The sequence below is a fragment of the Deinococcus yavapaiensis KR-236 genome, assembly GCF_003217515.1.
In the GTDB taxonomy this organism is placed as follows: domain Bacteria; phylum Deinococcota; class Deinococci; order Deinococcales; family Deinococcaceae; genus Deinococcus_A; species Deinococcus_A yavapaiensis.
In genome coordinates this window covers 1-56,988 of the sequence record NZ_QJSX01000009.1, presented here as the reverse complement: position 1 = coordinate 56,988, position 56,988 = coordinate 1, and the positions used below count along the sequence as shown (strand labels likewise).

Genomic DNA, 56,988 nt, shown 5'->3' with positions numbered 1-56,988 from the left:
TGCCGAAGGGTGTGCGTCACAGGAGTTTCGAGGGGCATGCCCGAGGTCGGCGACGGTGATGCACTTGCTCTCCATATAACGTATTGACATTTTTCGATCCATAAGGCACGATACATCCATGAAGTTCGATCAAACAGCCGAGGTGTTCAAAGCGCTCGGCGACGTGCACCGTCTCAAGGCCCTGCACTTCCTCGCCACCGCCGACCGCACCTGTTGCTCCACCGGGCAAGGCGTGTGCACCTGCGACGTGCAAGACCACCTCGGCCTCAGTCAGCCCACCACCAGCCACCACATGAAACTTCTCGTCGACGCCGGCCTCGTCACCGCCGAGAAGCGCGGCAAGTACACCTACTACACCCTCAGCCCCAAAGGATTCGAGATCGCCCGCTCCGCCCTGAACTCGCTCGCCACCGCCTTGCCGAAGGCGGTCAAGGAGGCCGTATGAACCCGTGGATGTCTCTGCAAGTCGCGCTGGACCGTCAAGCCCAACTTCGCTCGGAAGCCGACACGCGACGCTCGCTGTGCTGCCTGACGGCGAATGCCGTGCCCACCTCGCCGAAGGTGCAGGTCGCCACGCCCGTGTCCTCGTCCGCTTGCCTCACCTGCTGATTTTTAGCCTCAATACATCGAAGAAGTTCGATCAAAGGAGACCGTCATGACCCAGATCCTCACCGCGCCCGACCGCACCCAAGCCTTCCTCGACACCCTCGAACCCCACGCGAACAAGCTCCTGATCTTCCAACTTCACGGCGAGACGCTCGTACGCGAGGGCTACCACGTCACCGAAGTCAAAGCCGTCACCATCGAAGCCATGGACTGCGGCGGTCGCGCCGACGCCTGGCGTGAAACCGTCGTGCAACTCTGGAACGGCGGAGGCGAAGAAGACCAAGGCTTCATGACCGTCGACAAGTTCCTCGCCATCTACCGCCGCGTCGCCGCGAGCGTTCCCGTTCGACGTGACGCCAAGCTACGTTTCGAGTACGGCGACGCCGTCCATCCCACCATCCAATACTTCGTGGGCAGCGTCGACGCGCAAGTGGACCGCGTCCTCGTCAATCTCGGCTACCCCGCCGTGTCCTGCAAGCCGAACGACGAACGCATTGCCGCCGGGGAAGCCGCCTGCTGCGGCCCCGCCAGCGCTCGTACCGCCGAACTCGTCGCGCTCGACGTTCTGCCGACCGCGCCCGCAAAGGGATGCTGTTGAGCGACAGCGAAGCCACCCGGGGGAGCGTCACGCGCTCCCCTTCGTTCTACGGCTGGACGATCGTTCGCGCGCTCGCCCTGACCACGACCGTCTCGTATGGCGTTTTGTACTACTCGTACGCGGTCTTCCTGCCCGCCATGGAACACGACCTCGACCTCAACCGCGCGCAAACAAGCGGAGCGTTCTCGCTTGCCCTGCTCGTAGCTGGTCTGGTCGCGCCTCTTGTCGGTCGGACCGTAGATCGCCGCGGCGCGCGAATTGTCATGACCTTCGGAGCGATCCTGGCAACCTTGCTGGTCTTGGCATGGTCTCGCGTCACGACCCTCCCGGATTTGTACGCCACATGGCTCCTCATGGGCGTGGCGATGGCCTGCGTGTTCTACGACCCCGCCTTCGCCGTCGTCGCCCGCTGGTTTCGCCGGGACCGCCCGAAGGCCCTGCTGATCATCACCCTCGTGGCGGGCTTGGCCAGTACGATCTTCGTGCCCCTCACCACCGCCTTGGTGACCGAGTTGGGCTGGCGAGCCGCGCTCTTCGCGCTCGCGGGACTGCTCGGGGTCACGACGGTGCTGCCTCACGGGCTGCTTCTTCGACGCGACCCTGCAGATCTCGGGCTGATGCCAGACGGCACCGGGTCAGTGCAAGCCGTGTCCAGGCAACCTTCCCGAACGTCACTTCGGGATTTGACGCGCAACAGCAACTTCCGACTTTTGGCCCTTGCGTTTTCGCTCGCTCAATTCACGGCCGTGGCCCTCGCGGCGCATCTCGTGCCTCTTCTGCTGGAGCGCGGGTACACGCCGTCCTTCGTTGGTCTTGCTGCGGGCGGAGTAGGTCTCGCCGCCTTGCCGGGCCGTGCGCTGTTCGCTCCATTCTTGACACGCTGGTCGCTCGGATTCCTGGCGACGGCGGTGTTCACGCTGCGAGGCACGGCCCTGCTGATTCTTCTTGCCGTACCCGGTGTCATCGGCGTGTGGGCCTTTGTGCTGCTGTTCGGCATGGCCAATGGCATGACGACCCTCGTGCGCGCGTCAATGGTCGCGGATCACTTCGGCAGCGAGAACTTCGGTCTGGTTGCGGGAAGCTTGTCGTTCATCTCGTCGCTCGCGCAAGCAGCCGCCCCGTTCGCGGTTGGCGCACTTCATGGGGCGGCGAGTGGCTACACGTCGTCGCTCTGGCTGCTGCTCGTCGTTGGTGCCGCCTCGGTCGTGGCCGTGATGAACGCCGCGCGGTCAGCAAAGGTGACATTTGCGGCGACGTGAAGTCGACCTTGTGAGCCAACGTCAACGACGAACCTCTTCAGCGAAGAGGTTCGTCGTTGTTTGTTGTTCGTTTGGGAAGCGTTCGGGGCTCGGTCACGAGGGCGTGGACTCGTCCCACTTGCCATTCGGGAACTCGTGGGGGTTTTCTTTGCACTGCGATCATGCTCGTCCTGAAACGCCCGTGGATGGAAGGACAGGAACAAACGCGGCTGGACGAGACGGTCACACTGCACCAAATGACCGAGTTTAAGTCCAACGATCCTCTGCACGGTGTCACCCTCGAACGGATGTTGGTGGAGTTGATCGACTTTTACGGTTGGCAAGAACTGGCCAGGCGCGTGAAGGTCCGAGCGTTTCAAGACCAGCCGAGCGTGCCGTCCGCCTTGAAGTTCTTGCGGAAAACGCCGTGGGCGCGCGAGAAGGTCGAGCAGTTGTACCTGTACATGTTGCGCAAGCACCGGCATTGAGCGCCGCGCCGAACAAGATCAGACGGTCGGCTGGCGCCCCGCTTCCTGCTGGCGTTCCACATCGAACGAGGCAACACGGACACGCTTCATACCAAGTCGCTCGACACGTCGTGAACGCCAAGGTCGTCTCTGCCAAGGTACAGGGGCGGTCCCGCTTGGCGCCGGAAGTGGGTTGCGAAGTTCCCGAACGTGTCGAAGCAGTCGACGGAAGAACGGTCCCGAGAGGAACCGTTCCTGGTCAATCACCTTTCGAAAAGGCCGAACCTCGATTGACTTCCCGAGCGAGGTTGTCGAGGACTTTGCGGCGCACGTCGTCCACGCTGTCCTTCTTCGAGACGCGCACCTTCAAGAACTTCGCGTGCGCCCGTACCTCGTCGTCCGACGCTGCCGCGACGTGCGTTTGGAAGGCGGGCAGTCCGTGCTGCACCACGAACGTCAACGGATCCACGTCTACCTTCGGCGCTTTGGCTTTCGGCATCTTCGGCGCGGCTTTCACGGCTGGCTTGACGCCAAGAGCGTCGTTCAAGGCTTGGGCGAACTCCGGGTGTTCCGCCGCGTGCTTTTCCAGGAACGTCAGGAGGCGGCGAATTTGCTGCAAGGCTTCAGGCTTCGACACGGTTCATCAACTCCTTCGCGAAATCAGCGGCGTACTCGTACAACGCTTGACCGCCCGACAAGGAACGGCCGTACTTCTCCTTGAAACTGATGAAGCCGCGCGAGTAGTCCACGGCGTCCGCGAAGGCGTTCGCCTGAGGAATGCTCGTCTCGAACATCGTCGCGGGCGCGGCGCCCGCCTCTTCGAAGGCGCGCTGCAACTGAGCGGGCAGAATGCGCTTCGTGCGGTCGTGACTCGACGAGTTCGACTGCACCTTCGTCAACACCAAGCCGAGACAGCGCACCTTCAACTTGCGGTCGCGGCGCAGCTTCTCCACGCGGCGAATGATTTGCGGAATGCCGTACGTCGACAAGCGATCCGGAATCGTCGGGATGACGTACCAATCGCTGATCTCCAAGCCGTTTTGTGTAATGTAGCCGAGGTTCGGCGGGCAGTCGATCAGCACGTAGTCGTACTGACTCAGGATTGGCTGCAGCGTGAGCTTCACGACGTCGATCGGGGACATCGTGTAACTGGTCTTGTACGAGATGTCGCTCATGCGGTCTTGCACGTCGATGAGCTTGAGGCTGGACGGAATGAGATCGAGGGTGCTCGTCGGAAGGTTCGAGACTTTACGGATGGTGGCGCGCTCCGGGTCGAACACGTCGGTGCCTTCGAGCTTGTCGATGAACAGTTGGGCGAGCGTCTGCCCGGCTTGATCGCACTGCAACCAGCGGTCCTCGCCGATCAGAGCGATCGTGGCGTTCGTCTGCGGATCGAGGTCGATGACGAGCACGCGCCGACCGTGCAACGACGACAAAGCGTCCGCGACTTGAACGAGGGTGGTCGTCTTGCCGACGCCACCCTTGAGATTGATGAAGCTGATGATGTGCGGCATGAAATCCGTTGCATTCTAGTGTCGCTCCACATCGAGAGGGCCGCATTTGACGTTTGCGCTGGGAGTCGAACGCAGCGAGGCAAGTGCGCCGACGACGCCTCGAGCTCTTCGTATGCTGACGACATGCGCGAAGTGAACGCCGACCACCGAAGGAACCCCGCATGACCGTCAAGCCTTACAGCCCCCGCGAACTCGCCCACGCGATTCAAGACGTCGCGCCACAACCGCTCGGCATGCTGCTGTACAACCTCGGGCGTCCCGACGAGTGCCCCGTGTGGCTGCTGCCGAATTTCGAGACGCCCGCGCATCACCGCGCGAAAATCGGCGTGTGGCCGTGGGGCGACGAGCACATCTTCGTTCAGTGGTGCGTCGAGAAAGGCGTGGAAGGCTCGGCGTCCGCGCTGTTTCCACCCTCGGATGTCATGACGCCGAAATGGGCATGGCACGACTTCACGCGTCGCGCGGCGTCCAAGGAGTTCGACGTGCGCTTGCAAGACGTCGCGAAGCGAACGCCGCTGCCGCTCACGGTGCGAATCACGCTCGGCACGGCCACGCCCGGCGCGGGGCGCGACTACCACGGCGTGGACGCGCAGACGATCGTGTGGCACGTCGAGCAGAACAAGTTGATCCGTGACGACGATTACTCGCAGTTCGGGCCGTACAACGAAGCCTTGCCGGAAGCGACCAGCGTGCGCGCCATCGAGTACCTGCTGACGCAAACGCAGGACATGCCGTGGCGGTGGATCGACTTCGGCGTCGGCATCGTCCTGCCGCTTTGGCATGGCACGTTCGACGTCGCGACCATCTGGCGTGAAGTGCTCGCACCTTGGCAAGACTGGCTGTAAGAGCAAAGAACGACCGTCCAAGCTCTTCGAAGCGCGTACTGTCCGTCGGAGCCCCTGAAGCAAGTGGCTCCTGCCCCTTTCGCCTTGGTAGCCTCATGCCGAACTTCACGTTGAGCAGGAAGCGGAACGGGAGAGGTGAAGAACTCGAAATATTTCTGCCCGACCGGAGGAAATAGGGAAGACCGGACGAACCATGAAGTGACAGGTCGGGCGACGCCCTTCTGTCCGACCGATCTTCGACTATCCCTGCAGCAGAAACGAGCTTTTGCCGACGCGAAGCATGAGGCTGACGAGCGGGAGGAGCAGCATCGAGAGAACGGCGAGCAGGGCCGCGTACAGAAGCACGTGCTCGAAGCGCGAGAACAAGGTAAAGAAGCGAACTTGCGCTCCGAGTCCGTCCGTGCGGGCGAGCAACTCTCCGGCCATGACGGCGACAAACGCGTAACTGAAGGCGCGGCGAACATAAACTTCGCGGGAGTCCTCGAGCTTTCGCCGACCCAACGCCCAGATTTGAACGGCGAACGCCGCGACGGCCAAGCCCGTCGCGGCCGTCTCGTCGAGTCCCAAACTGGGAATGAGGTTGATCGCGACCATGAGCAGCAACCACGGCACCGAAAGGAAGGCCAGCACCCAAGGCGTCGCCTTGGCCTCGATGCGTCGGCTCACGCGCATCAACCGCGCGAGGCTCACGCCGACGATCAATCCGATCACGATGACGGAAGCGAGCCGAACGGTCGTCGCGCGTACCGCGCCGAGGATCTCTTGCCGCTCCTCCCAGACCCACTGCAACTCGGATCGGTAGAACGCCAAGAGCAAGAGGGCCGCCACGCCCGCGAGGAGGAGTCCCACCTTGCTCGCGCGGTTCATCAGGCCGCCTCGTGTCCGAGGAGGTCGATGACCTTGCGCGAAAGCGCCCACACCCGAGGATCGTCGAAAGGGCGTGAGCGGTCCAACTGCGCGTTCACGTCGATGACGTGACGTTCACGGGCGGGCCGTCCCGCGATGATGACGATTCGGTCGGCGAGCATCACCGCTTCGATGGGGTTGTGCGTGACGAGCAGGGTAGTCGCGCGAGTTTGTTGCAGCAGCCGCAGCAGTTCCGCGCGAAGTTCGTTCGCCGTCAGTTCGTCGAGCGCTCCGAACGGCTCGTCCAACAGCAGGAGGTTCGGCTCGATGATCAAGGCGCGGGCGACCGCCGCCCGCTGGGCCATTCCCAGCGACAACTGAGACGGGTAGTCACGTTGCCGTCCGGCGAGACCGACGCGCGCCAGTTCGTGCGAGACGCGCGCCGCCGTGACGTTCGGCTGGACCAACGTCAAGTTTCCCTCCAACGTCAACCAAGGCAGCAGGCGAGCGTCTTGAAACACGTAGCCCACGCGGGGCGGGGCGCTGAAGGTCAAGCGGCCCTCGTCGGCCCTCGTGAGTCCCGCTGCGAGATTCAGCAAGGTCGTCTTTCCACAGCCGCTTCTTCCGACGAGCGCGATGACTTCACCGGGAGCGACCTCGAGGTTGAGGTGTTGCAGGATCGTCCGCGTTCCACCTTCATGGGCGAAGCGCTTCTCGATGCCCTCGAACGTCACGCCGATCATGCCACTTCTCCTTTCCAACGAAACGCGTGGTCGCCGAACGCCGCGAAAGCGTAGTCGAGGGCGGCAAGGAGGATCGTCATCGCCAGTCCGTAGGCGAGGATGCCGCGCATCTCGAATTGCTGGAAGTAAAACGAGATCATGTACCCGACGCCGCTCGTGCGCCCGAACACCTCGCCGAAGACCACCATCTTCCACGACAGGCTCAACGTGACGCGCGCTGTGCCGAGCGCCGCCGGCAGCATTTGAGGAAGCATCACCCACCGCAGGGTCGCGCCTCGGCTCAAGCGGAACGCCTGAGCCATTTCCGCCAACCGCGGGTCGAGTGCGCGAACGCCTTCGCGCACTTGAACCACGACCGTCGGCAGGAGGATGACGGTGATCGCCGTGATCAAAGCCCGCTCGTTGAGGCCGATCAAGAGAAAGGCGACGAGCAGGAGCATGATTCGTGGTGCGGACAAGCCCGCCGCCAACCAAGACTCGGCCGTCCAGTACGCTCGCTTCGAGCGGCCCAGCCACCACCCGAGCGGAATTCCGATGAGAAGCGCCAAGGCGAACGCCCCGAGGACCCGTCCGATCGTGATGCCGAGATGCCCCCAGAAGACGCCCCGGGCGATTTCCCGCCCGAGGAACTGCAAAGTCTCCGCCGGGCCCGGAAAGATGTCCGGACCCAGCAACGCCGTCATGCCCGGCCAAGCGGCGAAGAGGGTCAGCAGACCGACGAATCGCCACAACCACCGACGTGGACGACGCGTTTTCTTCGCGGCAGTTGATGGGGCCGGTGACGACGTCTGCATGTGGTTCAAGGACGAAAGCTCGTGTTGAAGGCTCGCGTGTCGAGTCGTTGAATCCCGACGACGTCCGCGCCCGCCACTTCGATCATCTTACGGGTGAGCAACAACGTGTTGTTCAAGTCCTTCGACGACCAGCTCTTCGGAACGCCCGCTTCCCATTGGCGACGCAAGGCGGGCAACTGCGTGCGGTCAGGCAAACTGTACAGACCTTTTTCGAGCAAGCTGTTCCAGAAAGGTCCCGTGTCGGCCTTCATGCGGTCCGTGGCGACTCGGACGGCCTTGATGAACAGGCGAAGCGTTTCGGGATCGGTGTCGTTCCGGGCGACGATGTAGAGCAGGGGGATGTTGGCGGGAAGGCCGAGTCCGCGCAGCAGTTCACCGCTGCTGATCACTTGGCGGTACTTGCCGGTCGCCGTGAGACGGGCGCCGTGATGCCAGAAGGGAATGCCGGCGTTGATTTCACCTCGGTCGAGCAACTGACCGATCAAAGGGCTGCTCGCGGACACCACCTTGCTGTCGGTTTGCGGATCGAACCCGAACTTGTTGCGGGTGTACGCGCGCAAGATCAGCAAGGTCTTGTCGGTGAGGCTCGTGACGCCGATGGTCTTTCCCTTCAAGTCCGCGACGGTTCGGATGCCGCTGTTGGCGGGAACCACGATACCGCCGGTCAAGAGGCTGAACGGGTAGACGGCGGTCACGTTGAAGTTCTTCTGCCGCAGCAACGTCACTTCCAGGAAGTCGTCGACGACGACTTGAGCGTCGCCGGAACGCAAGGCGATGCGCGTCGCGTCCTTCGACGCGAAGTCTTGCGAGCGTACGTCCAAGCCGAGTTCCTTGTCGATGCCGAAGTACTCGATGCCGTACAGAACCCACGCGAGGGTTCCGCCCGCTTGCGAGCCGATCTTGATTTGGCGTTGTGCGTGCGCCGACGACCAAGTCGACAACCCCACGAGAAGGGCCGCTCCGACGAGCAAGCGCGAAGAAGCGAGAATCGGGCGGCGGGAGTTGTGACCCTGGAGGGGCGACGAGTCATGTTGAAGGTAAGTCATTGTTCAACTCCGTTCGGGTCGCGAAGGCGCGACCCTGTGTCGAGGCAGCACGATTTTTGATGTTCGATGGCGCGCTTCACCGCTCGTTTGAGCGTGATGCGGGTTTTCCACAAGCCGACGTTCAGTTCGGCAGCCGGGAGGTCTTCGACAGGACGCGCCGTCCATGCCGGTAGGGTTTTGGCGACCTGTTCCGCTTCGGGTCGTAATGCCAAGATAGCGTCCACCTCACCGCTCTCGGCCGACTTTGCCGCTTCGCCTGCCGATTCGAACGAGAGGTACGAGTAGCCGTGCCGATCTCCCCAATCGAACACTTGATCGCCGAGCAGACCCCAGTGGTTGGCGAGGATGCCGAGGTTCCGAGGCGTTCCTTCGCGGGTCAGCAAAACCCAGGGCACGCGGTCGTAGGGAAGGAGTTGCATGAGGGCCTGCGTTTCCGAGGACGTGACGATTCCGCCGACGAGAACGTCGCACGACTCGGGCCGCAAGCCCCAATCCACCGGATCGGGCGCCTGCCCCCAGCCGGGCTGCAAGTTCCAGTTGACGCGTACGCCGATGGACGCCGCGACGCGGCGCGCGAGTTCCGCCTCGGTTCCGCTCACGGTGTCTCCGTCGGAGTCGACGAAGGGCGCAAGGGTGCTGGGATGGCAGACGTTGAGGACGCCCGACTGTTGCACGAGTGCCAGCGAACTGTCGGGTGGAAGTTCGCGGAGCAGCAGGTACGACGCTACGCCCAGCATGATGAACAGCGTGCTGCCCGCCGGACGCCATTCGCGCCACCCCTTCCTTCGTTCCTTCACCGGCGAAACCCGCGGTACGCCAGCACGCAAGAAACGACCGTGAGGGCCAGCACGACCGTCACGTCCACCCCGAAGGCCTGCTCTCGGTAGCCGATGATGAATCCGCGCAGCAAGTCGATGGCGTACGTCAGTGGATTGACGTGAACCAGCAAAACGAGCCAAGACGGAAACACCTGCTGCTGTTGCTGGACGCTCAGGCTGGGGTCCATTGGGAACACGCTGCTCGCCAGGAAGTACACGGGAAGGATCAGCGCGTTCGAGAACACGCCGAAGCCTTCGAAGGACCGCAGGTTTTGCGCGATGAGCAGGCCAATCGCCGTGAACGCGAGGGCGACGAGCAACATCACGCCGAGCACGGCCGGAAGTTGGTTGACGCCCAGCGGAACGTCGACGTACGGCGCGAGGAGCAGCACGAGCGCGCCTTGAAAGAGCGCGACGGTCGCGCCTCCGAGGAGCTTGCCGAGAAAGACCGCGCTGCGCGGCACGGGCGACGCGAACACTTCCCGGAAGAAGCCGAATTGCCGATCGTGAATGAGCGACACGGCGCTTTGAATGCTCGGGTAGAGGATGTTGAGCAGCACGACCGCCGGGAAGATGAACTGCATGTACGTGAACGGCACGACGAACGTCGTTTCGCGCAGTCCCGTCCGGAAGTACGGGGTGAGGCCCACCCCGAAGATGATCACCCACAGCAGAGGGCGGCTGAACGCGCCGACCAACTGTCCGCTTTCACGAACGGACCGCTTCACTTCGCGTGCCCAGATGGCGTACAGACACGAAAGGTAGTACGCGGGACCCGTCGTGGAGCCCGCCGTGTGATCGCGCCGAGTTGGCGGAAGCCCGCCTTGCTTGTCCTCGGCGGGCCGCTGCTCGTTTCGGCGCTGCTGCTCGGGAAGCTCAGTCACGGATCACCTCGTATGCTCGCCGCCGCGCCGAGCGAACGCGAGGGTCGCTTCTCGTGGGTCCGCGCGGTCGTCGCGCAATTGACGCCCCGTGAGATCGAGGAAGACGTCCTCCAGCGACGGGGACTGCACGCTGACGGCCCGCACGTCGAACGACGTTCTCGCGAGGTCCGCCAGGAGAGGTCGAGGGTCCGTGACGCGCAGCCGAACCGTGTCGCCTTTGCTGTCCAGGTGGGGGTATTCCCGTTCGAGTTCGGTTCGAAGTGGGACCGGCACGCCGCGAAGGGTGACGAGCGTGTCGCCATGTGCGGCGCGCAACTCGGCGGGCACCCCGAGCTGAAGGACTTCTCCACGATCGATGATCGCGACGAGGTCGGCGTTCTCGGCCTCTTCGATTTGGTGCGTGGTGAGCAGGATGGAGACGCCCGTTCGTTCACGCAGAGCGTTGAGGTACGTCCAGATGCGGTGACGCGACTGCACGTCGAGGCCGACCGTCGGCTCGTCGAGGATGAGCAGGCTCGGGTCGTGCATGACGGCGCGGCCGATTTCCAGGCGGCGTTTCATGCCACGTGACAGGATGCGGGCCGTTCCGTTCGCCCAATCGGTGAGCTCGACGAGTTCGAGCACCTCCCAAGCGCGACGGGCACGCTCTTTCGACCCCAGACCGTACAGATGTCCGTGGAAGTCGAGGTTCTCGATGACCGTGAGGCGTTCATCGAGGCTTGGTTCCTGAAAGACCAGCCCGAGTTCGCGTCGCACGCGGCCCGGTTGACGACGCACGTCGTACCCCGCGACGCTCGCCTCGCCTTTCGTCGGACGCAGCAGGGTGCTGAGGATACTGACAAGCGTGCTCTTGCCGGCACCGTTCGGTCCGAGAAGCGCGAAGAACGTGCCGCGTGGAATGTCGAGGTCGACGCCTCGCAACGCCGCGATGTCGCCGTACGCGTGCTGCACGGCGCGAGTCTGGATGACGTTTTGTTGAGTCATGGGCCTCGTCAATTCTCGTCGAACGTTTCCGATTGAGGGCGAGTGTCGTTGGGGGCGGCAGGAACGATGAACGGATTGGCGAGCTTGTGCTTCGTCAGCAACTTGGCGACTTCACCCCGTCGAATCAGGCGGCTGATGGCGCCGTCGATCTGCTGCCGAAGGGTGGGTCGGTCGCGCCGCACGCCGGCGATGACGTACCACGTCATGTTCGGCAGTTCCTTGACGGGTCCGACGTACATTCCTTCTTTGCCGGGATTCGGCGAGCGGCTGTAGAGCTGGGGAGCGAACAGCAACCCCGCCTTGGCCTTTCCTGTTTTCAAGTCGAGGGCGAGTCGAGCGGCTGTCTTGACGGGTCGTTCCGTGAACCGTCCGTTTCGAAGGGTATACATGAAGTACGCGGGAAGTCCCCGCAGTTCCATGGACAGCGGAACGTTCTTCGGAAGGCTCGTGAGCGACTTGATGTTCTTGACGCGAGACACGAACACGTAACTGACTTTCAAGTACGGCCTCGTGGCGAACATCTGCTCGTCCGCCGGGTAATCGAAGGCGGGCGTGGTGCTGCCCACCAAGCCGGGGTAGACATCGCAGCGATGCGCGAAAAGGCGCAGCATTTCCGTTCGTTCGAGTGGCTGGGCGGCCGTGTCGACGCTCGGGAGGGGTTGACGATGAACGAAAAAGTCCGCCTTTCGGCCCAGAGACTGGGCGATGGCGGTTGCCATGTCTTGCTCGAAGCGCCACATCGGGTTTTGCTTGTCGAGGCAGAACATGAGGTCCTTGCCAGTCCTCAAGTACCCTCGGGTGCTGTTCGGGTCGTCAGGAGCTTGAGCCAGCGCGAGCGAGCACGCGATGAGAGCGAGGAGGAGGATCGGTCGGCGCATGGGGACTCCGGGCATGTTGGGGAGCCCGAAGGCTCCCCAACAAGTTGATGCGAGAAACGAGGAGCTCAGTCGAGGGCGAACACCCAGAACACGCCGCCCGTCGGAATGTCCTTCGTCTTGGCGCCGACTCCGCTGTTGAAGAACCCGGCGACGCCGCCGAAGCCGGAGTACACGCCGACGTACTGCTTGCCTTCCACTTGGAAGCTGACGGGCACGCCGATCACGCCGGAGTTCGTCTTGAACGACCACAGCTTCTTGCCGGTCTTCGCGTCGAACGCGTTGAAGTTACGGTCGTCCGAGCTTCCCGTGAAGACGAGGTTGCCGCCCGTGGTGAGCACGCCGCCCCACAACAGCGAGTTGAAGGTTTGCGCCCAGACTTGCTTGCCGGTGACGGGATCGACGGCCTGCAACTTCCCGATGTGGTTCAGGCCGGGAGCGGTCGTGATATCGGATTCTGCGCCGATGTAGGCTTCACCGGCCGCGTACTTCACCTGCGAACCCTTGATGGTCATGCAGGACTCGTTGCTGGGAATGTAGACGAGCTTCGTCAGAGGGCTGTAGGCGGCAGGATTCCAGTTCTTTCCGCCGAGGAGGCTCGGGCATGCGCTCGCTTGCTTGCCGACAGCGGGACGGGCCTGCGGATTCCACACCGGACGGCCGTTCTTGTCGATGCTTTGATACACGGTGCTTCTAATGAACTTGTGGGCGTCCACGTACTTCAAGCCGCCGTTGGCACGGTCCAGCAGGTAGAGGTAGCCGTTGCGGTGGGCGGACACGATCGACTTCATGGTCTTGCCGTTGACCACGGTGTCGATGAGGATCTGCTCGTTGACGCCGTCGAAGTCCCACACGTCGTTCGGGCTGTACTGGAAGCCGGTCTTGATCTTGCCGGTCTTGACGTCGAACGCCAGCACGGACGAGGACCACTTGCGGTCGTCGGATTCCTTCGCGCGAGGATCGATCCACGGAGAGGGGTTGGACGTTCCCCAGTAGACGGTCTTGGTGCCCGGATCGTACGAGCCGGTGACCCAGGTGGACGCCCCTCCGGTTTCAGCGCCGCCCGCGGGGTACGAGCCGTTGACGGTGGTGTACGTCTTCCAGATCGTCTTGCCGGTCTTGGGGTCGAGCGCTTCGAGGAAGCCGCGCACCCCGTACTCGCCTCCGTGGATGCCCGTGATGATCTTGCCGTCGGCGACGAGGGGCGCGGAGGTGATCGTGTACCGCTTCTTGTAGTCCTCGATCGTGCGGTCCCAGATGATCTTGCCGGTCTTCGCGTTGAACGCGAGGACGTGCGCGTCGAGCGTTCCCATCAAGACCATGTCGCCGTACAGGGCCACGCCGCGGTTCACGATGTCACAGCAAGTGACGAGGTCCTCGGGAATTTCGCGTTTGTACTGCCACAATTGCTGTCCGGTCTTCGCGTTGAGGGCGTAGAGTCCGTTGTTCGGCGCGGTGATGAACATGACGCCGTTGTTGACGATCGCGGGAGCTTCGTGACCGGCCGTTTCGCCGGTCGAGAACGCCCAGACGGGCCGCAGGCGGGAGACGTTCGCCGAGGTGATCTGCGTGAGGGGGCTGTAACCCCAGTTGCTGTAGTTGCCGCGGTAGGACAGCCAGTTGCCCGGCTCGGGGTTCAGCAGTCGAGCGTCCGTGACGGGCGCGTAGTTGCTGATTTGCGCGCTTGCCACGAGTGTGCTGCTACCGATGAGTGCCAGAGCCAGCGTGAGTAGATTGCGCATTATGTCCTCCTGGGAGAAAGGTGGTGAAGTTACTTGCCGGTGCCGACGCGGCCGATGAAGCCACCCGTAGCGGCAATCTGAACGCCCTTGGCCTCGAGTTTGAGGGGCAGGGCGGGAAGGCGGCGGGGAGCCGGACCGCCGACGACCTTGGCGTTGTCTCTCGGATCGAAGAGGGAGTGATGGCACGGGCAGTCGAGGTTGCCTTTGGCCGAGCCGAGCGAGCCGATCTTCGAGACGGCGCAGCCTTGGTGCGTGCAGATGGCCGAGTAGGCGACGATGCCGTCCGCCGCGTTGCTCTTGCTGCTGGCCTTGATGTCTGCCGCCTTGAGCTTCACGACCACGATGTTGCCTTTGGTCTTGTCGCGAATCTGCTTGGTCTTCGGGTCCATCGCGAAGGCGAGTACGGGTTCGCCTTCCTTGAGGTCTTTGGGATTGATGGGTTTTTCGGCGTTGGTCCCGCTCTGATACACGAGGACGTCACCGTTCTGGACGACGCTGGCGGCCGAGGCACCTTGTGCGGCGCCGCGTTGGCCGAATGCGGCAGCGACGCCTGTCATGGCGGCGGCCTTGAGAATGAGGCGGCGTTGTTGGGATACGTTCTTGCTCATGGCAGGACCTCCGGGGGCGTAGGGACGTTGAGGTGGACGGGCAGCTTGGCTTCGAGTAACTCCGTGCGGACGCGTGAGAGGACGAGGCGACCGGGATGAATCCGATGCCTGAGCTGTGATGCCTCGAATCTCGGGGTTCCGGCTCTTTATGGAGGGATGTGTTTCAGGTCCATTTCCTTTTCCAGGAAGAGGGAGGCACGTATCATGCCTGGAGCGACGCTCAGCGCAGGGCGCTTTTATCTAACATTTAGTTCGGTAACAAACGTTCTGTTCGGTAGGTGGAGCATAAGCCTCCCGTTTCGAGAAAGTCAATAGTTTTTAAGAAGTGAGCAAGGAGGAAATTTCAACAATGGCTCAGCGCCGATCAACCAGCGATCTTCGAGTCAGGCGTACCAAAGAGCGGATTCGAAATGCCATTCGTGAATTGACGCTCAACATGCCGTTCGATGAGATCAGTGTCCAGGCGATCGCCCAACACGCCGGTTGCCAGCGAAACACCTTCTACGACCACTACACCAGCAAGTACGAGGTGCTGGAGGAAATGCTTGGCGAATTGGTCGACGAAATCGAAGCGGTGACCACGGCTCACTTCAGTGAGATGCAGCAGCACAGCCCCGGAGAGATCCCTCCGACGTTCACGAAGCTGTTCGAAGTGTTCGGACGTGATATCCCGTTCTACCGTCGCCTGTTCGGTCCCGAAGGCAGCTCGATCTTCACCGCCCGGATCGTCAACGCGCTCGAGCAGTCCGGAATGCGGCACGCACAGTACTGGTCGAACCTGCTGCCCGAGCAGACCGTTCCGAACGAAATCGCCTTCCGATTCCTGTCGGCGGCGTTCGTCGGCATGCTCGCGTGGTGGCTGGAAAGCGACCACCAGTACTCCGCCGAGCAAATGGGCGTGTTTCTCTGGAGGATGGAAATTCGACAGCGGCCCTCGTGAGCCCCGGTTTTCCGTTCACGGGCACGTTCCGGGCCCCAAGGCCTCACTGCGGCCCTCGTCGAGACGCCGAACGACGTGCGGTCTTGGCCTCGAGGCACGAGCATGAACGGGGCGTTTCGCCCTCTACCACGCGTGTCCGACTCGATCGATTCGCCAAGAGGACCATGGCGTCTCGGCGTGTTCGACGGACCTCTTCCCCGAAAGGCACGTCTGCGTCCTGCAATTCCTGGCGTGAGGCGGTGCAACGGGGCTTCGTGCCCCCTGCGGGAGTGTTCCGCGCTCGCCTCCTCGCCTCGCCGAGAACGCGCCGTCCGTCACGAGACGCGAGCTCGAGTTGCCAAGCTGAGAGCGGCGTCCCGACCGAAATTCGCCTTCGGCAGAGGTCGCGCTTCCAAAAAAAGAGAAACCGCCCGGGCGGGCGGCTCTTGCTCACGTTTCGGCGAGAACGCTGCTATTCGTCGTCGGGATTCTCGTCGTAGGCGTCGGACGTCCAGTACTCCACGGCGGCGGCCACACCGAACTCCACCTCGAAGCCTTCCTTGAATTCCGGCAACTTGAGCTGCGAACCGAGAGCGCCCGCGCTCGCTTCGCCGCTGAGGGTGATGCGCAGACCGACGTCTTCCAGGCCGTCGCGGCCCCACCTCAGGTACACGCCTTCGGTTCCTTCCGCGCCCAGCTTCGCCCCGACGTTCGACAAGCCCGGAACCTTTGCTTGCCCCGCGATGCCGAACACCAACGTCGTCGTACCGCGCATGTCGTCTTTCAGCGAAGCGAACAGCCCGATCGCCTCGGACGATTTCGCTTTCAGTTCCAAACCCGCGCACGACACCTTGAAATCGAACACGTGCTTCGGAGCGTCGCCGCCCGATCCGCCTCCGGCTTGCAGCACGTTCTGCGCGTCCGCCGACATCGTCACCTTCTTGGACAAGCTCAGCGCCTTGCCGTTCAATCCCGGCGGGCAGTCCGCGATGGAGAACGCTTCGAACTTCACGGGATCCAACGCCGCTTTGCTCGGGGGAACGCAAGGTTTCTCGTAGAATTGCGCCCAGATTTCATCGGCGACGGCGATGGCCGATTCGAGCATCGTTCCGTAGAACAGAGCTTGCTTCGCATGCTGAATGAAAGCGAGTTCGTGTGCGCGCAGCTGGCGCGTAGGCAAGTTGGCGGCCAGCGCGGTCTGACGACGCACGCTGGCACGGCCGTACGCGGCGACCGCCATTTCCAGCCCCTTGTAGCTCGAACGCACCGAGTCGAGGTACTTCAATTCGACCGCGCGGTTCGCCGCGATGAGTTGGCATTCGTCCTCGTAACCTTTATCGAGGATTCGGCTTCGGTCCTCGCTCAGCGTACGGCTCGCCTCGGCCCGTCGGTTGTTGAACTGCAACTGCACCCGCGCGTAGGCTTGCCGCAAGGGAAGGATGTCCGGATCTGTGTCGGACGTGGCGATGGCGTTCCACACCGCCCGCGTCTGCCGTTCCACCCCGAGGCCGCTCAAGTCCAGCGTCGTGTTTCGGTCCGTCGCGATGTCGGCCGCCTCCAGTTCCTCCCAGCGTTCCTGCAAGGCTCGGTATTGAGGCAACAGCGGAACGACGTCCTCGGGAACCGCCGGGAACTTCAAAGGTGGCAGCGTCCAGTCCTGCCCTTGAGACAAGTCGAACAAGGCCGAGGCGGGGCGGCGCACGCGCGACTCTTCGGCGGAACGCAAGGACAGCGAACTGCTGTCGTCGCCTCCGCCCTCGCCGGTCTTGGTGAAGTCGAAGTCCACCGGCAAATCGCGGGGGCTCTGCGAGTTCGGCGTGCGTCGCATGCCCGCCTGGAACGTTCGCGCGGCCTCCGAGGTTCGGCCTTGGCACAGTTGCGCGCGCGACAAGTTGGTGTTGGCTTCCGCAAGTTGCGGCGCGAGCTTGAGCGCCTGCGTGAGGGGCCCTTCGGCGTCCTTCCAGCGGCCCAGCGCGAGAAGCGCCGCTCCCCGATTGTTCAGCGCCAACGCTTGAAAGGGCACGCCGCCCACCGAGCCCCTCGCGCCGCCGAGCGCGTCCGCCGCCTGCAACACCAGCAGCGCTTCGTTGGCCATTCCCAACTGGTCGAGCACTCCGGAGAGATTCACCAGCCGTGACGGATTGTTCGAGTCGAGCGTCACGGCCGCCGTGAGGGCTGCCAAGGCACCTTCGAGTCGGCCCTCGGCGATGGCCGTGATCGCCGCGACTTCGGCCATCTGGAGGTTCTTCGCTTCCGGGCTGCGAAGAAACGCGTCGTGCGCGCGGGCATTGCGGCGCAGCCGCGCGTCGATGCTGGCGAGCGCCTGCGGCAAGCCTTGGGCAAGCGTGGCGCCGACCGGGCGGGCGTCTCTCAAGCGCTTGAGTTCTTCGAGGTCGCGCTGAAGCTGGGTTCGCCGTGGGTCGTTGGCGGAAAGCGCCTTCAGTTGCTCTTCGAGCACGCGAATTTCGCGCTCGATGTCCCGCCCGCCGCCTCCGCCGGGCGCCGCGACGAGCGGAGCGGCGGTCGGACGGCACAGTTCGGCCTTGTGATCGAGCAGCACCCGCTCTTGCGCCTTGAGGGGCAACAGCACGGCCGCGTCACTCCAAGCTCCCTGCTGCGCTTCGGCGGCCCGAGGAGCGGCCAGCATCGCGACGAAAACGAGAACACGCCATGTGATTCGTGACATGCCCGCATGCTAGAAATCGCCGAGTGATTTTCACGTGATCCCGAGTGACCCGTCGAGGAACGGTCTGTGGACGCAGAATCCACTCGCGTCCTCGAAGTTGCTTTCGAGGCGCCGAAGTCGGCGGGGCGAACGGACGGCACGAAGAAACTTGGTTCGTCGGCTTGCATAATGAGGCGCATGCTCGACTTGACGGGGAAAGTGATTCTCGTGACGGGAAGCTCACGCGGTATCGGCGCGGTCACCGCCCGCACGTTGTCCGCGGCGGGCGCGCAGGTCATCGTGCACTACGGGCGCAACGAGGAGGAAGCCAGGGCGCTCGTGGAGGAACTCGGATCGGAGCGATCGGTCGCGCTCGGCGCGGACTTGGGTCGTCCCGGCGCGGCCACCGCATTGTTCCGCGACGCCGTGGCGTGGCAAGGGCGGGTGGACGTGCTGGTGAACAACGCGGGCATCGCGCCGAGCGTGACCGTGGACGACGAGGCGAGCGCGTGGGCGCAAACGTGGGCCCGCACCCTGCAGGTGAACTTGGTGGCGGTCGCCGATCTGTGCCGCGAAGCGATCGTGCACTTTCGGGGGCGAGGCGGCGGAACCATCATCAACGTCGCGAGCCGCGCGGCCTTTCGGGGAGACAATCCGGAGTCCATGCACTACGCGGCGTCCAAGGGAGGCGTCATCGCCCTGACACGTTCGATCGCGCGTGGGTACGCGCCCGACGGCATCTTGGCGTACGCCGTGGCGCCCGGTTGGGTTCGCACCGAGATGGCCGAAGGATACTTGCGCGAGCACGCCGCCGACATCGCGCGCGACATCCCGCTGGGAGACGTGGTGCCGCCCGAGGAAGTCGCGAATACCGTGGCGTTTCTCGCGTCGGGCCTCGCGCGGCACATGACCGGGGCGACGCTGGACCTCAACGGAGCTTCGTACGTTCGGTGAGACCCGGCCGCCCTGCTGGCACGAGGTCGCACGAGCGCGCGGCTCACGCATCCTCGAACGCGTCGACCTTCGCGGGAATCCAACGCCGTTGACCGCAACGGGGGCAAGGTCCGGCGGGCCGTGAAGCCTCGACGTCGCCGCAGTTCGTGCAGGCGTGCGGATCGTCGGCGCGCGCTTCGTTCTCCAGCGCGTCCGAATCGACGAGGTCTTGCGGCGGCACGATCGGAAGCCCGAGTCGCACGGACCGCGCCTCGAAGCGAAAGATGCTGAGGTTGCCGCCTTGCTCCACGAACGCGAAGCGCACCTCGCCGAGTTGCGTCACCCCGGCGAGCCGTAGGCGTTCGAACAACTCCTCGCTGGAGAGGCTGACGTCTTTGAGGCCTTGCAAGTTCACGCGGCCTCCGTCCACGACGAGCGTCGGACGGCCTTCCATGAACGTCTCGACTTTTTCGCTTCGGTTGATGAGTTGCGCGAGGCCCCACTGCAAGAACACGACGACGGCCACGACGAGCATGGCGTGCAGCAGGGGCACGTCCGGGTAGAAGGGCGCGTCACCGACGGCCGAACCGAGCGCGATGACGATCGCGAACTCCACGATGGAAAGTTGCGCCAAGCCGCGCCGCCCGACGATGCGCAGCAGCAGCAGCAGCCAACCGTACATCAAGAGCGTCCTGAAGACGATTTCGAGCAGAAACAGCCACGGCGCGTCTCCGATGAACATCCGATGCCAATCGAACGGAACGACTTCCGTGGCGCTCATGCGTCATGATACTCATAAAACGCGGTCCGCCAGACTTCGGGCCCGACCGCGCGCCGGGAGGTGCATCGCGAGAAGGCGAAGAAAGCCCGTCGCGGCTCACTTCGGGGATGTGCGGGCCGCGCGGGCCTTTCAGTACTTGGAAGCGTTACTCGTCGTCGCTGCCGGGAAGGGGCGTCGTTCGAGCGGGACCGCCGTCGAAGCCGCCCGCGCCGCCGACTCGGGGACCTTTCACGTCGCCGCCCGCGTCGTCGTTCGGATCGGCGAGGCGCGTCGTTCCTTCCGGAGCGTCCTCGGTGACGGCGCTGAAGTCCGACCACGAGCCGGGCAGGCCGTCGTCGAAGGCGCGCTCGTCGTTCACGTTCGTCGGTTCGACGTCGAGACCGTAGGCGACGGCGTTGTCGAGCATTTCTTCGCGCATCTTCGGATCGATGCCGAGGTCGCGCATCGCCGCCTCGCCCATTCGCTGATTGTCGATCTCGTTCTCGTCGATTTGGCCGGGCGCGGCCACGACGTCGTCGGGAACGTAGCCGGGATACGGCTGGTCGTCTCCGCCTTCGGAACTCGTCGCGTCGGAGTCCGCGTCGGGATCGTCGTACTCGGTGTCGGGTTCGTCGGCCACGCCGGGAATGTCGCCGTCCTCGGACGTCGCGTCGCCGCCGCTCATGGCGTCCGTCTCGTCGTTCGCGTCGACGCCGTCGAGGTTGTCACCGCCGCGAGCGCCGCCCGTCGCGTCCGTCATCGCCATAAAGAGGAGTTGTTGCACAAGGTCCTTCATGCGTTCATTCTGGGCGATCGAGCTGGGAAGGAAATTGGCGCTTTCTTCAGGCTGTTCGGTCGAGCGCGTTCCTGTAGATCTTCTGGCGGCTCGCTCAAGGGCGCCTCATGGCGGGCGTGGCTACAATCCCTCATGCTCGGGGAAAGGCAGGCAAGCGAAGGAGGTCGGCATGCAACGCTTCTGGCGTGAAAACAACCTCGGGATCGTCGTCGTCGCGATCTTCCTCATGCTCTGGGTCGGTCAGTCCCTCGTGGGATGGCGAGACTTCAACTCGGACCGAGAAGATCATGGTGGCACGGACGTGACCTTCTCGCGCTATCTCGGCACGGCGCATTTTTGGGAAGCCACGACCGAAAATTGGGAAAGCGAGTTCCTTCAGATGGGTGCGTACGTCCTCTTGACGGTGTGGCTGCGCCAGAAAGGCTCGGCGGAATCGAAAAAGATCGACGAGGAGGAACCCGTCGATCAAGACCCGCTGGAGTTCCAGGACCGCCCGGACGTTCCGGGTCCCGTCAAGCGCGGCGGGCTCGCTTTGGCGCTGTACCAGAACTCGCTCAGCATCGCGTTCTTCACGCTCTTCGCGATTTCGTTCGTTTTGCACGGGTGGAGCGGCATGGACGAGCGCAACTTGGAGGCGATCGCGCACGGTCAGCGGCCCATCGACCTCGCGGAGTTCATGACGTCTTCCACCTTTTGGTTCCAGTCGCTGCAGAACTGGCAAAGCGAGTTTCTGGCGGTCGCGTCGATCGTGCTGCTGTCGATCGTGCTGCGGCAGAAAGGCTCGCCGGAATCCAAGCCCGTCGCCGCGCCCCACGCTCAAACGGGCGACGCCTGAAAACGATGCGGGGAGGCGCCGCGGGGCGCCTCCCCGAGAGGATTGGGGAGATTCAGAAGGCGGGAACGACCGCGCCCTTGTACTGCTTTTGGATGAAGGCTTTCACCTCGGCGCTGTTGAGCACCTTTTGCAACTTGATGAAGTCGGGGTTCTTCAGTGTGGCGGGCTTCACGGCGAGGACGTTCGCGTACGGGCTTTGCTTGCCTTCGATGAACAAGCTGTCCTTGACAGGATTGAAGCCCGCTTCGAGCGCGTAGTTCGTGTTGATGACGGCGGCGTCTACGTCTTGCAGGGCGCGGGGCAGTTGCGCGGCTTCGAGTTCGCGAAACTTCAGCTTCTTGACGTTCGTGGTGATGTCGAGGACGGTGGCCTTGATCCCCGCCTCTTTACGCAGGCGAATGAGGCCCGCGCGCTCCAGAAGCTTCAAGGCGCGCCCCGAGTTGCTCGGGTCGTTGGGAATGGCGATCGTCGCGCCCGCCTTGATGGTCTTGAGGCTCGTGAGCTTCTTGCTGTAGACGCCCATGGGCTCGACGTGCACCTTCGTGGACGCGACGATGCCGAGCGGCCGATTCTTCTGGAACTCGTCGAGGTACGGCACGTGCTGGAAGAAGTTCACGTCGATGCTGCCGTCGGCGAGCGCGAGGTTCGGCTGCACGTAGTCGGTGAACTCGCGGATTTCGAGGGTCACGCCTTGCTTGGCGAGGATCGGCTTGACGAAGTTCAGGATCTCGGCGTGCGGAACAGGCGTGGCTCCGACGCGCAGCGTTCCGGCGAAGGCGGTAGAGGAGAGCAGGGCAGCGAGAATGGCGATTTTATTCATGATGAAACTCCTTGAGTTCAGCGGTGGTCGAGTTTACGGGCGACGAAGTCGCCGAGAAGTTGCAAGGCTTGCACGAGGACGACCAGGATGACGACGGTGGCGATCATGACGGTCGTTTCGAAGCGTTGATAACCGTATCGAATGGCGAGGTCGCCGAGGCCGCCGCCCCCGATCGCGCCCGCCATCGCCGAGTAGCCGACGAGGCTGATGGTCATGACGGTGAATCCCAGGACGAGCGCGCTTCTCGCTTCGGGCAGCAGCACCTTGAAGATGATCTGTCCGTTGCGGGCGCCCATCACGCGCACCGCTTCGAGAACGCCGTTGGGAACTTCGAGGAGGGCGCTTTCCACGAGGCGTGCCACGAAGGGAATCGCGGCGACCGTGAGCGGCACGATGGCCGCCGTGGAACCGATGGACGTGCCCGTGACGAGGCGCGTGAACGGAATCAGCACGACGAGCAAGATGATGAACGGCAGCGATCGTCCGACGTTCATCACGAGTCCCAAGACGCGGTGCAACGGCGCGTTGGGCTTGAGGTGGCCGGGCCGCGTGATCACGAGGAGCACGCCGAGCAGCGTTCCGAGGAGTTGCGCGACGAGGGCGCTCGGCACGACCATCCCGAGGGTTTCGAGCGTGCCTTGCACGAGGAGGTCTCGCAGCATGTCGTTCACGCCGCCACCTCCACGCCGAGGACCGCTCGTTCGTTGACGCCTTCGGGCAAGGCGAGCCACACGTCCGCCGCGCCTTCGATCGGCTCGACGCTCACGACGCGCACCTTCGACGCGGCGAGCCGCGCGAGGACCTCGGTGCCGAGGCCGCCTTCGATGGTCACGCGCGCGAGCGTCTCGTGCGGCGCGAGCGTCACGTCGGGCTTGTGCGCGTTGAGGAGGGCGCGCGTCGCCGCGTGCGCGGGGCGGCGCAGCACCTCGTTCGCCTCGCCGCTTTCCACGAGCACGCCGCGCTCCATCACGGCGACGTGCGTGCAAGCGGCGCGCACGACTTCCATCTGGTGCGTGACGATCACGAGCGTGAGGCCCGTCTTGGTCTGCACGTCGCGCAGAAGACGCAGGATGCTCGCGCTCGTCGCCGGGTCGAGCGCGGACGTCGCCTCGTCGGCGATCAGGAGGCGCGGTTCGAGCGCGAGGGCGCGGGCGATGCCGACGCGTTGCTTTTGCCCGCCTGACAGTTGCGCGGGGTAACGTTCGGCGAAGGCGGAGAGCCCGACGAGGTCGAGCACTTCACGCACGCGAGCGTCACGCTTCTTTTTCGGCACGCCGGCGAGTTCGAGCGGCAAGGCGACGTTTCCGGCAGCGGTGCGCTGCGCGAGGAGGTTGAAGTGCTGGAAGACCATGCCGATCTTGCTTTGCACGGCGCGGCGCTCACGGCCCGCGAGCGCCGCGAGATTTTGCCCGAGGACGCGCACTTCGCCGCTCGACGGAACTTCGAGGCCCGAGATGAGGCGGGTGACGGTGCTTTTGCCCGCGCCGCTCTCACCGATGATTCCGAAGGCGCTTCCCGCCTTCACCTCGAGGCTCAAGTCTTGCAGGGCGACGTGCCCGCCTTCGTACGTTTTGTGGACGTGCTGGAATTCGATCACGAGAAGCGCCCTCCCGAGCGCACGAACGGCGGGTGGGAGGATGAAACGAGACGTCCCCTTCCCGAAGATGTGTCGAGAAGGGGACGGCATTTGGCGTGCGACCCTTCTCTTATCGCTCCCGAAGCGTCATGCCATCGTCGGCGCGCTTCAGGCTGGAAAGCACCTTGACCGTGATGAGGGTCGGTTGCTGCACGCTTCGAAGGGCCAGGTCCCTGACGTGCTCTGGATAAGAGCGTTGCACGCGACGGTTCACGGCAACAGGCGCAAAGGTAGCGTCCCGGAGGGAAAACGAAAGTGAGTTTGGCACGTCGCGCGAAGCGTCACCACGGCGCGCGGCGCGCCTTCGCCTCGTACATGCGGCGGTCGGCGAGACGAAGCCAAGTCTCGGCGTTGGACGCCTCACGTCGTTCGCACGCGCCCGCGTTGACGCCGACGTGGTGCCCGTGAGGCCAAGAGAACCGCTCGACGGCCTCGAACCACGCGTTCAAACGATGCGCGGCGGCCTTCCCGTCTCCGCGCAGCAGCAACGCGAACTCGTCTCCGCCGAGGCGAAAGGCGCCTTCCGGACTCGTCGGGACGCTCGCCAGCAATCGAGCGAGTTCGCGCAACACCGCGTCTCCCACGTCGTGCCCGAAGGTATCGTTGATTGCCTTGAATTCCTGGACGTCCAGCACGACGAGCGTCCACTCGGCGGTGGCGTGCCACGAGGTCTCCAGGGCCTCGTCGAACGCGCGTCGGTTCGGCAAGTCGGTGAGGGCGTCAGTGTGCGCTTGGGCTTCCAGCTTCGTGCGCAACTCCGCGTTTTCGAACGCGACGCCGAGATGTGCGGCCATGACGCGCAGCAACTCCAAGTCCTCGGCGTGAAAGGCGTTGGGCTCGTACGATTGCAAGGACAGCACGCCGCGCGTCCGTCCGTCGATCACGAGCGGCACGCCCATCCAAGACCTCGACCAGTCGTCGTCGTCGTCGTCGCGAAGTTCGCGAAGAAACAGGTCGTGCGTTCTGGCGTACTCCAACACGTCGCCCGTCGCCTCGAACGTTCCCGCCAGCACCCGCTCGAACAACCCGTCGTTTCGCGCCGGAATTTCGCTTTCGTACAGCTCGTCGCCTTCGCGCATCTGGCAGAACCAGCCGCCTTGCTCGCGCGTCCACGCGATCACGAGGATCGGGGCGTCGAAAATCGCGAGCAACTGTTCGTGCGCGACCCGGACGATGTCCTGTGCCGAGCGGCACGAGAACAGCACGCCGAGGGCCGCCACGAAAGCTCTGTATCGCTCGAGCAGCCCGTCGTGCAGTCGGGGAAGGGAAGCGGCGGGCTCATCGGGCATACGACATCGCCAGCGTAACGGCGTCGTTCTTACACAATCTTCACAATGCTGCTTTTCGCTTAGAAGTGAGTGCCGAACGCTTCGGCGCTCCGTCCTAGACTGAACCGATGACCGACCGACTTCAGGAAGGAACAGGATGGACGGGCGACGCGGCGCGAAGCGAACGACGGGTGCGCGACGTACCCGTCGTGGTGCTCGTCGGTGTGACGGGCGTCGGCAAGAGCACCGTTCTCGGCGCGATGCGCGACCTCGGCGTGCCGTTCACCTTGCTGCCCGACCGCCGCGCCGTGACGGACGCCGTGATGATCGAACCGTTCGTGGGCGCGCCCGTGACCGACCGCGAGGAACGCTTCCGCCTCACCGCCGCCTACCGCCAAGCGCATCCGGGCGGCATGGCCGAGGCGCTCGCGGCGCTTCGCGTTCCGAACGACGCCGAAGTCCTGCTCTTCGATGGGCTGCGGGGCGTGAACGAGGTGACGCACGCCGCTCGGCACTTGCCGCTCGCGCGCTTCGTGGCCCTCACGGCGCCCGACTTCGTGCGCGTCCGTCGCCTGCTCGGTCGCGGCGACGCGTTCGACGCCGTCGAGCAGGCGGACACGGCCGCGACCGCCCGCGAAGCCTTGAACGCCATTGCCGACGTGCGTGACGTGTTCGACGACGAGACCCTCGACGCCTTGGCCCGCCTCGACGTGGACTCGGCCGACCTCGCCGCCAAGACGCGTATCGTCGTGACGGAGCGGCGCAACTACGACCCCGAAGCGACCGTGCGCGTGCTGGAAGGCTTGCCGTCCGAACGAGCCTTGATTCTCGACACGGTTCGGTACGACGCTCGAGAAATTGCGCGCCGCGTCATGGAGTGGCTGTGACCACGATCAAGCGTGTCGAGGCCCTGCCGTACCGCCTGCCGCTCAAGGGCGCCCTTCAATGGGGCGCGCACTCGCGGCTCGACGCCGCCGAGCACGTCTTGATCCGCGTTCACGTCGCGGGCGGGGCGCTCGGGCAATCGGAGGCGCCGCCGCGGCCCACCATTTACGGCGAGACGGTCGCGAGTATCCGTGGCATCGTCGACCACCTCACGGAACGCCTCGTGGGACTCGACGTGCGTGACGAGGCGGGCCTCGCCCGCGTGCTCGGCAGCGTCGCCAACAATCACGCCGCGCGCGGCGCGCTCGACATGGCGTTGTGGGACGCTCGGGCCGCCGTGAACGGCACGACCCTCTTCGACGCCCTGCTCGGACCCCAGCGGCGCGTGCGCGCGTCGTTCATCCTCGGCATCGCCTCGAAGGCCGACATGCTGAACGAGGCGAAGCGCGTCGTGGCGGCGGGCGTGCGCGTCTTGAAGGTCAAGGTGGGACGCGACCACGCGCGGGACCTGCAAGTGATCTCGGCCCTCGCGCACGAATTCGAAGGGCACGGCGTGGATCTCTACGCGGACAGCAACGAGACCTTGACGCCCGAAGGAGCGAGGGCGGCTCTGCGCGCCATGCGCGACGCGGGCTTGCTGTACGTCGAAGAACCGCTGCCCGTTCGCGCCTTGCGCGCGCGCGCCACGCTGAAGGCCGAAGGCATCTTGCCGATCGTCGCCGACGATTCGTGCTTCACCTTGCCCGACCTCGAGCGCGAGCTCGACTTCGACACCTTCGACATCCTCAACGTGAAGACGGCGCGCACCGGCTTCACGTCGTCGCTGGAGATGCTCGAGATCGCGCGCGCGCGCGGCAAGGGCGTCATGATCGGCTCGCAAGCGTCCACGACGCTCGGCACGATTCACGCCGCCCTCGTCGCGAGCCACGCGGAAGTCGACCATCCCAGCGAGCTCAGCTTCTTCTTGAAGCTCGAGGAGGACGTCACCACCGCCCTGCCGACCTTGCACGACGGTGAGCTTTGGCTCGACGAACTGCGAAACGTCACCGTGGACGAGACGAAATTGCGTCGGGCGCTCGTCGCCGAGGCGTGAAGGTCGAGTGGCGAGCGCTCGTACTCGAAAGACACACAATTTTTTTACCGAACTTTTACAACCCTGCGGCAGCATGGGGCGGTGACGGGACGACTTCACCACGGAAAGGAACGAGGATGCGCCTGAGCTGGCCGCGCCGCGACGTGCGGCACGACGAGATCGTCGAAGGCGTCCTCGGAACGGCCCTGCAGTTGCGGATCGTCGCGTCCACGCGCGGCAAGGCGCTCGACGCCCGCGACGCGTCGCTGCGCGAAGTCGACCGCCTCGAAGGGATCTTCAGCCGTTACCGCGAAGACAGCGAGTTGCGCGTTTGGAGCCGCACTCGCGAGCGCCGCGCCGTGTCGAGCGACCTCGCCTTCGTGTTGCGCGAAGCGCGCGCGTGGTGGCAGCGTTCGAACGGCGCGTTTCATCCGGGCGCGGGCCTCCTCGCGGACGCTTGGCGAGAGGCGGCGCGGCGTGGAGAACGCCCGTCGCTCGACGTCCTCGCCGTCCTCGCGCGAACGCTGCGCGACGAACCGTTCGAGATCGACGAGCGCGGCGCCCGCAACGCCACGCCCGGCGGTCCCGACCTCAACGCGATCGCCAAAGGTTACATCGTCGACCGCGCGGTGAACGCCGCGCTCGCCGTGACCGGCGTGTCGAGCGTTCTCGTCAACATCGGCGGCGATTTGCGTCACGCCGGTCACGGCGAGGTGCGCGCCGGCATCACCGATCCGTTCGCTTCCGCCGACAACGCGCGTCCGCTCGACGTCGTGACGATCTCGAACTCGGCGCTCGCGACGAGCGGCAACGTCCACCGCGGATTCGACATCGGCGGAACTTGGTACTCGCACGTTCTCGATCCGCGCACCGGCGAACCCGTCTCGCACGTCGTCTCGGCGTCCGTCCTCGCGAAGGACGCTTTGACGGCGGACGTTCTCGCCACCATCGTGGGCGTCGTGCCGCCGCACGAAGGCTTGCGCCTCGCCGACGACGTCGGCGTGGGCGTGTTGCTCGTCACGTCGGACCGCGCTCGTCACACCAACCGTACTTGGCCCCCCACCGCCCTCACCTTCAAGGAGACCGTATGAGCCACGATTCCAACGACAACTTCCCCGCCGCTCGGTCGGTCTCTCGCCGCCGCTTCATCGGACAAGCGGCCCTCGCGACCTTCGGCCTCGCCTTGTCGCGCTTTCCCGCCTTCGCGCAAGGCACGACCGCCACGACGAAGTGGGACGCCGACATGGAACTCGCCGTGACCGTCGAACTCGCCGCGCCGTCCGGCTTCCGCTACAACCGCCCGTACGTCGCGGTGTGGATCGAAAACGCGAGCGGCAAGGAAGTGCGCACCTTGAGCCTGTGGGTGGAAACCAAAGGACGCGGGCCGCGCTACATTCCCGAGTTGCGCCGCTGGTACCGATCGGCCACGAACACCGACACGCTCGTCGACACCGTGTCCGCGCCGACTCGCAACCCGGGCAAGTACACGCTGGTGTGGGACGGCAAGGACGACAAGAAGGCGCCGTTGCCGCAAGGCGAGTACACGATTTTCGTGGAGACGGCGCGCGAGCACGGTCCGTACAGCTTGGTGAGCGAGAAGGTCACGATCGGCGCGAAGGGTTTCAAGAAGACTCTCGACGGCAACAACGACATCTCCGGAGTGATCCTTGAGTACCGCGAGCACGCCTGAACCCAAGGTGAGCGAGGCGAGGGTGAAGCCTCGCCCTCGTACCCTCAAGGCGCGCACGAACGCCACGCTGCGCTGGCTGCACATCTACACGTCCATGATCAGCTTGCTCGTCGTGCTGTTCTTCTCGCTGACGGGCATCACCCTCAATCACCCCGACTGGACGTTCGGTTCCATGGAGGCGCGGCGCGAACTCAGCGGCACCTTGCCCCGCGGTTGGATTCAAGGAGAGAGCGTCGATTGGCTGACGGTCGCCGAGGACTTGCGCGCCGCGCACAACTTGCGCGGTCGCGCGCAGGACACGCGTTTCGACGCGGGTGAGGCGAGCCTCTCGTTTCGCGCGCCCGGCTACTCCGCCGACGTGCTGATCGAGGCGCCGAGCGGCAAGTACAGCGTGAACGTCGACGCGCAAGGCTTCGTCGCCGTCATGAACGACCTTCACCGCGGACGCGACGCGGGCAGCGCGTGGGCGTGGGTGATCGACGTGTCGGGCCTCTTCCTCACGCTGATTTCCGTCACGGGCCTCGCGCTGCTCTTCTACCTGCGCAAGATTCGCGTGAAGGCACTTCTCGTCATGGTGGGCGGCGCGGTCGTCGTGATCGCCCTCATGCGACTGGCGACCTGAGGTCATCGTGCGCGTCCTGCTCGTCGAAGACGATCCTCGCCTCGGCACGGTCCTGAAAGAGGGCCTGGCCGAGGAAAGCCTCATCGTCGATCACGTCGCCGACGCGGCGTCCGCCCGCTCGTTCGCCGACCTCTACCCTTACGATCTCGTGATTCTCGACGTCGGCCTTCCCGAAGGTCCCGACGCGGGCTTCCGGCTCGCCAGGGAGTGGCGCTCGAGCGGCAACGCCACGCCGATCTTGTTTCTCACGGCGCTCGGCGACATCGACTCGAAGGTCACGGGTCTCACGTCGGGCGGCGACGATTACCTCACGAAGCCCTTCGACTTTCGCGAGTTGCGCGCGCGCGTCATGGCGCTCGTGCGCCGCGCGGGCGGCCTCGCCGACAACGTCGTGAAGCTTCCCACGGGCGCCGTCCTCGACGTGACGTCGCACGAAGTGCGCCTCGCGGGCAAGGTCGTTCCGTTGACGGGCCGCGAGTACGCCTTGCTAGAGTGCTTCGCGCTCAACCCCGGGCGGACCTTCTCGCGCGCGGGACTGCTCGACCGCCTCTGGGCGACCGACCGTAGCGTGGACGCCAAGATCGTGGACGTCTACGTGGGTTCGGTGCGGCGCAAACTCGGCGACGCCATCATCGAGACGATTCGTGGCGCCGGCTACCGCCTCGGACGCGGCTTGTCGTGAACATCCGCCTGCGCCTCGCCCTCCTCGCGAGCGTCGTTTCCGCCGCGATGATGCTCGCGATGTTTCTCGCGCTGTACTTCTCCGTGCGCGGAACGCTCGTCGGGGTCCTCGACGCGTCGCTGCGAACGGGGGTCGCCGCGCGCGTCGCCGAGGACGTGCGAAGATCGCAGTATCCACAGCCGTACGAAGGCTTTCGGCGTAACTTCGACAGCGACCGAAACGACAACCGCCCTCGGGTGAGTCGACCGACGCCGCCCGGCCTCGCCACGGTCGTGACCTTCGGCAAGGACGGCGCGGTCGCGTCCGGCACGCCGCCCCTCACCTTGCCGCTCATCGAGGGATTCGTGCGCGTCAACGGCTACCGCATCCTCACCGCGCGCCTGCCCTCGGGCGGTTGGGTGCGCGCCTTTCGCGCCGAGGACGAACTGCTTTCGAGCTTGGAAGGCGTGACGCACGTCTTTTCGGTCGTCGCGCCCCTCGTGATCCTGCTGGGCTTTCTCGGCGGGTACCTCTTGGCAGGCCGAGCGCTTCGGCCCGTCGGGCAAGTCACGAGGCTCGCGGCCCGCATCGCCGCGTCGGGTCGCTACCGAGAGCGCGTGCCCCATTCGCCGGGCCGTGACGAGATGGCGCGCCTCACCGAAACGATCAACGCGATGCTCGACCGTCTCGCCGACCTCATCGAGCACGAGCGGGCGTTCGCGCTCGCCGCCGCGCACGAACTGCGCACGCCGCTCGCCGTGATTCGCGCGCGCGCCTCGCTCGCCTTGGAGCGTGAGCGCAGCCCTCTGCAGTACCAAGCAGCCCTCGCCGAGATCGAGGGCGTCTCGACCGACCTTTCGCGTCTCGCCGACCGCTTGCTGGCCCTCGCGCGTACGAGCGTCGACGCGAACCGTGAAGACTTGGACCTCGCCGACCTCGCCTTGGAGGCGAGCGAAGTGCACTCGTCGGCGCTGCGCGAGCGTCGGCTTACCCTCACGCTCGACCTCACGTCCGCGCCCGCCGCCGGGGACCGTACCGTGCTGCTGCTCGCCGCGTCGAATCTCGTTCAAAACGCCGCCCGCTACGTTCGTGAAGGCGGCGCGGTGCGCGTCCGCGCGGGCGCGCAGGGCGACGAGAGCGTCCTCGTCGTGGAGGACGACGGCCCCGGCATTCCCGACGAGGACGCCGAGCGACTGCAAAAACCTTTTCAGCGTGGTCTCGGCTTGCAAGGCAGCGAAGGAGCGGGTCTGGGCCTCGCGCTCGTCTCGGGCATCTCACGTCAGCACGGCGGGACGTTCTCGTTGGGCCGCAGCGACCTCGGCGGCTTGAAAGCCGAGATCCGCCTGCCCGCGCGCCCGACGCCCCCTACCAGCGAACACGGCGCGCTGGCGCAAGTGGATTCGCCGACGCCCTGAGCGTGTGGCAAAGTGGGGCATGCTGTACGACGTTCTCGTGATCGGCCTCGGCGCGGTGGGAAGCGCGGCCTTGTCGAGCGCCGCGCGCCGTGGCGCTCGCTGCGTCGGCCTCGACCGCTTCGATCCGCCGCACGTCTTGGGCTCCAGCCACGGCGAAACGCGCATCACACGCGAAGCGACCGCCGAGGGACCCGCGTACGTGCCGCTCGTGCGCCGCTCGAACGCCTTGTGGCGCGACTTGGAAGCTTGGAGCGGCGAGACGTTGCTTCTTCGCACGGGCGCCCTCATCGTGGGCGACGAGCGGGCGGACGACCTCGACTTCGCCGCCCGCACGATTCGAGTCGCGCAGCAATTCGACGTACGGCACGAACAATTGTCTGCCCGGGACGTCGCGCGTCGCTTCCCGGCTTTCACGCTGAGCGAGCACGAGCACGCGTACTTCGAGCCGCACGCGGGCGCCTTGCTGCCCGAACGCTGCATCGCCGCGCACCTTCGGCGCGCCCGAGCGGACGGCGCCGAGATTCGCGCGAACACGCCCGCGCTCACCCTGGAGGCCGCCGGGGACCGCGTGCGCGTCCGAACGGCAGGGGAGACTTTGGAGGCCGCCTCGGTCGTGCTGAGCGCGGGAGCGTGGACGAGCGATCTGCTCGGCGAGGCGTTCGCAGAGCGCGCCCGCGTGTACCGCCAGGTGCTGTGTTGGTTCGAACCGAGCCGTCCCGACGTCTTCGACGCCGCCCACGCTCCCGTGTTCATCTGGCAGCACGGCGAGGGTGACGCGCACTTCTACGGCTTTCCCGAGGTGACGCGCGGCGGGGGCGTGAAGGTCGCCACCGAGCAACTGAGCGTGACGTCCACGCCCGACACGGTACGCCGAGACGTTCGCCCCGACGAAGCGACCGACCTCTTCGAGCGTCACCTCGCGGGCCGCGTGAACGCGTTGTCTCCACGTCTGCTGCGCGCCGAGACGTGCCTGTATACCGCCACGCCCGACGGAGGCTTTCTCGTGGACGCCGCGCCGTTCTCGCCGCGCGTCACGGTCGTCTCCGCCTGCTCCGGGCACGGCTTCAAGCACTCGCCTGCCGTCGGCGAGGCCGCCGCCCTGCGCGCCCTCGGCGAACCGCCCGCCGTGAACCTCGCGGCCTTCGAGTGGTCCGCGCGTCCGTCGTACGCACCGTGACTTTATGATGGGCCCAAGCGTCCCCTTTCCCACCTCGCCTCGAACTCGCCTTGTCTGGAGACCTCATCCGAAACGCTTCCCTTCGCCGCTTCCTGCCTTCCCTCGACGGTCTGCCGCGCAACGCGCGCGGCGCCATCGTCACCGAACCCCTTTGGGCCGTCTTCGGGACGGTCGTGCTGTACTACGCGCCGCTGTACATGCGCGAAGTCGGTCTCACGAGCCCGCAAATCGGCATCGTCGGCTCGATCACCCTCGCGTTCTCGTTCGTGTTCCAGATTCTGGCGGCGCCCATCACGAACCGCATGGGTCGCAAGCGCACGACGCTCTTTTGGGACCTCGTGTCGTGGTCCGTTCCCATGGCGCTGTGGGCACTCGCCGGTAATTTCGATGCGTTCGTGATCGCGGGCGTGCTGAACGCGACGAACCGCATCGTGACCGTCTCGTGGAGTCTGCTCGTCGTCGAGGACGTGCCGCAGACGCAGCGGGCGCGCGTGCTGGGCATCTTGAACCTCATCGTGGCGTTGTGCGGTCTGCTCACCCCCCTCGTCGGGCTCGTCATGACGTCCATCGGCGCGGAGGCGACGCTGCGCGCGTACTACGCCTTGGGCGCGGTCGGCATGACGGTGATGTTCTTCTGGCGCAACGCCCTCACCGACGAAACGCGCGTGGGGCAAGCGGCGATGCTGGAGCACCGCGACCTCGACCCGCTGCAAAGCCTGCGCGAAACGGGACGGCACCTGGCGACGTTGCGCGCCCACTCGGGGTTGCCGCTCGTGACGGCCTTCTACGTCCTGAGCGTGTTCATCGAGCAGATGAGCCTCTTTCAGATCCTGTATTACCGCGAAGTGCTCGGCGCGAGCGTCGCCGCCTTGTCCTTCGTCCCCGTCGCTTCGGCCGCCGTGACGATCCTGATGTACGCCTTCGTGCTGCGGCGCATCGCGCACGTGCTTCCCGAGCGCACGCTGCTGTTCACGCGCGCCGTCGGCGCGATCGGCGCGCTCTTGCTGCTGATCGTGCCGCCCGGGCAACTTGCCTCGCTGTTACTCGTGGTGATGATCGTGTCCGCCGCGACCTTCCTGACGCAGACGTACCGTGACACCGTGCTGTTCGCCCGCCTTCCCGAGCGGGGCAGCGCGGATCTCTACTCGGGCGTGCAGCTCACGGCGCTGCTGCTGTCCACTCCGGCCGCCGGACTCGCGGGCTGGATCTACCACGATCGCCCGCGCGCCCTGTTTCTCGTCATCGCCGTGTTGAACGTCGCGTTGCTGCTGCTCGCCGCGCGCCTCGCCGCGCGTTCAACGCGCTGACAGCACGCCCTCGACGAACGCGTTGCGGAACTTTCCGGTCGGGTCGAACGTCTCGGCGAGGCGTTGAAAGTCGGGGAGCTTGACGAAGACTTCGCGCAGACGTCGAGGCGCCGTCGTGAAGAGCTTGCCCCAGTGCGGCCGCGCGTCGAACTCGGCGAGCGCCTCCTGCAAGCGCGGCAGGACCGTGCGTACCCTCGCCTCGTCGCGCCGCCACGTGAAGTGGAAGCCGACGCACGCCTCCTTGAAGCACGGGCTGAGCCACAAGTCGTCGGCGGCGACCGTGCGAAGCTCCGACACGAGCAAGACGTCCGCCAGCACCGCCCGAAGCTCCCGCACCGCGCGAAGCGCGCTCGGCGCGTGACGCCTCGGCACGAAGAACTCGCTTTGCAACTCCTCGCCGACACTCGGCGTGAACTCCAAGCGGAAGTGCGGAAGCCGCTCGTGCCACGGACCCGGCACGCCGAGTTGCGGCGTGCAAGACGTCGCCGGAAAGCCTCGCAAGGGGTGCAGGTCGGACGTCGCTCGCCGCGCGCCGAACCACGTTCGCGTCGGCTCGAAACGTTCCTCGCCGATTCGCCGCTTGTGCCACACCTGATGAAACAGCGGCTCTTTCCAATCCGTGAAGAAGCTGACGCTGTCTGCCGCGCCCGTCACGTCGTCGAGGTGCTGCTCGAACGCCTCGAACGCGAGATCCTCGAACACGTCTTGCCGCACGTCGAACGCGGCCTCGACTCGCAAGGTCGCCTTCGTCACCACGCCGAGCGCGCCGAGATTCACGACCATGCCCGAAAAGACGTCCGGGTGCGAGGCCCGAGAGAAGGTCTCGACGTCGCCGCTCGCCGTCACGAGTTCCAAAGCCGTCACGGCGGTCGCGAGGTTTCCCGCGCGGTCGCCCGACCCGTGCGTGGCCGTCGCGCACGCGCCCACCACCGAGATGTGCGGCAGCGACGCGAGGTTGTGCAGCGCGAAGCCCCGCGCGTGCAGAAAGCGCCCGAGCTCGCCGTAACGCACGCCGCCCTCGATCGTCACCGTGCGCGCCTCCTCGTCGAGCGCCACCACGCGGTTCAGGAGGTGGGTCGACAGCAAGTCCGCCGCCGTGTTCGCGAGGTCGTTGAAGGTGTGCCGCGTGCCGAGCGACCGCACGCGATCGGCGTTTCGCACGATCTGTCGCACCTCGTCCACCGTCGTCGGCGCGTGCCACCTCGCCGCGTCGTACTCGACGTTTCCCGCCCAGTTTCGTTCTCTTGCCATGCGGCTCGATGATAGCGCCATGCCGCGTCACGATTCCCGCCGGAATGTCGTCGACGCCCGACCTCGGCGTGTTCCTCGCCGGAATGTCGGTGCGGTGTCTCTTCACAATGTGGGCCGTCTCTGCCCGGGCGGCGAAAGCGGGGCGTAGGGTCAGCCGAACCAAGCGAGGAGGATCGTATGGATTACCGTCATCTTGGTCGGACCGGGCTCCGAGTCAGCCCCCTTTGCCTCGGTACCATGAACTTCGGGCCCGAAGCCAACGAGGAGGACTCGCACCACATCATGAACCGCGCGCTCGAGTTGGGCCTCAACTTCTTCGACACCGCCGACGTGTACGGCTGGAAGCAAGGCGAAGGCGTGACCGAGCAGATCATCGGGCGTTGGCTGGAACAAGATCCGAGTCGGCGCGACCGCATCGTCTTGGCCACCAAGGTCTACGGCAAGATGGGCGAGGGGCCCAACGATCAAAAGCTCTCGGCGTACCACATTCGCAAAGCGTGCGAGGAGAGCTTGCGCCGACTCAAGACCGACCGCATCGACTTGTACCAGATGCATCACATCGACCGCGCCACGCCTTGGGAAGAAGTGTGGCAAGCGATGGAGTGGCTCGTGCAACAAGGCATGGTGTTGTACGTCGGTTCGAGCAACTTCGCGGGCTGGAACATCGCGCACGCCAACTCGCTCGCGGCGCAACGGCACTTCATGGGCTTGGTGTCCGAGCAAAGCCTCTACAACTTGCAAGCTCGCATGGTCGAGTTGGAAGTCGTTCCGGCGTGCCGAGCGTTCGGGCTGGGCTTGATTCCTTGGAGTCCGCTCGGAGGCGGCTTGCTGGGCGGCGCGCTGCAAAAGGCGGCCGAGGGCCGCCGAGCGAGCGAGCGCATGCAAGCGCAAATCGAGAAGCACCGACCGCAACTCGAACGGTACGAGGCGCTGTGCCGAACGCTCGGCGAACACCCTGCCGATGTGGCCTTGGCTTGGCTGCTGCATCAACCCGCCGTCACCGCGCCGATCATCGGACCGCGCACCCTCGAGCAGTTGGACGGCAGCTTGCGGGCGTTGGAGGTGCGGCTCACGGACGACACCTTGAAGGAACTCGACGCGATTTGGCCCGGACCGGGAGGGCAAGCGCCGGAAGCGTACGCCTGGTAGTCGGGCACTCGAGGGGCGCTCCAAGAGCGCGCCGATCTCCAAGACGTTCTTCAGGAGCGCGCGCCCGAATCCTCGTTGTTTCGGGCGCCGTGCGCCTTGTACCGCTTCGAAGGGCGGCCCGCGCCGTACTGGTAATCGAGCCGCGCCCGTCCCGTCCCGACGAGGTGCTCCAAGTACCGCCACGCCGTCGGACGGCTCAAGCCGACCAAGCCGCCGACGTCCTCGGCGCTCAAACCGTCGGGATGCCGCGTCAACAAGTCCGCCACGCGCTCCAGCGTCCTCGCGTCGACCCCTTTCGGAAGTGGCGCGGCGCTCGCGACGCCGAGGTACCGATCGAGGCTCGCTTGATCGAACGTCGCTCCGGTGAGCGCTTTTCGGCGGCGAAAGCGAGCGAGGGCGTCGCCGAGACGCGAACGGTCGAACGGCTTGATGAGGTAATCGAAGGCGCCGTGCGACAACGCGCTTTGCACGACGCCCGCGTCGTCCGCCGCCGTCACCATGAGGACGTCGAAGACTTCGCCGCGGGCACGCCAAGACCGCAGCAAGTCGAGGCCCGTTCCGTCGGGAAGGTAGACGTCGAGCAGCACGAGGTCGGGCCGCAGGTGACGCACGAGTTGATCGCCCTCCGCCACGCTCGTCGCCGTTCCGAGGACGTGCACTTCAGGATCGGCTTCGAGCAGGTCGCGGTTCACGCGCGCGACGCGCAAGTCGTCCTCGACGAGGACTACGCGAATCACGCGCTCTCTCCTTCCACCGACGTCTGACCGGCCGCCGTGAGCGGCAAGTTCACTTGAAACACCGTGAAGGACTCGCGACGAAAGTGCCTTATGCTGCCGCCGAGCGCCTCGACGCGCGTCCGAACGAGCGCGAGGCCGTAGCCGCGCCCTTCGCCCTTGCTCGACGCGCCGTGCTCGAACAGCCTCGCTCGCACGTCCGGCGCGACGCCGGGACCGTCGTCGACGACTTCGATCTGCACGCCGTCGGGGTCCTCGCCGATCGACACGGTGACCGTGCCGGCCCGGCCCCGCAACGCTTCGAAAGCGTTTTCCGTGAGGTTGCCGATCGTCGTGACGAGCACGTCGATCACGCCGTTCCACCGCGCCGAGAGGTTCGAGCCCGCTTCGACGCGAAAGACCACGCCGAGTTCGTGCGCTCGCTCGCGCTTGCCCATCAAGAGCGCCACGAGGCGCGGCGTGCGAAGGTCGTGCATCAAGTCGCGCAGCGTCGCGTCGTTTTCGATTTCCGAGTGGATGAGGTGCCGTGCGTCGTCGGGACGCCCGAGTTGCAACAAGCCGTTGATGGTGTGCAGGCGGTTGAGGTACTCGTGCGACTGGGCGCGCAGCACTTCCACGAAGCCTCGCACGGACGTGAGCTCCTCGGCGAGCGCGAGCACTTCCGCGCGGTCACGCAGCGTCGCCACGAACCCGCCGCCCTCGAGCGGCTCCAAATTCACGAAGATCGGCAGGTGCGCGAGGCGCAACTCCAAGTTGTGACTCGGCATGCCCGTTCGGCTCGCCGCGAACGCCAACTCGGGCCAAACGTCCACGACACGCCGACCCGATCCCCTCGGCAGCAACTCCGAGGCGCGCGCGTTGGCGAGGACGATGACGCCGTCCGCGTTCACGGCAAGCACGCCTTCGCGAAGCGCCGCGAGGACGGCGCGTTGTTGGCGCACGAGCGCCGCGATCTGCTGCGGTTCGAGGTTGAGGATCGCGCGCTTCAACGTGCGCGCGACGAGAATCGCGCCGAGCGTCCCGAGCGCGAGGGCCAGCACGAACCACGGCACGAGCGACCCCACCGCCTGCACGGCGAGCGCGTGCACGCGTGGCATGAGATACCCCGTGGACACGACGCCGACGATGCGTCCGCCCGCGTTCAAGACGGGCACTTTTCCGCGCACGCTGAGCCCCAGCGAACCTTGCGCGACGCTCACGATCTCCCGGCCCGCGAAGGGCGCGTCGTTGTCGCCGCCTTCCATGGGCAGGCCGAGGCGATCGGGGCGCGGATGCGTGAGTCGCACGCCGTCGCGGTTGCCGACGACGATGAAATCCGCTCCGACTTGAGCACGCAAGCGATTGACGAACGCGTTCAGCTTGGCGTCTTGCCGTCCCACGGCGGCGCCTCGCATGACCTCGGGCAGTTGCGCGACGAGGCGAGACGCGGCGAGCGCTCGCTGACCGAGATCGTGCTGCACGGTGCGTCGCAACGACAGCACCTGAATGCTGGCGAGCAGCAACGTCAACACGCTCAGCACGAGCAAGTGCAGCAACACCAACCGACCTTCGATTCCGAGACGAAGCGGACGAACCTTCCAAGACGAGCGAGCGAAGCGTGGACCAGCGAGATTCATGGCGACCTCACACGAGCGGCTTGACCGCGTGCGTTCGAAACGACAGACGTTACCGTCCAGTCTAGAGCACCGACGCCCTGGGGCAAGCTTTCGTGCGTTTTGTCCACGCCCGCTCGGGCACGCAAGCCACGAAATTAAGCGTTGGACGCGACGCCTTGCAGCTTGAAGACGCGTGACCTAGACTCGCCGTACCACACAACAGAGGGCCACACGCGGCGACTGGCCGCCGTGACGCGTGCCCTTTTCTTGCAGGAGGAAGTTATGAAGAAAACGCTGTTTCTCGCCGCCCTTGTCATGACGAACCTGCCCCTCGCGTCCGCGCAGACCCTGAACAACTTGCGTATCATGGCGCCCGCCTCGCCCGGCGGCGGGTGGGACCAGACGTCGCGCGCCATTCAGCAAGTGCTGCAAGACAACAAGATCACGGGCGCCGTGCAAGTATTCAACGTGCCCGGTGCGGGCGGCACGATCGGCCTCGCGCAATTGCTCAACAGCCGCGGCGACGGCAACCTCCTTATGACGATGGGCCTCGTGATGGTCGGCGCGATCCAAACCAACAAGAGCAAGGCGACGTTGGAGCGTGTCACGCCCATCGCGCGTCTCACCGGCGAGTACGAAGTGCTCGTGGTGCCCACCGTCAGCAAGTACAAGACGCTCGCCGACCTCGCCGCCGACTGGAGGAAGAACCCGGGCCTTCCCATCGCGGGCGGAAGCGCGGGCGGCACCGACCACATCACGGTGGGTCTGCTCGCCGAAGCGGCCGGCATCGACACGTCGAAGATCAACTACATTCCCTTCTCGGGCGGTGGCGAGACGCTCGCGGCCGTGCTCGGCAATCAAGTCGCCGCCGGTATCGCCGGCTACGGCGAGTTCGAAGCGCAAATCAAGACGGGGCAGTTGCGCGTCTTGGGCATCAGCGCGAAGAAACGCGTGAAGGGCATCGACGCGCCGACCTTCATCGAAGGCGGCCTCAACGTCGAACTCGCCAACTGGCGCGGCATCGTCGCCCCTCCGGGCATCAGCGCCGCCGAGAAGGCGACGCTCGTGGCGGCCCTCGACAAGCTGCACGCCAGCAAGGAATGGCAAGAAACGCTCGCGAAGCGCAATTGGATCGACTTGTACCAAAGCGGCAGCAAGTTCGACGTGTTCCTCAAAGTCGAGCAAAGCCGCATCAACAAGGTACTCAAGAGCATCGGCCTCGTGAAGTGATCGGACGCTTGCCGTGACGATGCCCGACTCTACCGCCCCGCCTTCGCGGGGCATTTCCCTTGGCGACCTCGCGCTGGCCCTCGGCGTCGTGGCGCTCGGCGCGTTCTTCCTTGTCGAGACCTTCATGATCGACGTCAATCCCGGTTACGCCCGCGTCGGCCCGCGCTTCTTTCCGTTGCTCGTCTCGTTCGGCTTGCTTGGCGTCGGCGTGATTCTCGCCATCGGAGCGCTTCGCGGCGAACGCGCCCAGCCTGCCGCCGAGGAGGACGCCGATCCCGACGCGCCGACGAACTGGCGTTCGATCGGCTGGCTCACGCTGGGCTTGGTGGCGCACATGCTGCTTCTCAACGTCCTCGGCTTCGTGCTCGCGTCCACCGTTCTGTTCTGGTGCGCGGCGCGCGGCTTTCACTCGACGTGGATCGTGCGCGACCTCGTGGTGGCCGTGCTGCTCTCGGTCGTCGTGTACGTCTTGTTCACGCACGGCCTCGGCCTCACGTTGCCGCCCGGCCTGCTCAAGGGCGTGCTGTGATGGAGACCCTCGCGGCCCTCCTCAACGGATTCTCCACGGCCCTGACGCCCGAGAACTTGCTGTTCGCCCTCATCGGCGCGGTCCTCGGCACGGCCGTCGGCGTTCTGCCGGGCATCGGCCCCGCGCTCACCGTCGCCCTGCTGCTGCCCGTCACCCTCAAGCTCAGTCCTGTGAGCGCGTTCATCATGTTCGCCGGCATCTACTACGGCGCGATGTTCGGTGGATCGACGACGTCCATCCTGCTCAAGACGCCCGGTGAAAGCGCCTCTATCGTCACGGCGATGGAAGGCAACCAGATGGCGCGCCGAGGGCGAGCGCCCGCCGCGCTCGCGACCGCGGCGATCGGGTCGTTCATCGCCGGTACGCTCGGCACGCTCGCCCTCACCTTCGCCGCGCCCGCCATGGTGTCGTTCGCGCTTCAGTTCGGACCCGCCGAGTACTTCGCCCTCACCGTGCTGGCCTTCACTGCCGTGTCGGCGCTCCTCGGAAGCTCGCCGTTGCGCGGCCTCGTGAGCCTGTTTTTCGGTCTCGGCCTCGGGCTGGTCGGCACGGACTTGCAAACCGGGCAAGCGCGCTTCGACCTCGGACGGCCCGAACTGCTCGACGGCATCGACGTCGTCACGGTCGTCGTGGGCCTCTTCGCGGTGGGCGAGACGCTGTACGTGGCGTCGAAGCTGCGCGGCGCCCAAGACGCCGTGATGAAGTTCAAGGGTCGCGTCGGCATGACCCGCGAGGACTGGGCGAGAAGCTGGAAGCCGTGGCTGCGCGGCACCCTCCTCGGCTTTCCGTTCGGAGCGCTTCCGGCAGGCGGCGCGGAGATGCCGACGTTCTTGTCGTACCTGCTCGAAAAACGCCTCAGCAAGCACAAGGATGAGTTCGGCAAAGGGGCCATCGAAGGCGTGGCTGGACCCGAAGCGGCGAACAACGCGGCCGCCGCGGGCGTGCTCGTGCCGCTCTTGTCGCTCGGCTTGCCGACGTCCGCGACGGCCGCGATTCTGCTCGCCGCGTTTCAGCAGTACGGCTTGCAGCCCGGTCCCCTCTTGTTCGCGACGAACCCGGCGCTCGTGTGGGGACTCATCGCGAGCTTGTACGTGGGAAACGTGATGCTGCTCGTGCTGAACTTGCCGCTCGCGAAGTTCTGGGCGAGACTCCTCGAAATTCCGCGTCCGCTCTTGTACGGCGGCATCCTCGTGTTCGCCACGCTCGGCGTGTACAGCCTCAACAACTCCGTGTTCGACCTCGTCCTGCTGTACCTCATCGGTCTCGTGGGCTTCGCGATGCGCCGCTTCGACTTCCCGGTCGCTCCTGCCATCGTCGGAATGATCCTCGGACCCATCGCCGAGCAGCAGTTCCGCCGCGCCCTCGCGATCAGCCAAGGCGACTACGGCGTGTTCTTCACGCGACCTCTCAGCGCGACGATCCTGATCGTTGTCGGAATCGTCCTGCTCGGCCCGCCGCTTCTGCGCTGGTGGAACTCCAGACGCTCCGGGACTTCCCGAACGACGTCTTGAAACCGCGCGAGAACCAACAGGAACCCCGTCGGTGACGGGGTTTTCTTCGTGCGCCTGGGGCGACTCGGCGTGTCCTCGCGGCCCGGTTGTCGTGCCTCGACGCGCTCAGGTTCCGCCCTCACCGTCCCGCGGAGTCGAGCGGTTCGAGCGCGCGCGTCACGTCGAAGTGGACCACCACGTCGAACTGCGCGGGGAGATTCACGCTGAAGTAGTGACTGAGGCGTTCCGTGGCCGGAAGGTACTGTACGCCGATCGCCCGCTCCAGGCGCTCTTGACGCAAGGCCAACGGGGCGCGCTTCGACTCCAGCATGAAGCGCGCGAGGCCCGTGTCGTGAAAAAGCCGCTCGTAACTGGATTCCAGCGACGGACGGATTTGCATCGTGCGTGGCGGACCGTCCCACTCCTCGGCGGCCGTCACCGTGCCGGTGTGCGTCGTGAATCCGACGAGCAAGGCGCCCGCTCCGTACCGCTGCCGCACGAGTTGTCCGACGTTGTGCTCTCCGCTTCGCCCCATCTCGGTCGCGCGCGCATCGCCCAAGTGCGAGTTATGAGCCCACACCACGATCTTCGACGTCGCGCCGAGATGCGCCCGGATCGCCTCGAGGGTCTCGAACATGTGGCTGTCGCGCACGTTCCACGAGGACGACGCTCCGAACACGTCGAGGGCGGCGCGTTCGTACGCCACGGCGTTCTTCACGATCCTCGCGTTTTGCTCCAAATCGAACAGCGCCTCGCGTGACGCGTCGAGGCGAGCTCGGCGCTGCGCCGTGAGACGCAAGACGTCTGCGAAGACGTCGGCGGCGTTCCTCGTGCAAGACGCTCCGTTGCTGGTCTCGGGCGTGCCGGGATCGTCTTGCAACGGCGTCCCGATCAAGGCCAGGCAGGCGTACCGCGCGCGGGCGCGCTCCGCGCTCGCCGTGTCGAGGGTGCCCAGCAGGCGAAGGACTTCGAGCCTCGACGCGGGCAGACTGTACAAGTCCATGCCGTAGAACGAGGTCCGGTCCGACGAAGCGCGCGTCACGTTCGTCGCTCGCAACCAGCCCACGAAGTCCCGCACGACCGTGTTTCGCCACAGCCAGCGGGGAAAACGCGTGAAGTTCGAAAGCGCCTGCTCGGGAGTGGTGTCGGCGCCTTCGAGGCGAACGAAGCGGTTCACGCGCTGCGCGTCCGGCCAGTCGCCTTCGATCACCACGGCGTCGAATCCGTACTCTTGAACGAGCCGCTTCGTGAGTTCGGCGCGCGTTCGGTAGAACTCGTGCGTTCCGTGCGTACCCTCGCCGATGAGCACGAGCCGAGCGTCCTTCGCGAGTTGCACGATCGGCTCGAGCGTGCGCAAATCGTCGCTGACGGAACGGGCGACGGACCGAAGCGAGGCGGCGAGGTCGGTGGACGTCGAGGGTGGAGGCTGCGCTCCGCCGACCGCGAAGGCAACGGGGAAGAGGAGCGAGGCGCCGAGCAGCAGAAGCTTCAGGTTCATGCAGGAATCCCCCTGGACGAGCGCGATGACGATCGGACGTGTGTGGCATCCCTGAAGAGACGCCCTCCAGGCTACGGGACGGTGCTGAGCCGCCGAGGGCCCTCACCTCAAGTCACGTGAAGCCAAACCGTGCCCGACTCCCCGTCATGGCCAAGAACCTCAAGGTGACGGATCGTCGAACGTACACGCGCAAAGGGCAACGGCATCAGTCTTCCGGCGTCCACCGAAATCGTCCGGCGACATCCGTACAACTCGGAGAAATCTGCGTGCAGGTTCTCGGCATCAAGGCCGCAACAACTTCCAGTGCCCTTCGGAAACCACCTCGACGCGCCCGTCCGCCACTTTGATGGCGGTCTCGTCGTCGATCGCGTACGCCCGACCTTCGATGCCCGCCGCCCACCGCTCCGCGTTGACCATGGTGTTCCACGGCAGATCGGGGTGGTCCAGGTGCGGAAAGATCGAGAAGTCGACGACGCCCAGCGTTTCATCGCTTCCGCTGGGCGGTGACCATCCCACAAAGTCCTTCCCGATGCGAGGCGTCATCACCATGCTCCCGGCGCTCAATCCCACCCAGATCTTGTCGGTCAGGGACGGCAGAAGCTCCGTCAGCCCGGACGCCCGCATCCAGTGATACAGGTACAGAGCGTCACCGCCATTCACCAGCAGGACGTCGGCTTCCCGCACCCAGGGCGCCCAGCGGTCCTGTCCGATGCTGGGAAGCGCCGTGAGTTCCAGCACGCCCACCGACTTCCACCCCAACTCGCACATCGGCGCTCGGGGTTCTTGTCCGCTGATGAATCGCCAGGCGTGGCCGGGATTCGTCTGCGGATGTCCGTAGCCTGCCGTGGGAATACAGAGGGCGGTGGCATCCGCGATCGGCTTGCCCAAGAGGTCGACGAGTGCGCCGTGAATGCTCGAGTTCTTGATTCCGGCGGACGTGAGCAGAAGTTTCATGGGTTCTCTCCTTGGAGGTGGGGAGGACACTGAAAGGCGCCCCTCTGACCTCTCCTCGTTGCCGAAGCAAAATGCGCCTCGGACATAACGAGTGACTTTCTTACACCTATAACATACGAGAGGTGTAAGCGACCGAGACTGGACGTCGACACGTAGCACTTCATTCGGTCGCATCCGCTCTCGACGACCTGGCATGGTGTGCTCAGTGGGACGACAGACCTCACCACCTTCCGCCCCGTGGGCAGACTTGGACGTGCCGTCGGCTTGGCTGGTGGAGGAGACCAGGACGTGAGCGGCGTCCTCGACGAGCAGGTGAAGGTGTCGACGGACTTGCTACGCTCTGGTGAACAAGAGCTTGCTTACGCCCTACCCGGGGTCAGGAGACTCGATGAGGGCAGACAATTGGCGCCGGGCGCTGTCCCCATCGATGTGACGGCCCTCAAGCCGGGTCTTCGTGACGAGATCCAGTCTCCCTGAGGTTGTACGCGACCGCCTCGCGGATCAGCTCAGCGCTTGAAGGCCGACTTCGGCGACCTCGCGAAGGTCAATGCCGCGGCTCTCCTTCGCGAGGTCGCCCGCGTTCATCAAGCCACGCGGGTCCTGCAAGGCGGCACCGTGGAAGACGCCGACACTGCACACCAGCCCACGGCGAGACCAGGCGGGGCTGCTCCACTTCCATCCCTCGGTGAGGTTCGGATCGGCGGTCAGGATCAGCGTACGCGGGTGGGCCAGCAGCGAGCCACGCCAGTCGACGAGGCTCGCGATGCGCCGATCGATGTTCTCAGAGGCTTTCATAGGGGGCGGTCCTTTCGTGCGGCCCGGCGATTCAAGTATCGAAGAACTCTTGCAGCGCGGGCGCCAGGATCTTGGCGTCCACGTCGTGCGTCTGCCCTTCCAGCGTGCGGTACTGCCCGTTTTGCAATCGCTCGGCCACCGCGCGCGCGGCCTCCTGGATGAACGCGAAGCTCGCGCCACCGTCGAGCACCAGCGTGGGGGTGCTCACCTGCCGAACGCGCTCCTCGGGCAGGCCGTAGTCGCCCATGATGGTCGCGTCGTACTCCAGCGTGTGCGCCAAGGCTTCCTGCCTGGGCCACCAAGGCTGGCGGCGCGCGTTCGCCACGAATTCCGGCGGCAGGCCCACGACGTCTTTCATGAAGTACTCGGCGGCGTCTCCCCGGCGGCCCTGCGCCACGAGGTCATGAAAGGTGCGCGCCGTGTCTGCAGGCGGGCGACGCGCGGGATCGAGGACGAAGGGCGGCTCCCACAACGCCAACTTCCGGATCTTGCCGGGCAGGAGCCGCGCCGCTTCCAGCGCGAGAACCGCGCCGGAGGACGAGCCCCACAAGCAGGCCGACCCGCCCGCCGCGTCGAGGACCGCTTCGATGTCCTCGACCTCGCGCTTCACCGCGTAGGGAGCCGTGTCGCCGCTCGCGCCCCGCCCGCGTCGGTGCAGGTTGTACACCGTGAAGTGCGTCGAGAGCAGCGCGGCGACGGGAGCGGTGGAAGCGTGATCCACCGATCCGCCGCTCACGAGGATCACCGGCGATCCCGTACCGGAGCGGTCGAAGGCGATGCGGGTGCCGTCGTGCGAGGTGACGGTCTGCGTGCTGGCGTGGTTGGTCGTCATGCGGAACTCCTTGCTGGCGCGAGCCTGGAAAGGCCGGGTGTGACGAGTGGCCGGGTCGGCGGCGACGTGGATCATGCCGTGGTCTTCCGAAGGTGGAGGAACGCCGTGACGACCGCGCTCGGGGCGGGTGAAGTGAAGACGCTGCCGTACGGACCGCGAGGTTCGCGTTCGAGAACTTCGCGCCGTCCCAACTCGCGTCGCTCGGCCCACGGCCGAGCGACGCGAAGAACTCCACGACGTGCGCTAGTCCTTCGAGAATCACAGGGTACCAGCCCTCGTGCCTCGCCGGGGCGGAAACGAGAATCGGAGGGCGAACGAGTCCGGCACTGCGACCGTGCGCTTGAAATCTCGACGATGTGCCCTGGGCGTTCATTCGAACAACAGGCAATTTTCACTGCGGCGGAAAGTCACGTCGATTTGAATTACGCGTTCGCCTGACCTAGGCGCGCTGGAATTCTGGGGACGCGCTCAGAACGACCCGGCGAGCGCGCTGGAAGCGTACGAAGCGGCGCTGCGTCTCGGGGACCGAGAACGCTTCCCGAACTGGTACAAGGCGGCGGGCGCGCGGTTCTCGGTGAACTCGGCGCATGTGCGCGCGTCGATGGCGCGAGTGCGGGAAGTTCTTTCGAGGGGCGCGATGGAAGAATCGTCGTGCCCTCTGGATGACGGGGCCGCGTTCGAGGAGACAAGGCTCGAGCGGTCCGGCTGCTAGTTTACGAAGCGCAAAAGAAGAAACCCCGTCGAAGACGGGGTTGTCTTGGTGGAGCTGAGGGGATTCGAACCCCTGACCTCCTCATTGCGAAGACGAAAGCCCAACAGACAGCAAGACCGAACAAGACGGCTAAACCACGTCTACAGCGAGGTTTTACCCACCCTCCATTCTGCGCTCTCATCGGATAAGACGATCACAACCCAGCATTTCTGCTCCGGATTTGGCACAGATTTGGCACAACCTTCCGGAAGGCCACGACCGTGACCCCTGACCAGTACGTCACGGTACTCGAAGCCGCCCGCCACCTCGGCGTACACAGAGCCCTCATCTACCAAGCCATCCGCGACGGCCACCTTCCACACGTCATCATCGGTCAACGCATTATCCGCATTCCCGTCGCCGCCCTACACCCCGACGTCATTCGATCCCCCCTCCGGCGCTCCCAACGACGCATCTCACCACCTTCGCAGACGCTGCCCGCGGAGGAGACCTCCGAAGTCAACCCTCCCGTTCCACCAAAATCGAAATTGACCCCCCGCGAACCGACTCACGCTCACGGCATGAACGAAACAAAGTTCATCGGAATGTCCGAAGCCGCTCGACGCGCGCGCGTCTCCAGCAAAACCATCGCGTCTTGGGCGGACCGCGGCCTCGTCGCGTCCATTCGCATCGCCACCTTGAACAACGCGCGGCTCATCGACGCCCAGTCGCTGGAACGGTACGTGAACGAGCGAAAGGCGTCCTCGTGAATGCCCCAGCGTACCTCAGCGTGCAAGAAGCCGCGTGTCACCTTGGCGTGAGCCGCGCATTCATCTACCAAGCCATCTCGAACGGCGACCTTCCAGTCGTTTGCACCGGGCACGTTCTCGTTTCGGAACTGCTTCAGTTCGAAAAGCATCGCACTCGGCCGCGCCTCCCGCACCATGAAACGGCCTCAAAAGAGGAGAAGCCGACACCATGTCGTGCCGGTCTCTCCTCTTTCACCTTCGGCCCAGCGACCACCATAAACTCAACGTTCCGCCCACCACCCGAGGCCTCAACTCACGAGGACAGAACCGGCGCAACAATGCGCCAGTATCATGTGCGCCCCCTTCCCACGGCCGCCCGCCGATCTTGGATCGCGCCTCAAGGAAGTCGATATCTTGCATCCGTACGAGCCAGGGAAGACCGAGCATCACCGCAACGTGCACGGACGTCAAGATCAGCGGCGCTTTCGGCATTCCGCATAAAAAATCTTCAATCCCAGGAAAGACGAAGGGACGATAGGGACAACAGGGACGAAAGCAGTAAAAATGCCCTTCACACCACCATCTCGCTTGTCCCGACACTCGACCACAAAGAGGCGCCCTCCTTGCTTCCTTGGTCAGCTTCACCTCGGTGGTCAATGCGCGGCGCTCTTCGTGCTTGCAGCAGGTGTTGCCGTACCCCTCATAACCGACGATAAGCAGGGCAGGCGTCTTGTCCATCTCAGCGGACAAAAGGTCATGACATCGCGTCCTGTTTCCTCCCACAGCCCGGTCCTGGGGCCACCCAAGTTCAATAACATGCTCTTGCTTTGGCAAGTTGATCCACCTCGTGCCGTCCAAGGGCTTTCACGCGCATACAGTCGTACTGGCACGGCCAACGTCAAACTGCGCTCCGTCGATTTCTACCTTTCCGTTTATTGCCAGGGGCAAGACTTCAGCCGCGTCATGTCCAACCGCAAGGGCTGTTGACGTTCACGACTTGAACGGGCAGACGGGCAGGATGACTTCGGCTCCGCACGCTACACGATGCGCGTCACCACAAACATTCGAACGGGTGTCCTCGAACGCTTCACGAGCCGTCCAAGCACCTCGCCTCTGCTAATTCCGGATCCAACCGCACCGCGCAGCGCTCTCCCGCCACTTCCAGTACCCCATCGCGTCGCTCAGGCACGAACACCAACCCACGGCCCGCCTCATCAAGCCACACTTCCTCATCTCCCAGCACCAACCGCCCGCCCGCAGCAACGCGACCGTCACGCCAACGCAGCGTCACCCATCGGGAAACCCGGAAGTTCGCCGTCCAATCCAGTACGTGCAGCCCCGCCCCACCCAACTCGAACTCCACCCGGTCCTCCACGACGCTCACGTTGATGGGCAGCGCGTCCGGCGCGACGCTCAACGCGTACCGCACGTTGGCTGCCAGCCCAGTCAGCAGCACCTCACCCGACGCGTCCGTCGAGCCGCGCACGACCTCGTTGAGACGCACGGGAACGTTCGGTACGCCCGTTCGCACGAGCACCCCACCGCTCCCTTCGCTGCTCGTCAAACGCCACTGCCCCCCTGCTCGCGCGACACTTCCCGACACGCCTCCCGACAAGGTGCCCCGCGAATCCAACGCCGCCGACACGTCCACCACGCCTTGACGTTCCAGCGACGCCCGCAGCACGCCAGCAGCCACACCAACTTGCGTGCGCGTCGCGTCATCCCACGCTTGCGTCCACGTCACGCCGACCCCGTCACTCCACACGGCGTCGAGCGACGACTGAGAAGTCAGCGGCACGGACGCTCGCACCGTGAACTTCGCGACGTTCACGTCGAACTTCACGGCGCCTTCCACACTCCACCCGGACGGCACGCGGTATCCGCCGGCCACCTCGGCACTCCACAAGTCGAGTGCGTAATTGTACGTCACCGCTCCAGACGCCTGCCACGGCATGCTGTTCCAACGTGCGTCCAGCGACACGTTCCGCTTCGTCAAGTCGTCCGACCGCCACTCTCCCGACGCTCGCCACGTCCAGCCGCTGGTGCGCGCTCCAGCTTCACCACGTACCGTCACTCCACCGCCGAGCAGTCCATCCCCGACACTGAGCGCGCCCGACGCGAACCACGGCGTCGACGCGTAGTTCAAGCGTGCGCGAAACGCGGCAGCAGGACCGCGCAACGCCGCGCTTCCCTCCACGCTCCACTCGGGCGACAACCCGTACGCGCCTCCCACACCCGCGTACCACGCGCCACTCGCCCAACCTCCTTCCAACGTGACGCGTCCCGTTCCACTTGCTGGGGACCCGGCGGGACGCGGGATCGACACCCGCTGCTCGCGCGTTCCACTCGCGTCACGCACTTCCACCAGCACCTCCGTCGTCGTCGTATTGATCGGCACGCCGCGCAGCACCGTCACGCCCGGCTTGAGCCGCAGTTGCTGCACGAGCCGTCCTCCGACCGTGACGACCGCCGTCGCTTCCAATGGCGCCTCCACTTGAATCGGCGGCGCTTCCTTCACGAGTGGCGTCACCCACGCTGCTCTCGCCCCAGTCAACGCGCCTCGTCCGTACCGAGCGTCTTCGAACAGCAACGCTGAGAACACCCAGCCGTTCTCCGCACGGTACGCGACGCTGCCTCGCGCTGCACCCGAGAAGCCTCGCACGCCACTCCACCCTCCGGCGACGGCGGCATCCAAGCTGAACGGTCCGTCTTCGTAACGCGGCCGTGCCGACAACGCCACCTGAAGGTCGCGCCCTCCGAACTCCTGCGCGTACGCTTTGAGGGAGAGCGGCACGACGAGCACCCCGCCATCACCCGGCAAGGCGCGCAACGCCGGTTCGACTTGCACCTCGTACCGCCCGAGCAACGCCAAGGTCGGTGTGACGCGCAGCACCTGCTCCTCGTCATCCACGCGCGCGTTCAAGCTCGGCGCGAGCCGCACGAACACACGCGTGCCGCACGCCGCTCGCTCGGCCGCGTAGCCTTCCTCGCCGTCCCGCAGCGCCTCCCCCTCCACCCACACGTCGTTGTCGTTTCGCAGCACGAGGTGCTCGCCTCGACTGGACGCGCCAACCGTCACGGCGAGCAACTCGCGTGGCAACGCGCACGGCTCCGCCGATTGCGCGTGCGCGACCGACACGCTCAGCAGGACGCTAAGGAGCCGTGACGTCCAACCGCTGCCGATGCGTGCGCTTGTCGAGATCCGCGAACTCCACGTCGAGCGAGCCACCCTTCCCTCCCCACCCTTTGAGCGTGAAGTCCAACTTGCCGCCCGCCACGACGATCATGCTGCCAAGGCTGACGCTCGCGTCGCCCCGCGTGACTTTGAGGCCGATCACGACGACGCGCCGTCCGCCCGAGTTGCGAAGCGTGACACGCACATTCTGCCCATCGCGCTCCGCCGAGACATTCAGGTTCGGCTGCCCGTCCCGCTCACGCACGTACAACGGCACGCCCACCGCGAGCAACGTCGTGACTTGCACGGGCGCGCCACCCGCCTCGGGGGGCTGCTGCTCGAGCAGCAGACGGTACGCCGTTTCCGGTTGTTTGCGCGCCTCGCCCGCGAAGCCGACACGCACCACTTGCCGCTTGCCGGGCGCGATGGTGAACACCGCTGGATTCACGACGACGTCCGTCGTGCGCTCCAGTTGCTCTTGGCCGTTTTGCTGCACGCGCAGCACCGTGACTTTGTACCGGGCGGTTTGAGAGTCGGTGTTCGTCACGACCGTGGAACCGCTACGTTGCGAACGCAAGTCGAGCTCGACGCTCGTCGGGGAGATTTGTAGTTGCCCGGCGGTAGCGCTCGTGAGGGCGAACAAGGCAGTGAGGGTGAGGACGCGCAAGGAAGACTCCTAAAGGGTGAGAAGGCGAAGAGCGGATTGCTTGAATGCTACAAGATGAAGGGCCTAAGGAAGTTGGCAACGGCTAGAGAAGAGACGAGGAGGCTTGATAGGCACGATTGCAACCGCTAGAAAGTTTTTTCTCGAAGCGTCGTTGAAAGTGGGTTCAGCAACGACGAGCTTTCAGTCGGGCTGCCCAAGCAGTGCAAAGGTGACGTCATTCCGGGACCCGACAGGCGGAGTGACTTAGCCATGAGTGTCGAAGGTCGTGTCGAGCAGCATTTCGGTGAGCTCATGATGATGTTGACAGACCTCAGCGCTGAACCACCCCACTGCCCCTCACCTGTAAGGCCATGCTCGTCGTCTCGGTGGTGAACGTGCTGCTCAGCACCTCCGTGGAAGAGTTCCGGAATAACTCGGCAGGAAAGGTGATACATGGAGCGAGCCATTAAGTGATCGTCGAATTCTGGGGTTCCATAGCTGCCACGATGAAGTTCACGTTCTGCCTCGACGGTCGGATCCGATTGCCGAGCTTGACGCTCGGCAATGTCGTGGCACTCGAGAGCGTAACCGTCTTGCCGGCCTAGAAGCTGACGTCAACCGTGCTGCTGTTCAACGACAAACCTGCTGGTAAGGCCCCGCCCTCCACGTGTCGAGCGCACTTACTGCTCGTCTGTTAGCGCCGCACATTAAGCATGACGCATGAACCATCTCATCAACTCCCCGCAGTTCTGAGTACAGCATCCTGGAATTGAACTTGCACGGCACAGCGTGCTTTCCAACTAAATGAACGTTCTGATCAACTTTATGTTCGTTAGGCAGACCGAAATGAAGAGACCCGGTATCATAGCCGAGTCTCTCCTTTATTGAGACAGTATCCATTTAGTTACTTGGTAAATGATCCTGTCAAGGCTTGATGTCACCCAGCTCTGCCGCGCTACCCCCACCTACAATCAAGACTTTCCCAGCAAGTGACGTTGAACCCGACAGCAGCGTCGCCGTATGATCCGATCGGCTGTAATTCATGTACCCTACAAAGCTAGAGGTATTTGTGGTCGGATCGAAGACTTCGGCGCTGCTACCACCTGACGTACCGCCAGCTAACAATACTTTACCATTCGCTAGTAACGTCGCCGTATGGTTAGCTCGGTAATTTTGTAGGTACAGGAACGTCACGAACGTTTGAGTGGTGGGATCGAAAATCTCCGCATCAAATCGCTCGCTACTCCATGATGAGCAACCGCTGCAATTCCAAAAATTCGTTCCTCCCGCAAGCAGCACTTTTCCGTTGTTCAATAAGGTAGCCGTCGGACGATTGCGTGCGCCACTCATGCTTGCGATGGAGGTAAAGGTGTTCGAGGAAGGATCGAATATTTCTGCCGAACTGACAGCAGAGCCTGACCACGAGCACCTGTTGGAATAAGAGTCCGTTCCTCCAGCAATCAACACACGACCGTTTGAAAGGAGCGTCGAGGTGTGATTCGCGCGATCTGTTGTCATTCCATTCAGACTCGTAAAGGTGTTCGTCGAGGGGTCATACAATTCAGCGGTTGTTGTGGTCGAGGTTGTTGTGCCGCAACTAAGGCTGAATCCAGACGAGACATACCCCCCTGTAATCAGCACCTTACCATTCGAAAGTCTTGTAGAGACAGCGTTCGTTCGCGCAACGCTCATTGTTGCAGAGATAGCCGTGAAAGTGCTCGTAGCGGGATTAAACAGTTCCGCAGATGCTAATCGACCTCCCCCGGCGCTTGTCCCATTGGTGATCAATACGCGACCGTTGCTGAGGAGCGTGGCCGTGTGATCCCGACGCGCGACCGTCATGTCTGGCAAGGTGGTAAAAGTATTCGTAGCTGGGTCATACAATTGCGCGCTTGCCACGGTGGTGCCGTTGCTGTCTACGCCCCCAGCAATTAAGACTTTACCGCCGTACGCCGCGCCCAAGTCAGTTTGCGTGTGATCCCGACGCGAAATACTAGGGGAGGCTATAGCAGTGAAGGGCGGCGCGTTCACCGTGATCGTGATCGCCTTCGTGGCCGTGCCACCACCGCTATTCGCCACCCTGAACGTCACACTTGTCGTTCCTGCGGTTGTCGGCGTGCCGCTCACCACACCCGTGCTGCTATTCAAGGACAAGCCAGCCGGCAAGGTGCTGCCCTGGGCGACGCTGTACGTCAGGCTGAGGTTCTGTGGGTCGGAAGCCGTGACATAGAAGCCGCCGCTTTGCCCTTGCGTCAACGTCTGGTTTCCAACCGTCACGCTCGGTGGGGTGGCCGTGATCGTGAGGGTGATGGTCTTGGTGGCGCTCGCCCCACCGCTGTTCGTCACCTGGAAGGTCACCGGGAAGGTCCCGAAAACCGTCGGCGCGCCGCTCACCAAACCTGTACTGCTATCCAAGGTCAAGCCAGCCGGTAAGGTGCTGCCTTGAGCGACGCCGTACGTCAGCGCCAAGTTCTGAGGGTCCGTCGCTGTTACCGTAAAGCGCCCACTTTGGCTTTGATATAAGCTCTGATCACCGACCGTGAGGCTCGGCGCGGTCGCGTTGATGATGAGGGTGACCGTCTTGCTGGCGGTGCCACCGCCGCTGTTGGCGACTTGGAAGGTCACGGGGAAGGTGCCGAAAACGGTTGGTGTACCACTCACCACACCGGTGCTGCTATTGAGGGACAAGCCAGCGGGAAGGGTGCTGCCTTGTGCGAGGCTGTACGTCAACGCCAGGTCTTGCGGGTCGGAGGCCGTGACGTTGAAGTTCGCACTTTGTCCTTGCGTCAAGCCTTGAGTTCCTACTGTCACGTTCGGCGGGGTGGCCGTCACGCTCAAAGTCACGGTCTTCTCGTCGAACTCTCCGCTCGTGTTCGTCGCTCGCAACGTCACCGAAGACGCCCCGTAACTCGACGGCGTACCGCTGACTGCTCCTGTGTTCGCGTTCAACGTGAGGCCAGCCGGCAGCGTCCCGCTCGACACGCTGTACGTCAATGTAGAGTTCTGCGGGTCCGATCCACTCACGGCGTACGTCACGGCTTGCCCTTGCTGCAAGGCCGCGTTACTCGCCATCAGGGAAGGACGTGTCAACAGCGTGGATGTGGTCGTGCTCGACGTGCCCGCGACGCGCACGTTGCTCAGTTGCGTCCCACCCGGCAAGTTCGACCCGGGTAGTTTGACGAGGTCGAAGCCCGCTGGAACGGCACTCCTCCCCGCGACCGTGCCTGTCAGTTGCTCTTCGCTGCTCTGCACCACCCTCGGATTGGTCGTGTTATCCGCCACGACCAGGTACAGCATCGACGCGCTCTTGGGCGTGTTCGCCGCCGTGGTAACGGGCGTCTTGAACGCCAACGTCACCCGCCCGTCGAACTGACTCAAGCTCGGGTTGCCGGGCAGGGTCTTGTCGTACGCGTCGCAGTTGACGTCCAAGCAGTGCCGCACCCCGAAGCCCCACGGAAAGCTGTTGGCGAAGGCACTCACTTCGCTTTCGCTGAAGAGTTGCAAGTCCGCGCCCAACGCTTGCACGACGCTGGAGGTGTCCATGCGGTGCGTGGGTCGCAGGCTGCGCGCGACGTCCACGCTGGTGATGGCCGCTCCTGCGGCGTTGCGCATCGAGACGATGGCGGTGTCACCGAGAGTAGTGGTGTTGTCGAGGGCGAGGAAGGTGACGTTTTTGAGGTCGCTGTTGGGGGTGCTGCCTTTACCGTTTCGCACTTTGAAGTGCGAGTACAGGTAGCGGGTGCCGCCTGCGTCGAAGAAGGGGGTGGTGGTGGGCACGACTTGCACGTCGAGGCCAGCGGGAATGCTGGTGAGGTCGAGGGCACGTAGGGTGTCCGCGTCGGGTCGCACCCACTGCACGGCGGCGTCCTGCCCGGCGGTGACTTGCACGATGCCCAGCACGCGAGGACCGGTGGGAGCTTGAGGTGGCGTAGCGCAGCCGACGAGGAGCGCCAAGAGCAGCAAAGAACACTTCTTCATTACATCTCCTACGGCAGGTACCGCGTTAAGACGAAGCTCGAGTTTGTGCCGTTGTTAGTCTGCCCAGCAGCGACGATCTTTCCGTCTGGCTCCAGCACCAACGCGGTGGCGGAATCGTACACAGCTCCTATGGACGTGGTGACCTTGCCGCTCGAGCCGAAGGTCGAGTCGAGCGTGCCCGAGGTTGCGTACCTCGCGAGCGCGAAATTCCACGAGACGCCGTTGTAGGTCTGCCCGACAGCGACGAGTTTCCCGTCGGGTTGTAGGGCGAGGGCGGAGGCGGTGTCGGTACCCCCGAGGTCTGTAGTGACCACGCCGCTCGACCCGAACGTCGAGTCGAGCGTGCCGCTCGGCGTATACCGTATCAGCGCGAAGTCGTACTCGGAGCCGTTGGAGGTTCGTCCGGCAGCGACGAGCTTTCCGTCAGGTTGTAGAGCGAGAGCGGAGATACTGTCGTCCCCGGCGCCGATTGACGTGGTGAGAATGCCGCCCGAGCCGAAGGTGGCATCGAGGGTTCCATTCGGCGTGTACCGTGCCAATGCGACCCGAGTCGTGGCGTTGTTGTCCCAGTCGGTGAGGACGGTTCGTCCGGCAGCGATGAGCTTCCCGTCCGGTTGCAGCACCAGTGACGTCGCGACGTCGCTCGAGAAGGAGCTTCCCGAGAAGTCGAAGTTCGTCGTGACCACACCGGCCGAGCCGAACGTCGAATCCAGCGTGCCGTCGCTGTTGAACCGCACCAGCGTGAAGTCCTCAGCCGTCCATTCGTCGGTGGCAGTGCCGGCCACGAGGATCTTTCCGTCGGGTTGCACCACGAGCGCAGCAGCGTAGTCCTCCCCCGACCCGATCGGCATGACGACCCGACCATTGGTGCCGAAGGTCGTGTCGAGCGTGCCGTTCGAGTTGTACCGCGCCAGTGCCAAGTCGGAATACTGACCGTCCCAGGCGGCCCCCGCCGCGAGGATCTTCCCGTCGGGCTGCACGGCCACCGCGCGGGCAAGGTCATCCGCGAAGCCGAGGTTCGTCGTGACCTTGCCGTTCGTGCCGAAGGTCGTGTCGAGCGTGCCGTTCGAGTTGTACCGCGCGAGCGCGAAGTCCATCCCGTTCAAGCTTCCCTGGTTCCAGGCGTAACCGGCCGTGACGAGCTTCCCGTCGGGCTGCCGAGCCAGCGCGAACGCCACACTGCCGCCCGACCCAACAGGCGTGATGACCTTGCCGCTCGATCCGAAGGTCGGGTCGAGCGCGCCAGCCGACAGCACGACCGGCGTCAGCACGGAGAGCGTGAAGGTTTTGGAGAAGGACAAGCCCTCGATGTCCGTCGCGGTCAACGTGACACTCACCGTTCCAGGCGAGGACGGCAGCATCTGACTGGCTTTCACGCGCAACTGCCCGTTCGTCACTTCGAACCGCGCGTCACTCACGCTCCACGTGTGCACGTCCCCAGCATCCGCATCCACTGCGCTCACCGCGCCCACCACCGCGCCCGCCGTGCTCGCCGTCACGGAACTCCCACTCAGCGCGATGTCCGTCGGCACGTTGTTGAGCTGCGTACCTTGCGTCAAGGTCGTGCCGGGCAGCGTCACCAAATCGAAGCCCGATGGCGGCGCGGGTTCTCCGGCGATGGTG

53 protein-coding genes, 1 pseudogene and 1 riboswitch are annotated in these 56,988 nt (G+C 64.8%); of the genes and pseudogenes, 24 read left to right on the top strand and 30 right to left on the bottom strand.

The features are described 5' to 3' along the window. The first annotated feature begins 118 nt into the window (after nt 1-118). The 5 genes from DES52_RS12160 (at nt 119) to DES52_RS12145 (ending at nt 2,930) form a co-directional block, all read left to right on the top strand. Nucleotides 119-445, top strand: coding sequence for an ArsR/SmtB family transcription factor (locus DES52_RS12160; RefSeq protein WP_110887094.1), 327 nt, complete (start codon nt 119-121; stop codon nt 443-445). Continuing rightward, on the top strand, nt 442-609 hold the full coding sequence (locus DES52_RS22950) for a hypothetical protein (RefSeq protein WP_170131031.1): 168 nt from the start codon (nt 442-444) through the stop codon (nt 607-609). Before DES52_RS12160 ends, DES52_RS22950 begins: the two co-directional genes overlap by 4 nt. Nucleotides 610-655: 46 nt before the next feature. After that, complete coding sequence (locus DES52_RS12155) at nt 656-1,204, top strand: DUF6428 family protein (protein WP_110887093.1); 549 nt, start codon at nt 656-658, stop codon at nt 1,202-1,204. Beyond that, entirely contained in the window at nt 1,201-2,463 is a 1,263-nt protein-coding gene (locus tag DES52_RS12150; RefSeq protein WP_170131030.1) for an MFS transporter, read from the top strand. Before DES52_RS12155 ends, DES52_RS12150 begins: the two co-directional genes overlap by 4 nt. Before the next feature lie 161 nt (nt 2,464-2,624). Next, the gene (locus tag DES52_RS12145; RefSeq protein ID WP_245900962.1) at nt 2,625-2,930 is read left to right on the top strand and encodes a VF530 family protein; all 306 of its coding nucleotides are present in this window, start codon (nt 2,625-2,627) and stop codon (nt 2,928-2,930) included. Between the two features lie 238 nt (nt 2,931-3,168). Here DES52_RS12145 and DES52_RS12140 read toward each other — a convergent pair whose 3' ends face one another. Then, a complete protein-coding gene (locus tag DES52_RS12140; RefSeq protein ID WP_110887091.1) occupies nt 3,169-3,546 on the bottom strand; it encodes a hypothetical protein in 378 nt (125 codons plus the stop codon). Then, on the bottom strand, nt 3,533-4,423 hold the full coding sequence (locus DES52_RS12135; protein WP_110887090.1) for a ParA family protein: 891 nt from the start codon (nt 4,421-4,423) through the stop codon (nt 3,533-3,535). Before DES52_RS12135 ends, DES52_RS12140 begins: the two co-directional genes overlap by 14 nt. A 161-nt stretch (nt 4,424-4,584) precedes the next feature. Here DES52_RS12135 and DES52_RS12130 point away from each other — a divergent pair, with 161 nt between their 5' ends. Continuing rightward, nucleotides 4,585-5,268 (top strand): hypothetical protein, encoded by a 684-nt coding sequence (locus tag DES52_RS12130; RefSeq protein WP_110887089.1) that lies wholly within the window; start codon nt 4,585-4,587, stop codon nt 5,266-5,268. A 240-nt stretch (nt 5,269-5,508) separates the two neighbouring features. Here the strand turns inward: DES52_RS12130 and DES52_RS12125 are convergent, their stop codons facing one another. The 10 genes from DES52_RS12125 to DES52_RS12080 form a co-directional block, all read right to left on the bottom strand. Next, the gene (locus DES52_RS12125; protein ID WP_110887088.1) at nt 5,509-6,135 is read right to left on the bottom strand and encodes a hypothetical protein; all 627 of its coding nucleotides are present in this window, start codon (nt 6,133-6,135) and stop codon (nt 5,509-5,511) included. Continuing rightward, on the bottom strand, nt 6,135-6,857 hold the full coding sequence (locus DES52_RS12120) for an ABC transporter ATP-binding protein (RefSeq protein ID WP_110887087.1): 723 nt from the start codon (nt 6,855-6,857) through the stop codon (nt 6,135-6,137). The genes DES52_RS12125 and DES52_RS12120 overlap by 1 nt, the downstream gene beginning before the upstream one ends. Beyond that, nucleotides 6,854-7,588 carry an ABC transporter permease gene (locus tag DES52_RS12115; RefSeq protein WP_170131029.1) on the bottom strand — a complete coding sequence of 245 codons (735 nt, stop codon included), beginning with the start codon at nt 7,586-7,588 and terminating at the stop codon, nt 6,854-6,856. The genes DES52_RS12120 and DES52_RS12115 overlap by 4 nt, the downstream gene beginning before the upstream one ends. Before the next feature lie 68 nt (nt 7,589-7,656). Next, a complete protein-coding gene (locus DES52_RS12110; protein WP_110887085.1) occupies nt 7,657-8,697 on the bottom strand; it encodes an ABC transporter substrate-binding protein in 1,041 nt (346 codons plus the stop codon). Then, on the bottom strand, nt 8,694-9,434 hold the full coding sequence (locus tag DES52_RS12105) for a substrate-binding periplasmic protein (RefSeq protein ID WP_146237275.1): 741 nt from the start codon (nt 9,432-9,434) through the stop codon (nt 8,694-8,696). Before DES52_RS12105 ends, DES52_RS12110 begins: the two co-directional genes overlap by 4 nt. A gap of 56 nt (nt 9,435-9,490) precedes the next feature. Next, the gene (locus DES52_RS12100; protein ID WP_110887083.1) at nt 9,491-10,399 is read right to left on the bottom strand and encodes an ABC transporter permease; all 909 of its coding nucleotides are present in this window, start codon (nt 10,397-10,399) and stop codon (nt 9,491-9,493) included. Between the two features lie 3 nt (nt 10,400-10,402). Then, nucleotides 10,403-11,383 carry an ABC transporter ATP-binding protein gene (locus DES52_RS12095; protein WP_110887082.1) on the bottom strand — a complete coding sequence of 327 codons (981 nt, stop codon included), beginning with the start codon at nt 11,381-11,383 and terminating at the stop codon, nt 10,403-10,405. 8 nt (nt 11,384-11,391) lie between these two features. Beyond that, nucleotides 11,392-12,261 carry a type 2 periplasmic-binding domain-containing protein gene (locus tag DES52_RS12090; RefSeq protein ID WP_170131028.1) on the bottom strand — a complete coding sequence of 290 codons (870 nt, stop codon included), beginning with the start codon at nt 12,259-12,261 and terminating at the stop codon, nt 11,392-11,394. A gap of 65 nt (nt 12,262-12,326) precedes the next feature. Next, nucleotides 12,327-14,000, bottom strand: a complete 1,674-nt coding sequence (locus DES52_RS12085; RefSeq protein WP_110887080.1) for a PQQ-dependent dehydrogenase, methanol/ethanol family — start codon at nt 13,998-14,000, stop codon at nt 12,327-12,329. A 29-nt stretch (nt 14,001-14,029) separates the two neighbouring features. Further along, nucleotides 14,030-14,608, bottom strand: a complete 579-nt coding sequence (locus DES52_RS12080) for a QcrA and Rieske domain-containing protein (RefSeq protein ID WP_110887079.1) — start codon at nt 14,606-14,608, stop codon at nt 14,030-14,032. A 325-nt stretch (nt 14,609-14,933) separates the two neighbouring features. On the opposite strand from DES52_RS12080, the gene DES52_RS12075 reads away from it, so the two are divergent. Next, nucleotides 14,934-15,548 (top strand): TetR/AcrR family transcriptional regulator, encoded by a 615-nt coding sequence (locus tag DES52_RS12075; protein ID WP_146237274.1) that lies wholly within the window; start codon nt 14,934-14,936, stop codon nt 15,546-15,548. 451 nt (nt 15,549-15,999) lie between these two features. On the opposite strand, the gene DES52_RS12070 is transcribed toward DES52_RS12075, so the two are convergent. After that, on the bottom strand, nt 16,000-18,213 hold the full coding sequence (locus tag DES52_RS12070; protein ID WP_110887077.1) for a tetratricopeptide repeat protein: 2,214 nt from the start codon (nt 18,211-18,213) through the stop codon (nt 16,000-16,002). Nucleotides 18,214-18,390: 177 nt separating this feature from the next. Here DES52_RS12070 and DES52_RS12065 point away from each other — a divergent pair, with 177 nt between their 5' ends. Beyond that, the gene (locus DES52_RS12065) at nt 18,391-19,146 is read left to right on the top strand and encodes an SDR family NAD(P)-dependent oxidoreductase (protein WP_110887076.1); all 756 of its coding nucleotides are present in this window, start codon (nt 18,391-18,393) and stop codon (nt 19,144-19,146) included. A 43-nt stretch (nt 19,147-19,189) separates the two neighbouring features. Here DES52_RS12065 and DES52_RS12060 read toward each other — a convergent pair whose 3' ends face one another. Both DES52_RS12060 and DES52_RS23295 read right to left on the bottom strand, forming a co-directional pair. Beyond that, nucleotides 19,190-19,906 (bottom strand): DUF421 domain-containing protein, encoded by a 717-nt coding sequence (locus DES52_RS12060; RefSeq protein ID WP_110887075.1) that lies wholly within the window; start codon nt 19,904-19,906, stop codon nt 19,190-19,192. Nucleotides 19,907-20,051: 145 nt separating this feature from the next. After that, nucleotides 20,052-20,681 carry a hypothetical protein gene (locus tag DES52_RS23295; RefSeq protein ID WP_211317920.1) on the bottom strand — a complete coding sequence of 210 codons (630 nt, stop codon included), beginning with the start codon at nt 20,679-20,681 and terminating at the stop codon, nt 20,052-20,054. Between the two features lie 169 nt (nt 20,682-20,850). Here DES52_RS23295 and DES52_RS12050 point away from each other — a divergent pair, with 169 nt between their 5' ends. Further along, nucleotides 20,851-21,516 (top strand): DUF6766 family protein, encoded by a 666-nt coding sequence (locus DES52_RS12050; RefSeq protein ID WP_110887074.1) that lies wholly within the window; start codon nt 20,851-20,853, stop codon nt 21,514-21,516. 52 nt (nt 21,517-21,568) lie between these two features. On the opposite strand, the gene DES52_RS12045 is transcribed toward DES52_RS12050, so the two are convergent. The 4 genes from DES52_RS12045 to DES52_RS12030 form a co-directional block, all read right to left on the bottom strand. Next, complete coding sequence (locus tag DES52_RS12045; protein WP_110887073.1) at nt 21,569-22,336, bottom strand: MetQ/NlpA family ABC transporter substrate-binding protein; 768 nt, start codon at nt 22,334-22,336, stop codon at nt 21,569-21,571. A gap of 17 nt (nt 22,337-22,353) precedes the next feature. Then, nucleotides 22,354-22,998, bottom strand: coding sequence for a methionine ABC transporter permease (locus DES52_RS12040; RefSeq protein WP_110887204.1), 645 nt, complete (start codon nt 22,996-22,998; stop codon nt 22,354-22,356). 5 nt (nt 22,999-23,003) lie between these two features. After that, nucleotides 23,004-23,933 (bottom strand): methionine ABC transporter ATP-binding protein, encoded by a 930-nt coding sequence (locus DES52_RS12035; protein WP_245900960.1) that lies wholly within the window; start codon nt 23,931-23,933, stop codon nt 23,004-23,006. A gap of 106 nt (nt 23,934-24,039) precedes the next feature. Continuing rightward, nucleotides 24,040-24,166: riboswitch (SAM riboswitch) on the bottom strand. An 87-nt stretch (nt 24,167-24,253) separates the two neighbouring features. Further along, complete coding sequence (locus DES52_RS12030; RefSeq protein ID WP_110887071.1) at nt 24,254-25,261, bottom strand: GGDEF domain-containing protein; 1,008 nt, start codon at nt 25,259-25,261, stop codon at nt 24,254-24,256. Nucleotides 25,262-25,368: 107 nt separating this feature from the next. Here DES52_RS12030 and DES52_RS12025 point away from each other — a divergent pair, with 107 nt between their 5' ends. The 9 genes from DES52_RS12025 (at nt 25,369) to DES52_RS11985 (ending at nt 34,069) form a co-directional block, all read left to right on the top strand. After that, nucleotides 25,369-26,127, top strand: coding sequence for an AAA family ATPase (locus DES52_RS12025; protein WP_110887070.1), 759 nt, complete (start codon nt 25,369-25,371; stop codon nt 26,125-26,127). Continuing rightward, on the top strand, nt 26,124-27,218 hold the full coding sequence (locus DES52_RS12020) for an enolase C-terminal domain-like protein (protein WP_110887069.1): 1,095 nt from the start codon (nt 26,124-26,126) through the stop codon (nt 27,216-27,218). Before DES52_RS12025 ends, DES52_RS12020 begins: the two co-directional genes overlap by 4 nt. 116 nt (nt 27,219-27,334) lie before the next feature. Further along, nucleotides 27,335-28,288: an FAD:protein FMN transferase gene (locus DES52_RS12015; RefSeq protein WP_110887068.1), complete on the top strand. Its 954-nt coding sequence runs from the start codon at nt 27,335-27,337 to the stop codon at nt 28,286-28,288. Then, the gene (locus DES52_RS12010; RefSeq protein WP_110887067.1) at nt 28,285-28,887 is read left to right on the top strand and encodes a DUF2271 domain-containing protein; all 603 of its coding nucleotides are present in this window, start codon (nt 28,285-28,287) and stop codon (nt 28,885-28,887) included. The genes DES52_RS12015 and DES52_RS12010 overlap by 4 nt, the downstream gene beginning before the upstream one ends. A gap of 22 nt (nt 28,888-28,909) precedes the next feature. Beyond that, on the top strand, nt 28,910-29,509 hold the full coding sequence (locus DES52_RS12005; RefSeq protein ID WP_110887066.1) for a PepSY-associated TM helix domain-containing protein: 600 nt from the start codon (nt 28,910-28,912) through the stop codon (nt 29,507-29,509). Nucleotides 29,510-29,516: 7 nt separating this feature from the next. Next, a complete protein-coding gene (locus DES52_RS12000; protein WP_110887065.1) occupies nt 29,517-30,191 on the top strand; it encodes a response regulator transcription factor in 675 nt (224 codons plus the stop codon). After that, nucleotides 30,188-31,585, top strand: coding sequence for a sensor histidine kinase (locus DES52_RS11995; protein ID WP_110887064.1), 1,398 nt, complete (start codon nt 30,188-30,190; stop codon nt 31,583-31,585). The genes DES52_RS12000 and DES52_RS11995 overlap by 4 nt, the downstream gene beginning before the upstream one ends. Before the next feature lie 19 nt (nt 31,586-31,604). Next, nucleotides 31,605-32,762, top strand: coding sequence for an N-methyl-L-tryptophan oxidase (solA, locus tag DES52_RS11990; protein WP_110887063.1), 1,158 nt, complete (start codon nt 31,605-31,607; stop codon nt 32,760-32,762). 50 nt (nt 32,763-32,812) lie between these two features. After that, on the top strand, nt 32,813-34,069 hold the full coding sequence (locus DES52_RS11985) for an MFS transporter (protein ID WP_110887062.1): 1,257 nt from the start codon (nt 32,813-32,815) through the stop codon (nt 34,067-34,069). Here DES52_RS11985 and DES52_RS11980 read toward each other — a convergent pair. After that, nucleotides 34,058-35,320 (bottom strand): FAD-binding protein, encoded by a 1,263-nt coding sequence (locus tag DES52_RS11980; protein ID WP_110887061.1) that lies wholly within the window; start codon nt 35,318-35,320, stop codon nt 34,058-34,060. The two genes, DES52_RS11985 and DES52_RS11980, sit on opposite strands and share 12 nt — an antisense overlap. A gap of 177 nt (nt 35,321-35,497) precedes the next feature. Here DES52_RS11980 and DES52_RS11975 point away from each other — a divergent pair, with 177 nt between their 5' ends. Then, the gene (locus DES52_RS11975) at nt 35,498-36,469 is read left to right on the top strand and encodes an aldo/keto reductase (RefSeq protein WP_110887060.1); all 972 of its coding nucleotides are present in this window, start codon (nt 35,498-35,500) and stop codon (nt 36,467-36,469) included. A 50-nt stretch (nt 36,470-36,519) separates the two neighbouring features. Here DES52_RS11975 and DES52_RS11970 read toward each other — a convergent pair whose 3' ends face one another. Together DES52_RS11970 and DES52_RS11965 are read right to left on the bottom strand one after the other, a co-directional pair. Then, on the bottom strand, nt 36,520-37,206 hold the full coding sequence (locus tag DES52_RS11970; protein ID WP_342767081.1) for a response regulator: 687 nt from the start codon (nt 37,204-37,206) through the stop codon (nt 36,520-36,522). Next, nucleotides 37,203-38,819 carry an ATP-binding protein gene (locus DES52_RS11965; RefSeq protein ID WP_110887059.1) on the bottom strand — a complete coding sequence of 539 codons (1,617 nt, stop codon included), beginning with the start codon at nt 38,817-38,819 and terminating at the stop codon, nt 37,203-37,205. Before DES52_RS11965 ends, DES52_RS11970 begins: the two co-directional genes overlap by 4 nt. Nucleotides 38,820-39,080: 261 nt before the next feature. On the opposite strand from DES52_RS11965, the gene DES52_RS11960 reads away from it, so the two are divergent. The 3 genes from DES52_RS11960 to DES52_RS11950 are packed head-to-tail and all read left to right on the top strand — an operon-like array spanning nt 39,081 to nt 42,068. Beyond that, entirely contained in the window at nt 39,081-40,028 is a 948-nt protein-coding gene (locus DES52_RS11960) for a Bug family tripartite tricarboxylate transporter substrate binding protein (protein WP_110887058.1), read from the top strand. A 19-nt stretch (nt 40,029-40,047) separates the two neighbouring features. Further along, nucleotides 40,048-40,557, top strand: a complete 510-nt coding sequence (locus DES52_RS11955; protein ID WP_245900979.1) for a tripartite tricarboxylate transporter TctB family protein — start codon at nt 40,048-40,050, stop codon at nt 40,555-40,557. Next, nucleotides 40,557-42,068 carry a tripartite tricarboxylate transporter permease gene (locus DES52_RS11950; protein WP_110887056.1) on the top strand — a complete coding sequence of 504 codons (1,512 nt, stop codon included), beginning with the start codon at nt 40,557-40,559 and terminating at the stop codon, nt 42,066-42,068. Before DES52_RS11955 ends, DES52_RS11950 begins: the two co-directional genes overlap by 1 nt. A 118-nt stretch (nt 42,069-42,186) precedes the next feature. On the opposite strand, the gene DES52_RS11945 is transcribed toward DES52_RS11950, so the two are convergent. The 4 genes from DES52_RS11945 to DES52_RS11930 all read right to left on the bottom strand — a co-directional run bounded on the left by DES52_RS11945 (nt 42,187) and on the right by DES52_RS11930 (nt 46,126). Further along, complete coding sequence (locus tag DES52_RS11945; RefSeq protein ID WP_110887055.1) at nt 42,187-43,545, bottom strand: erythromycin esterase family protein; 1,359 nt, start codon at nt 43,543-43,545, stop codon at nt 42,187-42,189. A 282-nt stretch (nt 43,546-43,827) separates the two neighbouring features. Further along, entirely contained in the window at nt 43,828-44,499 is a 672-nt protein-coding gene (locus tag DES52_RS11940; protein ID WP_110887054.1) for a Type 1 glutamine amidotransferase-like domain-containing protein, read from the bottom strand. Between the two features lie 501 nt (nt 44,500-45,000). Then, entirely contained in the window at nt 45,001-45,294 is a 294-nt protein-coding gene (locus tag DES52_RS11935) for a DUF1801 domain-containing protein (protein ID WP_211317919.1), read from the bottom strand. Between the two features lie 31 nt (nt 45,295-45,325). Further along, nucleotides 45,326-46,126, bottom strand: coding sequence for an alpha/beta fold hydrolase (locus DES52_RS11930; RefSeq protein WP_110887202.1), 801 nt, complete (start codon nt 46,124-46,126; stop codon nt 45,326-45,328). A 972-nt stretch (nt 46,127-47,098) separates the two neighbouring features. On the opposite strand from DES52_RS11930, the pseudogene DES52_RS23740 reads away from it, so the two are divergent. Beyond that, nucleotides 47,099-47,236, top strand: a pseudogene (locus DES52_RS23740) (helix-turn-helix domain-containing protein); the annotation flags it as partial. 162 nt (nt 47,237-47,398) lie between these two features. After that, nucleotides 47,399-47,587, top strand: coding sequence for a MerR family transcriptional regulator (locus DES52_RS23475; protein ID WP_245900955.1), 189 nt, complete (start codon nt 47,399-47,401; stop codon nt 47,585-47,587). A 1,066-nt stretch (nt 47,588-48,653) separates the two neighbouring features. On the opposite strand, the gene DES52_RS11920 is transcribed toward DES52_RS23475, so the two are convergent. The 4 genes from DES52_RS11920 to DES52_RS11905 form a co-directional block, all read right to left on the bottom strand. Beyond that, nucleotides 48,654-50,795 (bottom strand): hypothetical protein, encoded by a 2,142-nt coding sequence (locus DES52_RS11920; protein ID WP_146237273.1) that lies wholly within the window; start codon nt 50,793-50,795, stop codon nt 48,654-48,656. After that, the gene (locus DES52_RS11915; RefSeq protein ID WP_110887051.1) at nt 50,719-51,408 is read right to left on the bottom strand and encodes a fimbrial biogenesis chaperone; all 690 of its coding nucleotides are present in this window, start codon (nt 51,406-51,408) and stop codon (nt 50,719-50,721) included. The genes DES52_RS11920 and DES52_RS11915 overlap by 77 nt, the downstream gene beginning before the upstream one ends. Before the next feature lie 903 nt (nt 51,409-52,311). Next, nucleotides 52,312-55,245: a kelch-like protein gene (locus DES52_RS11910; protein WP_170131026.1), complete on the bottom strand. Its 2,934-nt coding sequence runs from the start codon at nt 55,243-55,245 to the stop codon at nt 52,312-52,314. A 128-nt stretch (nt 55,246-55,373) separates the two neighbouring features. Further along, nucleotides 55,374-56,988 (bottom strand): delta-60 repeat domain-containing protein (locus tag DES52_RS11905; protein WP_211317918.1); only part of this gene is annotated, 1,615 nt, incomplete at its 5' end.

Bases quoted from the DNA above. Each gene is read 5' to 3' on its own strand.
- DES52_RS12160 (WP_110887094.1), top strand. From the start codon at position 119: ATGAAGTTCGATCAAACAGCCGAGGTGTTCAAAGCGCTCGGCGACGTG.
- DES52_RS22950 (WP_170131031.1), top strand. From the start codon at position 442: ATGAACCCGTGGATGTCTCTGCAAGTCGCGCTGGACCGTCAAGCCCAA.
- DES52_RS12155 (WP_110887093.1), top strand. From the start codon at position 656: ATGACCCAGATCCTCACCGCGCCCGACCGCACCCAAGCCTTCCTCGAC.
- DES52_RS12145 (WP_245900962.1), top strand. From the start codon at position 2,625: ATGCTCGTCCTGAAACGCCCGTGGATGGAAGGACAGGAACAAACGCGG.
- DES52_RS12135 (WP_110887090.1), bottom strand. From the start codon at position 4,423: ATGCCGCACATCATCAGCTTCATCAATCTCAAGGGTGGCGTCGGCAAG.
- DES52_RS12130 (WP_110887089.1), top strand. From the start codon at position 4,585: ATGACCGTCAAGCCTTACAGCCCCCGCGAACTCGCCCACGCGATTCAA.
- DES52_RS12125 (WP_110887088.1), bottom strand. From the start codon at position 6,135: ATGAACCGCGCGAGCAAGGTGGGACTCCTCCTCGCGGGCGTGGCGGCC.
- DES52_RS12120 (WP_110887087.1), bottom strand. From the start codon at position 6,857: ATGATCGGCGTGACGTTCGAGGGCATCGAGAAGCGCTTCGCCCATGAA.
- DES52_RS12110 (WP_110887085.1), bottom strand. From the start codon at position 8,697: ATGACTTACCTTCAACATGACTCGTCGCCCCTCCAGGGTCACAACTCC.
- DES52_RS12105 (WP_146237275.1), bottom strand. From the start codon at position 9,434: ATGCTGGGCGTAGCGTCGTACCTGCTGCTCCGCGAACTTCCACCCGAC.
- DES52_RS12095 (WP_110887082.1), bottom strand. From the start codon at position 11,383: ATGACTCAACAAAACGTCATCCAGACTCGCGCCGTGCAGCACGCGTAC.
- DES52_RS12090 (WP_170131028.1), bottom strand. From the start codon at position 12,261: ATGCGCCGACCGATCCTCCTCCTCGCTCTCATCGCGTGCTCGCTCGCG.
- DES52_RS12085 (WP_110887080.1), bottom strand. From the start codon at position 14,000: ATGCGCAATCTACTCACGCTGGCTCTGGCACTCATCGGTAGCAGCACA.
- DES52_RS12080 (WP_110887079.1), bottom strand. From the start codon at position 14,608: ATGAGCAAGAACGTATCCCAACAACGCCGCCTCATTCTCAAGGCCGCC.
- DES52_RS12070 (WP_110887077.1), bottom strand. From the start codon at position 18,213: ATGTCACGAATCACATGGCGTGTTCTCGTTTTCGTCGCGATGCTGGCC.
- DES52_RS12065 (WP_110887076.1), top strand. From the start codon at position 18,391: ATGCTCGACTTGACGGGGAAAGTGATTCTCGTGACGGGAAGCTCACGC.
- DES52_RS12060 (WP_110887075.1), bottom strand. From the start codon at position 19,906: ATGAGCGCCACGGAAGTCGTTCCGTTCGATTGGCATCGGATGTTCATC.
- DES52_RS23295 (WP_211317920.1), bottom strand. From the start codon at position 20,681: ATGAAGGACCTTGTGCAACAACTCCTCTTTATGGCGATGACGGACGCG.
- DES52_RS12050 (WP_110887074.1), top strand. From the start codon at position 20,851: ATGCAACGCTTCTGGCGTGAAAACAACCTCGGGATCGTCGTCGTCGCG.
- DES52_RS12045 (WP_110887073.1), bottom strand. From the start codon at position 22,336: ATGAATAAAATCGCCATTCTCGCTGCCCTGCTCTCCTCTACCGCCTTC.
- DES52_RS12040 (WP_110887204.1), bottom strand. From the start codon at position 22,998: ATGCTGCGAGACCTCCTCGTGCAAGGCACGCTCGAAACCCTCGGGATG.
- DES52_RS12030 (WP_110887071.1), bottom strand. From the start codon at position 25,261: ATGCCCGATGAGCCCGCCGCTTCCCTTCCCCGACTGCACGACGGGCTG.
- DES52_RS12025 (WP_110887070.1), top strand. From the start codon at position 25,369: ATGACCGACCGACTTCAGGAAGGAACAGGATGGACGGGCGACGCGGCG.
- DES52_RS12015 (WP_110887068.1), top strand. From the start codon at position 27,335: ATGCGCCTGAGCTGGCCGCGCCGCGACGTGCGGCACGACGAGATCGTC.
- DES52_RS12010 (WP_110887067.1), top strand. From the start codon at position 28,285: ATGAGCCACGATTCCAACGACAACTTCCCCGCCGCTCGGTCGGTCTCT.
- solA (WP_110887063.1), top strand. From the start codon at position 31,605: ATGCTGTACGACGTTCTCGTGATCGGCCTCGGCGCGGTGGGAAGCGCG.
- DES52_RS11980 (WP_110887061.1), bottom strand. From the start codon at position 35,320: ATGGCAAGAGAACGAAACTGGGCGGGAAACGTCGAGTACGACGCGGCG.
- DES52_RS11975 (WP_110887060.1), top strand. From the start codon at position 35,498: ATGGATTACCGTCATCTTGGTCGGACCGGGCTCCGAGTCAGCCCCCTT.
- DES52_RS11965 (WP_110887059.1), bottom strand. From the start codon at position 38,819: ATGAATCTCGCTGGTCCACGCTTCGCTCGCTCGTCTTGGAAGGTTCGT.
- DES52_RS11960 (WP_110887058.1), top strand. From the start codon at position 39,081: ATGAAGAAAACGCTGTTTCTCGCCGCCCTTGTCATGACGAACCTGCCC.
- DES52_RS11955 (WP_245900979.1), top strand. From the start codon at position 40,048: ATGCCCGACTCTACCGCCCCGCCTTCGCGGGGCATTTCCCTTGGCGAC.
- DES52_RS11950 (WP_110887056.1), top strand. From the start codon at position 40,557: ATGGAGACCCTCGCGGCCCTCCTCAACGGATTCTCCACGGCCCTGACG.
- DES52_RS11945 (WP_110887055.1), bottom strand. From the start codon at position 43,545: ATGAACCTGAAGCTTCTGCTGCTCGGCGCCTCGCTCCTCTTCCCCGTT.
- DES52_RS11940 (WP_110887054.1), bottom strand. From the start codon at position 44,499: ATGAAACTTCTGCTCACGTCCGCCGGAATCAAGAACTCGAGCATTCAC.
- DES52_RS11935 (WP_211317919.1), bottom strand. From the start codon at position 45,294: ATGAAAGCCTCTGAGAACATCGATCGGCGCATCGCGAGCCTCGTCGAC.
- DES52_RS11930 (WP_110887202.1), bottom strand. From the start codon at position 46,126: ATGACGACCAACCACGCCAGCACGCAGACCGTCACCTCGCACGACGGC.
- DES52_RS23475 (WP_245900955.1), top strand. From the start codon at position 47,399: ATGAACGAAACAAAGTTCATCGGAATGTCCGAAGCCGCTCGACGCGCG.